The sequence below is a fragment of the Micromonospora tarapacensis genome, assembly GCF_019697375.1.
In the GTDB taxonomy this organism is placed as follows: Bacteria; Actinomycetota; Actinomycetes; order Mycobacteriales; family Micromonosporaceae; genus Micromonospora; species Micromonospora tarapacensis.
The window spans coordinates 886,868-942,093 of the sequence record NZ_JAHCDI010000004.1; the positions used below are offsets into that span (position 1 = coordinate 886,868).

59 protein-coding genes and 2 pseudogenes (1 of these 61 cut by a window edge) are annotated in these 55,226 nt (G+C 69.7%); 32 read left to right on the plus strand and 29 right to left on the minus strand.

What is annotated here, in order from left to right; genetic code table 11:
• The 7 genes from KIF24_RS10055 to KIF24_RS10085 all read left to right on the plus strand — a co-directional run.
• Positions 1-517, plus strand: the 3' portion of a protein-coding gene (locus KIF24_RS10055; RefSeq protein ID WP_269440674.1) for a TauD/TfdA family dioxygenase. Its footprint begins 365 nt before the window's first position; the window shows 517 of its 882 coding nt (coding positions 366-882); its start codon lies off the left edge, out of view; it ends in the stop codon at positions 515-517.
• Between the two features lie 76 nt (positions 518-593).
• Positions 594-1,334 carry a thioesterase II family protein gene (locus KIF24_RS10060; RefSeq protein WP_221083797.1) on the plus strand — a complete coding sequence of 247 codons (741 nt, stop codon included), beginning with the start codon at positions 594-596 and terminating at the stop codon, positions 1,332-1,334.
• A 6-nt stretch (positions 1,335-1,340) separates the two neighbouring features.
• Complete coding sequence (locus tag KIF24_RS10065) at positions 1,341-2,594, plus strand: DegT/DnrJ/EryC1/StrS family aminotransferase (protein ID WP_221083798.1); 1,254 nt, start codon at positions 1,341-1,343, stop codon at positions 2,592-2,594.
• Positions 2,591-3,652, plus strand: a complete 1,062-nt coding sequence (locus KIF24_RS10070) for a D-alanine--D-alanine ligase family protein (RefSeq protein ID WP_221083799.1) — start codon at positions 2,591-2,593, stop codon at positions 3,650-3,652. The genes KIF24_RS10065 and KIF24_RS10070 overlap by 4 nt, the downstream gene beginning before the upstream one ends.
• A complete protein-coding gene (locus tag KIF24_RS10075) occupies positions 3,649-4,959 on the plus strand; it encodes an MFS transporter (RefSeq protein WP_221083800.1) in 1,311 nt (436 codons plus the stop codon). The genes KIF24_RS10070 and KIF24_RS10075 overlap by 4 nt, the downstream gene beginning before the upstream one ends.
• Positions 4,956-5,594: a class I SAM-dependent methyltransferase gene (locus KIF24_RS10080; RefSeq protein WP_221083801.1), complete on the plus strand. Its 639-nt coding sequence runs from the start codon at positions 4,956-4,958 to the stop codon at positions 5,592-5,594. Before KIF24_RS10075 ends, KIF24_RS10080 begins: the two co-directional genes overlap by 4 nt.
• Positions 5,591-9,055: a condensation domain-containing protein gene (locus tag KIF24_RS10085; protein WP_221083802.1), complete on the plus strand. Its 3,465-nt coding sequence runs from the start codon at positions 5,591-5,593 to the stop codon at positions 9,053-9,055. The genes KIF24_RS10080 and KIF24_RS10085 overlap by 4 nt, the downstream gene beginning before the upstream one ends.
• A gap of 115 nt (positions 9,056-9,170) precedes the next feature.
• On the opposite strand, the gene pyrF is transcribed toward KIF24_RS10085, so the two are convergent.
• Genes pyrF through KIF24_RS10100 form a run of 3 tightly spaced genes read right to left on the minus strand, consistent with a single transcriptional unit; the run spans position 9,171 to position 10,959 of the window.
• Entirely contained in the window at positions 9,171-10,028 is an 858-nt protein-coding gene (gene pyrF, locus KIF24_RS10090; protein ID WP_221083803.1) for an orotidine-5'-phosphate decarboxylase, read from the minus strand.
• A complete protein-coding gene (locus KIF24_RS10095) occupies positions 10,028-10,747 on the minus strand; it encodes an HAD family hydrolase (RefSeq protein ID WP_221083804.1) in 720 nt (239 codons plus the stop codon). The genes pyrF and KIF24_RS10095 overlap by 1 nt, the downstream gene beginning before the upstream one ends.
• Complete coding sequence (locus tag KIF24_RS10100; RefSeq protein WP_407939908.1) at positions 10,744-10,959, minus strand: MbtH family protein; 216 nt, start codon at positions 10,957-10,959, stop codon at positions 10,744-10,746. Before KIF24_RS10100 ends, KIF24_RS10095 begins: the two co-directional genes overlap by 4 nt.
• 139 nt (positions 10,960-11,098) lie before the next feature.
• Between KIF24_RS10100 and KIF24_RS10105 the strand changes: the two genes are divergently transcribed.
• Positions 11,099-13,429 (plus strand): AMP-binding protein, encoded by a 2,331-nt coding sequence (locus KIF24_RS10105; protein ID WP_221083806.1) that lies wholly within the window; start codon positions 11,099-11,101, stop codon positions 13,427-13,429.
• Positions 13,430-13,432: 3 nt separating this feature from the next.
• Positions 13,433-14,452, plus strand: coding sequence for a hypothetical protein (locus KIF24_RS10110; RefSeq protein WP_221083807.1), 1,020 nt, complete (start codon positions 13,433-13,435; stop codon positions 14,450-14,452).
• A gap of 65 nt (positions 14,453-14,517) precedes the next feature.
• Here KIF24_RS10110 and KIF24_RS10115 read toward each other — a convergent pair whose 3' ends face one another.
• The 5 genes from KIF24_RS10115 to KIF24_RS32495 form a co-directional block, all read right to left on the minus strand.
• On the minus strand, positions 14,518-16,299 hold the full coding sequence (locus tag KIF24_RS10115) for a condensation domain-containing protein (RefSeq protein WP_221083808.1): 1,782 nt from the start codon (positions 16,297-16,299) through the stop codon (positions 14,518-14,520).
• A gap of 8 nt (positions 16,300-16,307) precedes the next feature.
• Positions 16,308-17,591, minus strand: coding sequence for a helix-turn-helix domain-containing protein (locus KIF24_RS10120; protein WP_221083809.1), 1,284 nt, complete (start codon positions 17,589-17,591; stop codon positions 16,308-16,310).
• Between the two features lie 272 nt (positions 17,592-17,863).
• Complete coding sequence (locus KIF24_RS10125; protein WP_331461067.1) at positions 17,864-18,904, minus strand: winged helix DNA-binding domain-containing protein; 1,041 nt, start codon at positions 18,902-18,904, stop codon at positions 17,864-17,866.
• 241 nt (positions 18,905-19,145) lie between these two features.
• The gene (locus KIF24_RS10130; protein ID WP_221083810.1) at positions 19,146-20,168 is read right to left on the minus strand and encodes a hypothetical protein; all 1,023 of its coding nucleotides are present in this window, start codon (positions 20,166-20,168) and stop codon (positions 19,146-19,148) included.
• Entirely contained in the window at positions 20,165-20,764 is a 600-nt protein-coding gene (locus KIF24_RS32495) for a TOMM precursor leader peptide-binding protein (RefSeq protein WP_221083811.1), read from the minus strand. The genes KIF24_RS10130 and KIF24_RS32495 overlap by 4 nt, the downstream gene beginning before the upstream one ends.
• 294 nt (positions 20,765-21,058) lie before the next feature.
• On the opposite strand from KIF24_RS32495, the gene KIF24_RS10140 reads away from it, so the two are divergent.
• The 3 genes from KIF24_RS10140 (at position 21,059) to KIF24_RS32505 (ending at position 22,011) form a co-directional block, all read left to right on the plus strand.
• Positions 21,059-21,286 carry an alpha/beta fold hydrolase gene (locus tag KIF24_RS10140; RefSeq protein WP_221083812.1) on the plus strand — a complete coding sequence of 76 codons (228 nt, stop codon included), beginning with the start codon at positions 21,059-21,061 and terminating at the stop codon, positions 21,284-21,286.
• Positions 21,270-21,356, plus strand: a complete 87-nt coding sequence (locus KIF24_RS34990) for a MerR family DNA-binding transcriptional regulator (protein ID WP_407939991.1) — start codon at positions 21,270-21,272, stop codon at positions 21,354-21,356. The genes KIF24_RS10140 and KIF24_RS34990 overlap by 17 nt, the downstream gene beginning before the upstream one ends.
• Positions 21,357-21,654: 298 nt before the next feature.
• Positions 21,655-22,011, plus strand: coding sequence for a hypothetical protein (locus KIF24_RS32505; protein WP_230417260.1), 357 nt, complete (start codon positions 21,655-21,657; stop codon positions 22,009-22,011).
• A 220-nt stretch (positions 22,012-22,231) separates the two neighbouring features.
• On the opposite strand, the gene KIF24_RS10150 is transcribed toward KIF24_RS32505, so the two are convergent.
• Both KIF24_RS10150 and KIF24_RS10155 read right to left on the minus strand, forming a co-directional pair.
• Entirely contained in the window at positions 22,232-22,714 is a 483-nt protein-coding gene (locus KIF24_RS10150; RefSeq protein WP_221083813.1) for a hypothetical protein, read from the minus strand.
• Positions 22,708-22,896: a hypothetical protein gene (locus tag KIF24_RS10155; protein ID WP_221083814.1), complete on the minus strand. Its 189-nt coding sequence runs from the start codon at positions 22,894-22,896 to the stop codon at positions 22,708-22,710. The genes KIF24_RS10150 and KIF24_RS10155 overlap by 7 nt, the downstream gene beginning before the upstream one ends.
• A gap of 297 nt (positions 22,897-23,193) precedes the next feature.
• On the opposite strand from KIF24_RS10155, the gene KIF24_RS10160 reads away from it, so the two are divergent.
• Both KIF24_RS10160 and KIF24_RS10165 read left to right on the plus strand, forming a co-directional pair.
• Positions 23,194-23,409: a hypothetical protein gene (locus KIF24_RS10160; RefSeq protein ID WP_221083815.1), complete on the plus strand. Its 216-nt coding sequence runs from the start codon at positions 23,194-23,196 to the stop codon at positions 23,407-23,409.
• Complete coding sequence (locus KIF24_RS10165) at positions 23,396-23,752, plus strand: hypothetical protein (protein ID WP_221083816.1); 357 nt, start codon at positions 23,396-23,398, stop codon at positions 23,750-23,752. Before KIF24_RS10160 ends, KIF24_RS10165 begins: the two co-directional genes overlap by 14 nt.
• A 72-nt stretch (positions 23,753-23,824) precedes the next feature.
• On the opposite strand, the gene KIF24_RS10170 is transcribed toward KIF24_RS10165, so the two are convergent.
• Positions 23,825-24,121: a GNAT family N-acetyltransferase gene (locus KIF24_RS10170; protein ID WP_331461068.1), complete on the minus strand. Its 297-nt coding sequence runs from the start codon at positions 24,119-24,121 to the stop codon at positions 23,825-23,827.
• A 460-nt stretch (positions 24,122-24,581) separates the two neighbouring features.
• Here KIF24_RS10170 and KIF24_RS10175 point away from each other — a divergent pair, with 460 nt between their 5' ends.
• Genes KIF24_RS10175 through KIF24_RS10185 form a run of 3 tightly spaced genes read left to right on the plus strand, consistent with a single transcriptional unit; the run spans position 24,582 to position 27,321 of the window.
• The gene (locus tag KIF24_RS10175; RefSeq protein ID WP_221083818.1) at positions 24,582-26,648 is read left to right on the plus strand and encodes an AAA family ATPase; all 2,067 of its coding nucleotides are present in this window, start codon (positions 24,582-24,584) and stop codon (positions 26,646-26,648) included.
• Complete coding sequence (locus KIF24_RS10180) at positions 26,570-27,133, plus strand: hypothetical protein (protein ID WP_221083819.1); 564 nt, start codon at positions 26,570-26,572, stop codon at positions 27,131-27,133. The genes KIF24_RS10175 and KIF24_RS10180 overlap by 79 nt, the downstream gene beginning before the upstream one ends.
• Positions 27,134-27,159: 26 nt before the next feature.
• Positions 27,160-27,321 (plus strand): helix-turn-helix domain-containing protein, encoded by a 162-nt coding sequence (locus KIF24_RS10185; RefSeq protein WP_221083820.1) that lies wholly within the window; start codon positions 27,160-27,162, stop codon positions 27,319-27,321.
• A gap of 18 nt (positions 27,322-27,339) precedes the next feature.
• Here KIF24_RS10185 and KIF24_RS10190 read toward each other — a convergent pair whose 3' ends face one another.
• The 3 genes from KIF24_RS10190 to KIF24_RS34995 form a co-directional block, all read right to left on the minus strand.
• Positions 27,340-28,269, minus strand: coding sequence for a DUF5996 family protein (locus tag KIF24_RS10190; protein ID WP_221083821.1), 930 nt, complete (start codon positions 28,267-28,269; stop codon positions 27,340-27,342).
• 416 nt (positions 28,270-28,685) lie between these two features.
• Positions 28,686-29,411 carry a flavodoxin family protein gene (locus tag KIF24_RS10195; protein ID WP_221083822.1) on the minus strand — a complete coding sequence of 242 codons (726 nt, stop codon included), beginning with the start codon at positions 29,409-29,411 and terminating at the stop codon, positions 28,686-28,688.
• Between the two features lie 94 nt (positions 29,412-29,505).
• A complete protein-coding gene (locus KIF24_RS34995) occupies positions 29,506-29,982 on the minus strand; it encodes a DUF305 domain-containing protein (protein ID WP_407939909.1) in 477 nt (158 codons plus the stop codon).
• Positions 29,983-29,994: 12 nt separating this feature from the next.
• Between KIF24_RS34995 and KIF24_RS32510 the strand changes: the two genes are divergently transcribed.
• Both KIF24_RS32510 and KIF24_RS10210 read left to right on the plus strand, forming a co-directional pair.
• Positions 29,995-30,549: a hypothetical protein gene (locus KIF24_RS32510; RefSeq protein WP_407939910.1), complete on the plus strand. Its 555-nt coding sequence runs from the start codon at positions 29,995-29,997 to the stop codon at positions 30,547-30,549.
• A 333-nt stretch (positions 30,550-30,882) separates the two neighbouring features.
• Positions 30,883-32,016: a hypothetical protein gene (locus KIF24_RS10210; protein WP_221083823.1), complete on the plus strand. Its 1,134-nt coding sequence runs from the start codon at positions 30,883-30,885 to the stop codon at positions 32,014-32,016.
• Between the two features lie 94 nt (positions 32,017-32,110).
• On the opposite strand, the gene KIF24_RS10215 is transcribed toward KIF24_RS10210, so the two are convergent.
• Positions 32,111-32,509 (minus strand): GIY-YIG nuclease family protein, encoded by a 399-nt coding sequence (locus KIF24_RS10215; protein WP_331461357.1) that lies wholly within the window; start codon positions 32,507-32,509, stop codon positions 32,111-32,113.
• Between the two features lie 453 nt (positions 32,510-32,962).
• Between KIF24_RS10215 and KIF24_RS10220 the strand changes: the two genes are divergently transcribed.
• Complete coding sequence (locus tag KIF24_RS10220; RefSeq protein WP_230415448.1) at positions 32,963-34,483, plus strand: hypothetical protein; 1,521 nt, start codon at positions 32,963-32,965, stop codon at positions 34,481-34,483.
• A gap of 353 nt (positions 34,484-34,836) precedes the next feature.
• On the plus strand, positions 34,837-35,184 hold the full coding sequence (locus KIF24_RS10225) for a hypothetical protein (RefSeq protein ID WP_230415450.1): 348 nt from the start codon (positions 34,837-34,839) through the stop codon (positions 35,182-35,184).
• 95 nt (positions 35,185-35,279) lie between these two features.
• Here the strand turns inward: KIF24_RS10225 and KIF24_RS10230 are convergent.
• Positions 35,280-35,781, minus strand: a pseudogene (locus KIF24_RS10230) (HAD domain-containing protein).
• A 173-nt stretch (positions 35,782-35,954) separates the two neighbouring features.
• Here KIF24_RS10230 and KIF24_RS10235 point away from each other — a divergent pair.
• Positions 35,955-36,143, plus strand: coding sequence for a hypothetical protein (locus tag KIF24_RS10235; protein ID WP_221083824.1), 189 nt, complete (start codon positions 35,955-35,957; stop codon positions 36,141-36,143).
• 160 nt (positions 36,144-36,303) lie between these two features.
• On the opposite strand, the pseudogene KIF24_RS10240 reads toward KIF24_RS10235, so the two are convergent.
• Positions 36,304-37,508, minus strand: a pseudogene (locus KIF24_RS10240) (IS110 family RNA-guided transposase).
• 444 nt (positions 37,509-37,952) lie between these two features.
• Between KIF24_RS10240 and KIF24_RS10245 the strand changes: the two are divergent.
• Positions 37,953-38,300, plus strand: a complete 348-nt coding sequence (locus tag KIF24_RS10245) for a hypothetical protein (protein ID WP_221083825.1) — start codon at positions 37,953-37,955, stop codon at positions 38,298-38,300.
• A 134-nt stretch (positions 38,301-38,434) separates the two neighbouring features.
• On the opposite strand, the gene KIF24_RS10250 is transcribed toward KIF24_RS10245, so the two are convergent.
• Complete coding sequence (locus tag KIF24_RS10250; protein WP_221083826.1) at positions 38,435-39,094, minus strand: GNAT family N-acetyltransferase; 660 nt, start codon at positions 39,092-39,094, stop codon at positions 38,435-38,437.
• A gap of 184 nt (positions 39,095-39,278) precedes the next feature.
• On the opposite strand from KIF24_RS10250, the gene KIF24_RS10255 reads away from it, so the two are divergent.
• The 5 genes from KIF24_RS10255 to KIF24_RS10275 are packed head-to-tail and all read left to right on the plus strand — an operon-like array spanning position 39,279 to position 42,072.
• Complete coding sequence (locus KIF24_RS10255) at positions 39,279-40,196, plus strand: ATP-binding cassette domain-containing protein (RefSeq protein ID WP_221083827.1); 918 nt, start codon at positions 39,279-39,281, stop codon at positions 40,194-40,196.
• Positions 40,193-40,936, plus strand: a complete 744-nt coding sequence (locus tag KIF24_RS10260) for a hypothetical protein (protein ID WP_221083828.1) — start codon at positions 40,193-40,195, stop codon at positions 40,934-40,936. Before KIF24_RS10255 ends, KIF24_RS10260 begins: the two co-directional genes overlap by 4 nt.
• Positions 40,923-41,543 carry a TetR/AcrR family transcriptional regulator gene (locus KIF24_RS10265; protein WP_221083829.1) on the plus strand — a complete coding sequence of 207 codons (621 nt, stop codon included), beginning with the start codon at positions 40,923-40,925 and terminating at the stop codon, positions 41,541-41,543. The genes KIF24_RS10260 and KIF24_RS10265 overlap by 14 nt, the downstream gene beginning before the upstream one ends.
• A complete protein-coding gene (locus KIF24_RS10270; protein WP_221083830.1) occupies positions 41,540-41,680 on the plus strand; it encodes a hypothetical protein in 141 nt (46 codons plus the stop codon). The genes KIF24_RS10265 and KIF24_RS10270 overlap by 4 nt, the downstream gene beginning before the upstream one ends.
• Positions 41,677-42,072, plus strand: a complete 396-nt coding sequence (locus KIF24_RS10275; protein WP_221083831.1) for a nuclear transport factor 2 family protein — start codon at positions 41,677-41,679, stop codon at positions 42,070-42,072. Before KIF24_RS10270 ends, KIF24_RS10275 begins: the two co-directional genes overlap by 4 nt.
• 112 nt (positions 42,073-42,184) lie before the next feature.
• On the opposite strand, the gene KIF24_RS10280 is transcribed toward KIF24_RS10275, so the two are convergent.
• Positions 42,185-42,529, minus strand: coding sequence for a nuclear transport factor 2 family protein (locus KIF24_RS10280; protein ID WP_230416224.1), 345 nt, complete (start codon positions 42,527-42,529; stop codon positions 42,185-42,187).
• A 47-nt stretch (positions 42,530-42,576) separates the two neighbouring features.
• Between KIF24_RS10280 and KIF24_RS10285 the strand changes: the two genes are divergently transcribed.
• Positions 42,577-43,005: a hypothetical protein gene (locus KIF24_RS10285; protein ID WP_221083833.1), complete on the plus strand. Its 429-nt coding sequence runs from the start codon at positions 42,577-42,579 to the stop codon at positions 43,003-43,005.
• A gap of 282 nt (positions 43,006-43,287) precedes the next feature.
• Positions 43,288-43,413 (plus strand): hypothetical protein, encoded by a 126-nt coding sequence (locus tag KIF24_RS33860; protein WP_269440608.1) that lies wholly within the window; start codon positions 43,288-43,290, stop codon positions 43,411-43,413.
• Positions 43,414-43,416: 3 nt separating this feature from the next.
• On the opposite strand, the gene KIF24_RS10290 is transcribed toward KIF24_RS33860, so the two are convergent.
• The 10 genes from KIF24_RS10290 to KIF24_RS10335 all read right to left on the minus strand — a co-directional run bounded on the left by KIF24_RS10290 (position 43,417) and on the right by KIF24_RS10335 (position 53,365).
• Positions 43,417-43,914, minus strand: coding sequence for a hypothetical protein (locus tag KIF24_RS10290; RefSeq protein ID WP_221083834.1), 498 nt, complete (start codon positions 43,912-43,914; stop codon positions 43,417-43,419).
• Between the two features lie 231 nt (positions 43,915-44,145).
• Positions 44,146-44,475 carry a hypothetical protein gene (locus tag KIF24_RS10295; RefSeq protein WP_221083835.1) on the minus strand — a complete coding sequence of 110 codons (330 nt, stop codon included), beginning with the start codon at positions 44,473-44,475 and terminating at the stop codon, positions 44,146-44,148.
• Positions 44,476-44,770: 295 nt separating this feature from the next.
• Positions 44,771-45,988 (minus strand): iron-containing alcohol dehydrogenase, encoded by a 1,218-nt coding sequence (locus KIF24_RS10300; RefSeq protein WP_221083836.1) that lies wholly within the window; start codon positions 45,986-45,988, stop codon positions 44,771-44,773.
• A 1-nt stretch (position 45,989) separates the two neighbouring features.
• Positions 45,990-46,157 carry a hypothetical protein gene (locus KIF24_RS10305; RefSeq protein WP_221083837.1) on the minus strand — a complete coding sequence of 56 codons (168 nt, stop codon included), beginning with the start codon at positions 46,155-46,157 and terminating at the stop codon, positions 45,990-45,992.
• A 92-nt stretch (positions 46,158-46,249) separates the two neighbouring features.
• Positions 46,250-47,710, minus strand: a complete 1,461-nt coding sequence (locus KIF24_RS10310) for an NAD-dependent succinate-semialdehyde dehydrogenase (RefSeq protein WP_221083838.1) — start codon at positions 47,708-47,710, stop codon at positions 46,250-46,252.
• Between the two features lie 268 nt (positions 47,711-47,978).
• Complete coding sequence (locus KIF24_RS10315; RefSeq protein ID WP_221083839.1) at positions 47,979-49,055, minus strand: ABC transporter ATP-binding protein; 1,077 nt, start codon at positions 49,053-49,055, stop codon at positions 47,979-47,981.
• Positions 49,055-50,122 (minus strand): ABC transporter ATP-binding protein, encoded by a 1,068-nt coding sequence (locus tag KIF24_RS10320; RefSeq protein WP_221083840.1) that lies wholly within the window; start codon positions 50,120-50,122, stop codon positions 49,055-49,057. The genes KIF24_RS10315 and KIF24_RS10320 overlap by 1 nt, the downstream gene beginning before the upstream one ends.
• Complete coding sequence (locus KIF24_RS10325; RefSeq protein WP_221083841.1) at positions 50,122-51,033, minus strand: carbohydrate ABC transporter permease; 912 nt, start codon at positions 51,031-51,033, stop codon at positions 50,122-50,124. Before KIF24_RS10325 ends, KIF24_RS10320 begins: the two co-directional genes overlap by 1 nt.
• Positions 51,033-51,941 (minus strand): carbohydrate ABC transporter permease, encoded by a 909-nt coding sequence (locus KIF24_RS10330; protein WP_331461069.1) that lies wholly within the window; start codon positions 51,939-51,941, stop codon positions 51,033-51,035. Before KIF24_RS10330 ends, KIF24_RS10325 begins: the two co-directional genes overlap by 1 nt.
• Before the next feature lie 38 nt (positions 51,942-51,979).
• The gene (locus KIF24_RS10335) at positions 51,980-53,365 is read right to left on the minus strand and encodes a sugar ABC transporter substrate-binding protein (protein WP_331461070.1); all 1,386 of its coding nucleotides are present in this window, start codon (positions 53,363-53,365) and stop codon (positions 51,980-51,982) included.
• Between the two features lie 442 nt (positions 53,366-53,807).
• Here KIF24_RS10335 and KIF24_RS10340 point away from each other — a divergent pair, with 442 nt between their 5' ends.
• Together KIF24_RS10340 and KIF24_RS10345 are read left to right on the plus strand one after the other, a co-directional pair.
• Positions 53,808-54,551: a GntR family transcriptional regulator gene (locus KIF24_RS10340; RefSeq protein WP_230415452.1), complete on the plus strand. Its 744-nt coding sequence runs from the start codon at positions 53,808-53,810 to the stop codon at positions 54,549-54,551.
• 82 nt (positions 54,552-54,633) lie between these two features.
• A complete protein-coding gene (locus KIF24_RS10345) occupies positions 54,634-55,203 on the plus strand; it encodes a DJ-1/PfpI family protein (RefSeq protein WP_221083845.1) in 570 nt (189 codons plus the stop codon).
• The last annotated feature ends 23 nt before the right edge of the window (positions 55,204-55,226 follow it).

Here is a 55,226-nt window from a genome sequence, read left to right on the forward strand (position 1 = left end):
CACGCGCGGCTGGATGCTGGTCCGCAACTTCCGACCCTACGTGGGGATGAGCTGGCAACAGGCGTTCGGGGTGGAGACAGTCGCCGAGGTCGAGGCGTACTGCGCCACGCAGGCGATCGATCACGGGTGGCTGGCCGACGGCACACTTCGTACCCGGCAGGCCCGTCCGTCGACTCTGGTGCACCCCGACACGGGTACGACAGCGTGGTTCAACCAGATCGCCTTTCTCAGCGAGTGGAGCCTGCAACCGGACGAGCGGGACGTGCTGTTGAGCGCGTACGGGCGCGACGGGCTGCCGTTCAACACCTTCTTCGGCGACGGGGAGCCGGTGCCGGCCGAGGATCTGTCCGCGGTGCAGGAGGCGATCGACGCCGCGACGATCCGGTTGCCGTGGACACCCGGCGACCTGCTCCTGGTCGACAACGTACGGATGGCGCACGGGCGCAGCGCGTACGACGGGACGTGGTCGCTGTGGGAGGCGCAGGGCGACGCCCGCCAGGCTGTCAACTTTCCATGACTCCTGTCATGACTTGCAGCGTTGACTCTGGTAAATTCCGATCGTCCGCAGCGATCAAGACGAGTCGAGGTGCTGGATGGACAAGTGGGTGAGCATCGCCACGCCGAATCCCGCCGCCCCCACGCGGCTGTTCTGCTTCCCGTACGCCGGGGGCGGCGCGTCGGCGTACCGGGAGTGGCACCACTGGTTGCCTCGCGTCGAGGTGGCCGCCGTGCAGTTGCCGGGCCGGGAGAACCGGCTCGGGGAACGTCCCATCGCCGCCATGGACGACCTGCTCGCCCTGCTGGTCGGCGCCCTCGATCCGCTGCTGCGAGAGCGCCCGTTCGCCTTCTTCGGGCACAGCATGGGGGCCCGGATCGCCTACGCGCTGACCCGGCACCTCGAGGAGCAGGGCGGCCCCCTGCCCGCCTGGCTCTTTGCCTCCGGCAGCCCCGCACCCTGGCTGCGGATCCCCGAGGTGGCCTGGGCCGAACCCGACGACCGGCTGCTGTCCTGGCTGGCCGACCTCGGGGGCACTCCACCGGAGGTACTCGGCAACCCCGACCTCATGCGGCTGGCGCTGCCGGTCATCCGCGCAGACCTGACCATCGGTGCCACCTGGGGATACCCGTACACCACCCCGTCGTCGGTGCCGGTGCACGCCTTCGCCGCCACCGACGACGACTACGCCACCCCGGAGCGGGCCCGGGCCTGGGAACGCGAGACCGCCGGCCCCTGCCGCGTGAGCATCTTCCCCGGCGGGCACTTCTTCCTACACGAGCATGCCGGCCAGATACTGCGGCTGATCGACGACGACCTACTCAGCGTGGCGCGGTAGGCGGCCATGACCTCTACCGGAATCGCCGCTGCACGGGCCATCGACCACCCGCAGGAATGGCCGGTCTACGACGACCCGGCCGTGGCCCGAGCCAGCGCACTGATCCGTGCCGGTCGCACCTTCGACTACCGGCACGGCCCGGAAATCGCCGAGATCGAACAGCTCTTCTCCGGCACCCTGGACGGCCGAAACGTCCTCGCGGTCAACTCCGGCACCAGCGCACTGCTCGCCGCGTACTACGTCCTCGGGCTCGGCCCCGGCGACGAGGTGCTGGTCCCCTCCCTGACCTTCCTCGCCACCGCCTCGCCGCTGTTCGTGCTCGGCGCCACACCGGTGCTCTGCGACAGCGGATCGGCCACCGGCAACGTCACCGCCACCGCCCTCGCCGACCGGATCACCAGCCGGACCCGGGCCATCGCGGTCACCCACCTGTTCGGCCACCCCGCCCCGATGGCGGAGATCACGAAGCTGGCCCGCGAACGGTCACTGGCGCTGATCGAGGACTGTTCCCACGCCCACGGATCCACAATCAACGGCGTGCCGGTCGGCACCTTCGGCGACCTCGCCGTCTTCAGCATCGGCGGACTCAAACTGGTCAGCGGCGGCATGGGCGGCGTCCTCGCCTGTCGCGACAGCCAGCACTACGACCTGGCCTGTCTGCTGAGCAGCTTCCGCCAACGCAGCAGACTCACCGTCCGCGATCCGGCGCTGCGCCGCCTCGCCGACGTCGGGCTGGGCGGCAACCTACGGATCAGCCCCGTCGCGGCGGTCCTGGCCAGCAGCCACCTGCGCCGCCTCGACGAGTTGGTGGCCGCCAAGGCGCGCAACGCCAGCGCGCTCGTCGCCGCGCTGCGCACCCACCCGGGCATCGACGGCCCGGGCATCGCGCCCGGGCACACCATGGGCGGCTGGTACGACATCGTGCTGCGCGTCGACCCGCAGCGCGCGGGCTTCGACCGCGACGAGCTCGTCGCCGCCCTCAAACGCCACGGCGTACGAGCCGGCGTACCGCAGACCGCCCCGCTGCACCGCACGTCGGTCTTCACCGGATGCCGGCCGCCCACCTGGCACGCGTACTCCCCGGCAACGCTGCGTCAACACTTCGCATACGCCCCGGAGGACCTTCCGGTCAGCGGCCGTCTGCACGACGAGTGGATCAGCCTGCCGGGCACCTTCTTCAACCAGCCGCAGGAGGAGCTGCTCGGCGCGTACCTGCGCGCCGCCGAGCGGGCGCTCGCCGACCTGGCGGTGCCCCGATGAGCCCGGTCTCGGTCTACCTCGTCGGCGTGGAGAGCCTGGCCAGCTGGTTCACCCACTTCGTCCGGTGGCGCCCCGGCGACCGCCGGCTGCACCTGGGGGAGGGACCACGGGTCGACACCGAGATGCTCCGGCGCGGCTTCGACGGCCTCAGCGCCGCGACCGCCGTCTTCCTGACCAGCCACGACACGCTGCTGCGTGACCGGGAACTCGCCGCCGGGCTACGCACCGCCGGCCATCGGGCCATCGTCCAGTCGGGCGGCGCGGCGACCCTCGGCATCGACAAGGTGGCGATGAAGCGGTTCTTCGACCGGCACGGCATCCCCACGTCGCCATGGCGGTACCAGGACGAGGGCACGCTCGAAGACGTCGACGGCGACCCGCTGGTGGTCAAGGGGCGCAACAGCACCCAGAGCATCGGCATCCGGATGGCCACCGAGGCGTCGTCGTCCCCGCACTACTTCACCGAGCGGTACGCCGACGGCGTGGAGTACTCCGTCGTCGCCCACCGCACCGCCGGGCGCACCGTTACTCTGCCCCCGGTCTGGAAGGGACCGACGTCGCCGATGCTGGTTCCACCATGGCGCCGGTTGCGGCTCTGTCCCGCTCCGGGCATGACCCCCGCTCTCGACGCCTGGTTGCGTGACGTCACCGAGACGATCGCGCGGAGCGCAGATGTCGACGGTTTCCTGGAGGTGGAGTTCCTGGTCCAGGCCGAGGGCGCCGGCCTTGTCCTGGAGATCAACCCACGGATCTGCGGCACCCTGCGGATCGCCGCGCTGGCCGCCGACGTTCCCGTCTTCTCGCTGCATCACCTGCCGTCGTCGGCGGCGCTGCCGGCCCATCGGTACGCCGCCGAGGTGCCGTACACCGGTGCGTCCTTCAACGACCCGGCGCAACAGGTGTACGCCACCTCGCGGCTCACCGTCGCCGGGAAGGACCCGGCGGACGCCGTGACCGCGCTGCGTCGGCACGCCGGCGACTCCGTAATGCTCTGCGATCCCTGGAACACCGGCAACGCGCCGGCCGTACTCGGAGCCCGAGAGGAAACCCCGTTATGAGCACCGAAACCCTTCGCGACGAGACACCGTCGGACGACGGCACTCCATCGTCCTCGCTGAACCGTCACCGCGACTTCAACAAGCTCTGGCTCGGCCAGGGGATCTCCGCCTTCGGCACCGAGATCACCACCCTGGCGTTGCCGCTGACCGCGATCCTCATTCTCGACGCGAGCGCCACTCAGATCGGCATCATGTCGGCGCTGCGCGAGCTGGCCTTCCTCGGCCCGCTCCTGCTCTTCGGCGTCCTGGTCGACCGGATGCGCCGACGACCGCTGATGATCGGTACAGACCTGGCGCGGGCCTTCGTGATCGGTCTCGTCCCGGTCCTGGCGTTCCTCGACTCGCTGACCATGACGGTGATGTACCTCGTCGCCTTCGCCATCGGTTGCCTCTCGGTCGTCTTCGACCTGGCCTACCGGTCCTACCTGCCAAGCATCGTCTCCCGCGCGCAGTTGATGGCCGGCAACAGTCGGCTCCAGGCGACGGACTCGCTGTCCCAGATCGCCGGGCCCGGGCTGGCCGGTCTGCTCGTGCAGGCGCTGCGCGCCCCGTTCGCGCTGGTCGTCGATGCGATCTCGTTCGTGGCCTCGGCGATCGCCCTCATGCTGGTGAAGACGCCGGAGCCGCCCGTCAAGCAACCCACCGAGGACATCGGCCGCGGCTGGCGCGGAGTCTTCAGCGACATCGGTCACGGCCTGCGGACCACGGTCAGGCACCCGGTGGTACGGGCACTTGCGGGCAACAGCGCCACCTTCAACTTCTTCTCCGTCCTGATGCTCACCCTTTTCGTGCTCTACGCCACGCGCGAGTTCAACATCAGCCCCGCGGTACTCGGCCTCATCTTCGCCGCCTTCGGAGTCGGCGGGCTGCTCGGCGCGATCACCATGGGCCGGCTGCTCAAGGTGCTGGGCTACGGCTGGCTGCTGATCGTCGCCTACCTGCTGGCCGTCGTGCCGATCATGGCCATCCCACTGGTGAACGGAACGACGACCACGGCCGCGATTCTCTTCGGCGTCATCCACTTCGTGGTCGGCTACGGCATCGTCTCTTCCAACATCGCCGAGATGACCATGCGCCAGATGGTGATCCCGCAGCACATCCTGGGACGGGTCAACGCCAGCTTCCGGTTCCTCATCGGTGGCCTGGTGCCGATCTCCGCGCTGGTGGCGGGCCTGCTCGGCGACGCCATCGGGCTGCGGCCGACGCTGTTCATCACCGCGGTGGGCATCCCGCTGTCGCTGCTCTGGCTGATCTTCTCGCCGATTCCGAAGCTACGCACCGTTGAGGACGTGGAGGCGACGGCATGAGCGGACCGACGTTGGACGGCGGCTGCGACCGCGGCTACGAGATGAGCCCCTGCCTCTGGGGACGTGATCCGGAACCGGTCCTCGAGAGTCTGACTCGGCGTACCTCGCTGGAGGGCCTCCGGGTGCTGGACGCGGGCTGCGGTGAAGGGCGCAACGCCGCCTACCTGGCCCGGCACGGGGCCCTCGTCGACGCGACGGACGTCTCCGAACTGGCGCTGCGCAACGCCCGTGCGGCCTGGCCGGACGAGCCGGGAATCACCTGGTCCGTGCAGGACGTCCTCACCCAACCCCTGCCACCCGCCAGCTACGACGTCGTGGTCTTCGACAGTGTGGCCCACTGGCTGACCGACGCCACGGCAGTCGCCGCCGCGGTGACCGCCCTGCAGCGGGCGACCCGGGTCGGCGGCTGGCACGTCATGTGCTCCTTCAACGACCGCAAACAGGAGCTGGACAACCACGCCAACCCACCGCGCTGCATCCTGCCGCACAACATCCTCGTCGGCCACTACCTCAACTCCGACTGGGAGGTGGCCGAGGTACACGACGACGACGTCATCTCCTCCCACGCCGACCAGCCCATCCCGCACCGGCACTCGGTCACCCGGCTCCTGGCCCGGCGGTGGGGGACGGGGTGACCAGCATCGAGACCGCCGCCGGCCGGCTCAGCCCGCTGTCGTTCCCGCAGGAACAACTCTGGCTCATGGAGAGCCTCGCGCCCGGCACCTACAACGAGGTCTGGGTGCTGCGCATCGAGGGCGAGCTGCGGGTGCCGCTGCTGCAGCGCAGCCTCGACGTGGTCCTGAGTCGGCACGAGGTGCTGCGCTCCACCTTCCACACCGTCGACGGCGCACCGGTCTGCCGCATCCTGCCCGAACTCGCCATCGACCTGGGTCAACCGACCGACCTGTCGTACGTGCCGGTGGCCCTGCGCGACCGGATGGTCGCCGATCTCGCCGCGCTGGTCGCGGATCCCCCGTACGACCTGAGCAGTGGTCCGCTGATCCGCGCGTCACTGCTGCGCCTGGCGGACACCGAGCACGTGCTCGTGCTCGCCACCCACCACATCGTGGCCGACGGGTGGTCGCTGCGGGTGGTGCTGCACGAGATGCTGGCCGCCTACGAGGCGCACGCCGCCGGGCGGGTGCCCGACCTGCCGGAGCTGCCTCGCCAGTACCGGCACTTCGCCGAGGAACAACGTCGGCTGCTCGGGGACCGGGAACTCGCCGACGAGCAGCGGTACTGGCGCGGGCAGCTCGACGGTGCCGTCCCGGTCCTCCAACTGCGCCCAGGCGCTCTCCGTCCGCCGGTCAAGTCCTCGCACGGGCGGCGGATCCAGGTGAGCTTCCCGGCGAGCCTGGCCCGGTCGCTGTACCGGTGCGCCGCCAGCGTCCGCAGCACCCCTGCGGCGGTGCTGCTCGCCGCTTTCACCGCGGTCGTGCACCGCTACACCGGTCGTCGGGACCTGCTCATCGGCACGGCCAGCGCGGCCCGCCCGGAGGAGCAGTGGGAGCCGCTGGTCGGCTTCTTCGCCGCGACGGTGCCGCTGCGCCTGAGACCCGGCCCCGACCAGTCCTTCCACGAACTGGTCCGGCACGTGATGGAGGTCAGCCTCGACGCGCTCGACCACGACCGGCTTCCCTTCTCCCACCTGGTCGACCTGATCCGGCCAGACCGGGACCCGAGCTATCACCCGTTGGTGCAGGTGGTCTTCTCGCACGCCGACGTCCGCGACGCCGAACTGCGTGGCGAGGCCCTGCGCATCCGGTACGAACACGTCCCTCGCACCCGCTCCCGATTCGATCTCATCGTGGAAGCCCAGACCGGTCCGGACACCCTCGGTTTCTGGCTGGAGTTCGACGAGGGCCTGCTCCCCGAGCCGTTCGTTCGGGCTCTCTTCGCCCACCTGCGGACCCTGCTGGCCGCGGCGATCGAGGCGCCCCGGACGGCCGTCGCCGACCTGCCGATGCTCTCCGCGCCGGAACGGGCCGTGGCCATCTCCGAGGTCCCACCGGTCGGTGCCCCTTTTCCCGCCTCGGAGCAGGTGGTGCAGGGCGTCGACACCCTCGCGCCGCGCGGTGTGGTGGGCCGGGTCGTCGCGATCGACCCGCAGCACGTCCGGGTGGTCGGGGACCGGCTCCTGCCGGTACACGGTCAGAGCCTGGCCGATACCGGCGAACTCGGTTACGTGGACGGGCGCGGCGACCTTGTGCGGCTGGGGCGGCACGACCGCCACCCGGTGGTGAACGGACTCGGCGTGCCGCTGGACGAGGTGGCCGCCGCACTCTCGGTGCATCCCGGCGTCCGCGCTGCCGAGGTCACGTGCGGCGGCACGCCACCGGTACTGCGCGCCCGGGTGACGCGCGCCGTTGACCCGGCGCCGACATCCCAGCAGCTGGCAGAGTTCCTCGCCGCCCGGCTGCCTCGCTACGCGATTCCCACCGTGATCGACGTGGACCATCCCGCCGGCGTGAGCACCGACGACGCGGTGCTCATGAGCCGGGTGCGCGAGATCTGGCAGCAGGTGATGGATCAGGACGAGATTGGTGACGACGACGACTTCTTCGCTCTCGGCGGCCACTCCATCATGGCGGCGGAACTGGCGTCGCGGCTGCGCACCGAGATCGGCACACCGGTGCCGATCCGGTGGATCTTCGAGGCTCCGACGCTGCGTTCCCTGGTCCGTCGGGTCGAGCGGGGGGCGTCCCCCGGACCCCGAGGGGCGAGCGAGGCCGCGCCGGCCGGTGTCGGCGTTGCCGGACCGGTGGTCACTCCCGACCGCGCCGCCGCCGTTCCACTGACGGCGGCGCAGACCCAGATCTGGGTCCTCGACCGGCTCGCTCCCGGCCGGGCGACCTATCACAGCCCGCTGCGTGTCGACATCACCGGCCCGCTCGACCCGACCGCGCTGCGGCAGGCGTTCACGCAGGTCGTCGAGCGGCACGAGATGTTGCGCAGCGTGATCCGCTTCGTCGTGGACCGGCCGGTGCAGGTGCCGCAGCCGCACGGCCCGCGACTGGCAGTCGTCGACCTGAGCGCGCTACCGCCGCAGACCCGGGCGGCCGAGATCGACCGGCTCGCCGTGGAACAGGCGCTGCGACCGTTCGACCTCTCCCGGGAACCCGGTATCCGGGCGACCCTGGTGGTGGCGCCAGACGGGCGACACGTGCTGCTGCTGACGGTGCACCACATCGGCATGGACGGGGTGGGGTACGGGGTCTTCTGTCGCGACATCAGCGCCTGCTACAACGCGATCGTGGCTGGAGGCGCTGTGCCGGCCACGTCGGCCGGACTGACCTGGCAGCAGTACGCCCGTTGGGAGGACGAGTGGCTCTCCGGCCCCGAGCCGACCGCGCTGTGGGCGTACTGGGAGCGGGCCCTGGCCGATCTGCCGGTGCTGTCGTTGCCGACTCCGCTGCCGCGCCCGTCGCTGCCCACCTTCGACGGTGACCAGATCTCGATCCTGCTCGACCCGGAGCAGACCGGCAGTCTCCTGCGGCTGGCCGCCGCCCATCGGGTCAGCCCGTTCATCCTGGTCACCGCCGCCCAGGCAACGCTGTTGCACCGCCTCACCGGCGCCGCCGAAATTCCTATCGGTGCGGTGGGGGAGAACCGCCGGCTGCCCGGGGCAGAGCGGCTGGTCGGGTGCACGATCGCGACGCTGGTGCTGCGGGTGGACTGCGCGGGCGACCCGTCCTTCGCGGAGCTGCTGACCCGGGTACGGGACACCGTGCTGGGCGCGTACGACCACCAGGGTCTGCCTTTCCCACAGCTGGTACGGGCAGCCGCGATACCGCGGCAGGTCGACCGGCTGCCCCTGTTTCAGGTGGCGATGGAGTGGCAGGAGCCCGACCGCAGCGGCTGGAACCTGACCGGCTGCACAGTCGACTGGGAGTTCACCCGGCTGGACACGGCCCGCAACGACCTGTACTTCACCGCCGCGATCCGGTCCGGCCGCCTGGAACTGAGCGTCGAGTTCAACACCAACCTCTGGGACGGGCCGGGGGCGTGCGGGCTGCTTGCCCGGTGGCGCGACCTGCTGCTGGCGGCGACGCGACGGCCCGGCCAGCGACTGTCCGAGCTGACCGGGCCGGACTGAGCGCGACGAGCCGGGTGTCGAGGTCCTCGGACCGAGCGAGGACCTCGACACCCGGCACAAGGCGGGTCGACGTCACTTGCCCGGCGCGGGCCGACCGCAGACTTCGACACCAGCGCTAGCGGTGCCGCGCGATCTCCTCGTGCCACCACTGGATTCCGGTACGCAGCGCTGCCGGAGCGGGTCCGTGCCGCAGCACCCCGGTCGTCACCGTCAGCATCGCCCGGTCGGCCGCGTCCCGGACCGGGGCGAGGACCTCCTCGGTGCGGCGGTCGGCCCGGCCCAGCCCGGGAATCTCCAGGACGCTGTGCGGCAGGCGGCGAACCAGTTGCGCCGACTCGGGCAACCGGGCACCCACCACCGCTGCGGCTGGTCCGGGCTCCGGCGTACCGCAATGGGCGGTGTGCCATCCGGTCAGCGCGTCCGCGATCGCCTGGGCCGTGCTGTGGCCCTCGGGGGTGCGGCTGCCCTGGACCTCTCCCGCGCCGTGGTTCGAGGTGCGGACCAGTGTGAAGACCGCTGCGTCACGGTCCTGTGCGATCCGCAGCAACGGATGCAATGTCGCCGCGCCCATGAACGCGCATGCGGTGACCGCGTCCCCACCGAGCTGGCTCTGCGGCCCGAGGTAGAGGTCCGCGTAGGCGGCCATTGTGTCCTCCGCGTCGCCGATCTTGGCGTCGAGCAGCACCAGCGCGCCCCGTTCGTGCACGCCGTCGCGGAAGCGGCGCAGCGCCGCCATTCCGGCGGCGCCGTGGCGCAGGTAGAACGGCACTTGGACCTTGTAGGCGGAGACGCTGTCACCGGCCGCGTCCAGCAGCACGTCGCCGTAGCGACGCACCGACTCGGCGGTGTCCGCCAGCCCCCACCGGTCCAGCCAGACCGGTGACGGAGCGACCCCGAGGCAGAGGCCGCCCCGCTGGGCGCTGAGCGCGGCCCACCTCCTGGCAAAGCTGGTCGCTGGTCGGGTCGGCGTCATCAGGGTCCTTTCCGCACCGCCCGGGCGCGCAGCACCCGGTGGAGCTCGTCGAGCGTGGTGATGATGGGTACGTCGGCCTGTCCGCCTCCGGCGCGGTCGAGCCACACCCCGGTCAGCCCCGCCGCGGTGGCGGCACGGGCGTCGGAGTCGAGCCGGTCCCCGACGTAGACCGCTTCGGCGGGCGCGATGCCGAGACGGTCGCAGACCGCGTGAAAGATCCGGGGATCGGGCTTCGCCGCGCCGTCGACGTCATCGCAGCAGACCAGGGTCTCGAGTCGGTCCCGGATGCCGAGCGCGGTCAGCTTGCGGTTCTGGTACGCCCGGTCGCTGTTGCTCATCGCCGCGAGCCGGAGCCCGGCGCGGCTCAGGCCGTCGAGAGCGGGCAGCACATCGGGAAAGAGGGCGAATGCATGATCGCAGTGCTCCAGGTATCGCGTCACCCAGGCGTCCACCTCGGCCTCCTCGGGGCCCAGCGGAAACCCGGCCGATGCGCAGAACTCCCGTGCCCGACGCCGGCGTTGATCGGTGAAGGTGCATTCGCCACGTAGATAGGCGTTGAAGTGGATGTGCTCCAGTTGCCGCCAGAGTGCGAGGTAGTGGTCGGCGTCGGCGGCGCTGACCGCGGCCGTCGTGGCCAGATGGGCCAGCAGGCCCCGGCCGGTCGCCCCGGAGAAATCGACGAGGGTGTCGTCGACGTCGAAGACGACGGCGTGGATCACTGCGCCGACGGACGCGCCGCGAACTGGCGGAGACTGCGCGGCCGCATATCGGTCCAGACCTGCTCGATGTAGGCGAGGCACTCCGCACGGCTGCCGCGCTTCCCCGCCTCGCGCCAGCCGTTGGGCAGGCTGCGCTCGGTCAACCAGAGAGAGAACTGCTCCTCGTCGTTGGAGACCACCACATACTCGGCGTCGTCGTCTGCCACGCTCACAAGCCCTCCTCGGTCGTGCCCCTGCCGGACGCATAACTGGCGACAACTATAGTCTCAAATCTTTCGACAAGTCGATGACTAAAGTTATGCTCGGTGTCCGAGGGGTCGATCGAGGCCCGCGGCTCTCGAGGAGGCAGCTGTGACCGCATCGGCGCCGCATCCCGGATCGACGATATCGGCGACCACGTCGACCGCGGCAGGGGGCAATGAGCCGGCAACGCAGTCGCGTGTCGCACCGCACTGGTCGTCCTACGCCGCCGCCCTGCTCGTGCTGCTGCGCCACTGTGGCCCGCACGCGCCCGGCCGGGTCGCCCTGCGCATCGACGGCGCCTCGGCGACGATTTCCGTGCCGTCCGGCAGGATGACCGCGGCGCAGCTCGTGGACGCCATCGCCGGCACCCCGCTGCACACCGACGAGGTGTCGGCGCCGGCGGCGTTCCACTGGCGTCATCCGCACCCCGCCCCCGACGCCCACCTCGTGCTCGCCGCAGACGAGACCGGAATGTCCTGGCAGATCACACCGGGCTGGTCCGCGCCGATGCTCGCAAGCGAACTGGATCGCAACCTCGCACCCCTGCTGGCGCAGCTGGCCGACAACCCGCACCGGCCGATCGGGACACTGACCGTTCCGGATCGAAGCGCGCGGGAATGGTTGGCGCGGCACGGACGGCCAGCCGACACCGTACGGATTGACGGGCTCGTGCCGGAGCTGGTCTCGCGCCAGGCACGCGAGCATCCGGGCCGGCCCGCCTTTGGATCCGGACCCGGCAGGCTGACCTACGGCGAACTCAACGCGCGGGCCAACCAGTTGGCGCGGGTACTGCGGGAACTCGGCGCCCAGCGCGACCGGTCCGTGGCCCTGATGATGGACCGCGGCAGCGAGATGCTCGTCTCCTTCCTCGCCATCCTCAAGAGTGGCGCGGCGGCGATCCTGCTCGACCCGGCCCATCCGACACAGCGGATCGCCGAGGTGCTCGACGTCGCCCGCCCTCGGGCCGTACTCACCCTGGCCCGGCTGGGCGCCATCCTGCCGGCCGAGGCCGCGACCGTGGTGGCGGTCGACACCGAGTGGCCGCGCATCCACCGGCTCTCCTCCGACGATCTGGACGTCGCCGTGCATCCCGAGGACGTCGCCTACGTGGTGCACACCTCCGGCTCGACCGGCACCCCCAAACGCGTCGCGGTCCTGCACCGGTCGGTCGCCCACTCCATCGCCACCCATCAGGAGGGACACCGCATCACCGCGACGGACCGCGCCGCCTGGCTGGCCCCACCCGGCTCGTCCGTGTCGGTCGGGGAACTCTGGCCGTACCTGTGCGCCGGTGGCAGTGTGCACACCGCGCCGCCGGAGGTCGTCGGCGCGGCTCCCCTGCTGCGCGACTGGCTGGTGCGGGAGGAAATCACCAAGACGTACGTCAGCATGCCCCTCGCCGAGCAGCTCTACCAACTGCCCTGGCCCGCCGAGACGAGCCTGCGACTGCTGACGGTCGGCAGCGACAAGGTACGGCGGTGGGCTTCGCCGCAGCTGCCGTTCGAGGTCGCTGTCGCGTGCGGCTCGTCGGAGGCCAACGGCATCAGCAGCTGCCTGGTGCCGTGGGAGGACCGTCTCACCAGCGCCACCGCCACCGCCGGCGACCGGGACGTCCCGCCGCCGATCGGTCGGCCGTGGCCGGGCGTACGCGTCGAACTGCTCGACACCGCGATGGGCCGGCTGCTTCCCGGCGCGGTCGGGGAGATGTACCTCGGTGGACCCGAGCTCGCCCGGGGATACCTCGGCGACCCGGGCCAGACCGCCGACCGGTTCCGGCCCGACCCGTACGGGCCGCCCGGTGCCCGGCTCTACCGCACCGGAGACCTCGCGTACTTCGACGAAGACGGGCGGTTGCACCACCGAGGTCGGGTCGACCGCGAAGTCAAGATCCGCGGATTCCGGGTCGACCCCGCGGAGGTGGAGCGGGCATTGCTGGCTCAGCCCGGTGTGGACGACGCGGTGGTGGTGGCGCTGGCCGACGAGGCCGGCGAGAGCCAGCTCTGCGCCTACCTGGTCGCCGACACCGCCGACCCGCACCTGGTCCGCGCCGCGCTCGTCGACCTGCTGCCGGGGCATGCCGTGCCCGCCTCGTTCACCCTGGTGGACCGGCTGCCGGTGACCGCCAACGGCAAGGTGGACCGCGACGCGCTGCCCGCCCCCGACTGGAGCACACTGCGCAAGCCCTACCGGCCGCCCCGCGACGAACTGGAACGTCAACTCGCCCAGCTCTGGGCGGATCTGCTCCCCGTGGCGCAGATCGGTCTGGACGATCACTTCTTCCATCTGGGTGGTGACTCGATGTCCGCCAACCGACTCGCCGTACGCGTGAACAGCCGGCTGCGGGTGCGGGTCACCGTACGCGCGGTGCTGGAACACCCCACCCTAGCCGAGCTGGCGGAGTTCATCCGCACCCGGCTGCGTATGTCCACGCGGAGTTGACCCGTGCTCGTCGAGGTGGCCCCGCACAGCACCGATGCCGAGCTGGCCTCGCTGGCCGCCCGGATCGCCGGGCACGAGGACGTCACCGCCTGGCCGGTCCGCCTGGCCGACCGGTGCTTTCTCGCCGTCGCCGGGGACGAACGGTTGGTGACCCGGGTGCGCTGCCCGGCGATCCGCGCCTGGCACAGTACCGCCGAGCGTGGCTTCTGGCTGGTGGACCGGGCCAACGCGCTGCTCCCGGAGCGGGTGCCGCTCGGCACCGGACACGTCGGTGGCGGCGGCCTGTGGTTCGGGTCCGGCCCCTGTGCCCTCGAGTCGGTGCCGGACACGGTGCGGACCGCCGCGCTGGTGCGGAGCGCCGGCGCCGATGCGCTGCGGGCGAGCCTTTTCAAGGTTCGCAGCGGGCCCTACCACTTCCCGGGGAAGGGACGCGCCGGCCTGTCGGCGCTGGCCGAGGTACGTGCTGCGGGCGGCCTGCCGGTCATCACCGAGGTGGTCGACCCGCGTGACGTCGGGCCGGTCGCGCAGGTTGCCGACTGCCTACAGGTCGATCCGCGCAACATGACCAACCGGGCGCTGCTGGCCGAGCTCGGCGGCTGCGGTCGGCCGGTGCTGTTGATGCGCGGCGTCCGCGCCACCGTCGTGGAATGGCTCAAGGCTACGGAGTACGTCGTCAGCCACGGCAATCCGCACGTGATCATGTGCGCGCGGGGCGTCGTGTCGTTCGATCGGTCACTGGCGTACCAACTCGACTACGGCGCGGTCGCGGAGGTGCGTCGTCACACCGACCTGCCCGTGATCTTCGACCCGAGCCACAGCACCGGCAGCGCCGCCGCGGTCGCCCCAGCTGCGCTGGCGGCCGTCATGTTCGGGGTGGACGGACTGCTCGTCGAGACGCATCCCGCGCCGGAGCGGATGTACCGGCCCGGCGACGCCGCGCAGATGTACCCGGTCGACCGGATCGGCGCTCTCCTGGCCGCCTGCCGCCGGGTCCGGGAACTCGCCGCAGGCCTCACCGCCTGATCGCCGCGGGCCTCACCAGCTGAACGTGAGGCCCGCGGTCGATGGCCTTTCCGTGACGTGGCCGGTCAGGGCCCTTCGTCGAGCAGGTGCTCCAATTCCTCCGACGACAGCTGCGCCGCACGGTCCAGTAGCAGGCCCTCGACGTGTCTGGCCTGGCTGGCGACGGTCTGATGCTCGAACAGTTCGGCCACCCCGACGTGCGTACGGAACGTCTCGCTCAGACGGAATGAGAGCTGCGCGACGGTGAGCGAGTGCCCGCCCAGGTCGAAGAGAACGTCGTGGGCACCGGGGGCGACGCCGAGCAACTCCTGCCAGGCCGCGGCGATGGTCTCCTGGAGGTAGCCCTGCGGCTCGACACGTTCCGCAGTTCCGGCCCACGCCAGCACCTCGGGCTCGACCTGGACCGGGGACGGCGGCGGTACGTCACCTAACCCCGGGATGTCACGCACCCGGCGGTCGGGATCGTCCGCCACGGCGTCGATCAGGGACCAGAACTCCTTCGCCCACTGCTCGATCCGGGCCACGTCGATGATTGCGTCGTCGAAGTCCCACCGGGCGGTCAGCTCCGCGTCGCGGACTACCTTCACCATCAGGTCGTACTGCGCCCAGCCGCCGGTCAGCACGATCTCCTCGCAGGTCACCCCGAGATAGTTGCCGCTCATGCCGGGCTGGCCCTCGACCGAGAAGACGGTCTGCACCAGGGGCGTGGAGCCGATCTCCCGCGGCGGGCGGAGCTGGGCCACCAACTGCTCGAACGGCAGATCCTGATGCGCGTACGCGGACATCGCCGAGGCGTGCTCGGCGGCGACGAGATCGCGCACCGACGCGTCGGGTTCGGCCGCACCACGCAGCACCACCATGTTCAGGAAGTAGCCGACCATGTTCTCGGTCTCCGCCAGCGGTCTTGCGCTGATCGGCGTACCGACGAGGGTGTCGCGTACCCCGGTGAGGCGCCACAGCAGGAGCCGGTACGCAGCCAGCAGTACGACGAACGGCGTCGTCGCGTGCTGGCGGGCTGCGGCGCCCACCCGATCGGCCAGCCCGGCGGGAGCGGCCACGTCCAGGTAGGCTCCGCCACGTCGACCCGAGCGCGGCTGGTTCGACGGCAGGACGAGTCGTACGGACGCGCCCGCGATCCGGTCCGTCCAGTACCGCGTCAGCGCAGCCAGCCGGTCACCGGCGATATGGGCGCGTTGCCACTCGGCGAAGTCACCGTAGTCGACCGTCAGCGGTGCGAGCGTGGCGGCCCGATTGTCGCGCCGGGCCTGGTACAGCGCCTCGAGGTCGACCAGGAGCACACCCTGTGAGACGCCGTCGGTCACCATGTGGTGCGAGGCGAGCACCAGTATGTGGTCGTCGGGGGCGAGTCGATACAGTCTCAGCCGCGCCAGCGGACCCTTGTCCAGATCGAAGGGCATCGCGAGGTCGGTCGTGGCGGCAGCGGTCGCCGCGGCGATTTCCTGACCGTCCAGCTCCGTCACGCGGAAGTCCACCGGTGCGGCCCCGGCTACGAGCATCGGCACCTCGCCCTGCCGGATCAACCGGCTGCGCAACGGCTCGTGTCGCACGACGAGATCGTCGAACGCTGCCCGGAGCGCGGCGATGTCGAGGGTGCCGCTGAGCCGGAACGCGACGTGGTCGACGAGACTTCCGGGCTCTCCGGTCATCAGGTCGGTCAGCCAGACCTGCTCCTGCCCACTGGAGAGCCGTACCGGCGCTGCCGGGTCGGAACGCCTCCCCAGCGGGCCGGCGCCGGCGTCGTGCCCCAGCAGCCGCAGCGCCGCCGCGCGTCGCTGGGCCGGCAGGGTTGCCAGCCGTCGCAGGAGTTCCGTCGTCTCGTCGGCCATCGCGCCTCCTATGGTTGGTCGTCCGCGGCCCGCACGGTGTCGCGCTCTCGGGCCAACTCGTCGATCTGTCGCCACACCTGGGCGGCGAGCTGGTAGGAGCCGCCCCTCTCGCAGAGGTCGACGGCGGAACGCAGCATGGCTATCGCCCTGTCGATCTCGTGGGTCTGGTGCAGCGCACTGGCGTGGCCCAGATAGCTGTAGATCAGGTCGAGTCCGCCCAGCGGCGTGTCCGGGCCGGTCAGCGGCGCGTACAACCGCAGTGCTTCGCGGGGATTGCCGACCTTCAGCTCGTACCGGGCGCGCAGCGCGGAGACGATTGCCTGCTCGTGCGAAAGTGCGAGCATCCGCGACGTGGTCTCCGCATCATTGATCCACTGCCGCGCGCCGTCGAGGTCGTCGCCGATGTCCAGCAGCACCGACGCCGCCGAGCGGCAGAACCGCAGCCAGTCGATCAGCGACATGCTGGGGAAGGCCAGCGCGTCCCGGGCCAGCCCGAAATGCTGGCGTGCCTCCTCCGGGCGGCCCAGCTGCGCGTACGCCATGCTCGCCACCCAGTGCGCCCGTCCGACGAAGCCCGGCCAGTCCAGCTTGGCCGCCACGTCCAACATCTCGGTGATCAGCGGTTCGACCTGGTCCAGCTCGCCGGCCTCGCAGAGCACCGAGATCAGCACGCCGAACAGCCGTACGTGCACGCTCGTGCCGCCGATTCCGGGCTGGCGCAGGTGGGTCAGTGCCCCGTACGCCGTGCGCCGGGCCTCGCGTAGCTGTCCGAGGTCGCGCAGGACCGACGCGAGATGGGTCTTGACGACCAGCAGCAGTTCCGGCGCGGACTGCACGAGCGGGATCTCGGCCAGTTCCTCCAACAGCCGCAGGCGGGCCTGGTGTTCGCCGAGCATCCGCAGCGTGTCCTGCAACTCCAGGCCGACATCGACCGCGCGCTCGGGTAGGCCGGCGGACTTCGCGCTGGTCAGGGCGTTCTCCAGGAACCGCCGAGCCTGCGCGTGGTCGCCGACCTCGCTCGCACTGCGGGCCAGGACCTGCTCGAAGAGCATGGGGCGCCGGCTGGCCTCGGTCGGAAGCTGTGGCACCGCGTCCACGCCGAGCAACTCCTCCAGGCTGCAGTCCAGCATCCGGCCCAGGTAGACCACCACATCCAGGGTCGGCACCCGGCTGCCCGCTTCCAGCAGCGAGATGTAGCTGGGAGTCACGGAATCACCGGCGAGTTCGCGCTGCGACATCCGCAGCGCCGAGCGCCGGGTCTTCAGTCGCTGACCGAACTCCGGTTGGGTCACGGCGATCTCGCCATGCGGGAGCCAACCTTTTTGCCCTTTGGTCATCTGTCCACGACTCCTGTTACTGCCTCTGTTATGACTCTAGTTGAAATGCGCCGCAGATCCTACCCCATCGGCGCGCCCTTGTTTGCCCGCTACGCCACGAAAGGCGCGTGTCTGTCTCGGACGGGGCGGGGAGGCGAGCAGAGCCGGAGTTGCTTTCACCAGCCTCTTGCCTGCTAGGCGCGGTGTAGATGGACCGCTGACTCAAGTTACGCCGCCCGCTTTCGGGGCTACGCGTGACCGCCGACCGTGATCGGCCCGACCCGAACCGTCGCGCGCGCCCCGAAGAACGTGGCCAGCCGGCCCGCCTCCTCGTCGAGTGCCCGCCGCCGCGCGACGGACAACTCGTCCAGCGGCTCCACGGTCACGTCGATCCGCCGTCCGGATTTGCGCTGGTGCCACACGCCGGCCACCTGTCCGTCGACGAGGAGCACCGGAAAGGTGCCCGCTTGGCCGTTCGCGAGGGCCCGCCGGGCTGCCCGGCCGGCGAAGAGCCGGTCACGCGGATGGGAGCCGATGACGAACGCATCGAAGTAGGGCAGCAGTCGAAGCCCGGTCGGCCGCTCCTGGCTGAACTCGCGGTCGCCCGCCACCACCCAGGCTTTCTCGCCTTCCAGATCGACGGGCTCCAATCTGTCCGTGGCTCGCTCGAACATTCGCGCGGCGAATGCGCGCGGAATCGACAGCCACTGCGCCACATGCGCGGGCGTCGCCGGCCCGTATGCCCAGAGATAGCGCAGCAGCAGATCGGTGAGCGCGACCTCGCTCTCGGCTGGGGTGAAGCCCGGCAGCCACCGGGCCGGGCTCGTGTAGGTCACCTTGCGACCCCGCAACGGACCGAAGCACATGACGCCCCGATTGGTCACCTCGTGCTCGATCTGCCTCCACCGTGGCCACCGGTCGCCGAACGCCTCCATCACGCGATCCGCCGCCCAGTCGCCGACGCGCTCGGCGATCGCCGCGGTGAGTTCGTCGACGGCAAGGTCGGCCGTTCGTAGCGCGTCGCCGATCGCTTCGATGACCGCGTCGACCTGCGGCCTCGTCATCCGCACCGCAGCGGGCTGGCCGTCCTGCCCGACCGGCAGCGCCGAGAGCGCACCCGCCCACATAGGCAGCTCGGAAACCGCGAGCAGATGCACCGTGCCGCGCGGCCCCCGCGTCTTCACCAGGTGCCGATCGCGCCAGAGCGCATCCTGAACCGTCTGCCGGGACACGCCATCGAGTCGCAGTCCGAGCGACCACTCTGCCGCCGACATCACCTGCGCGTGCACGCCGCACAACGCCGTCGCGGCCGGTCCGATCGCCGCCGCGCCGTCACCGGGAGCCCTGGTCAGCCTCGCCCGCTCCATCCGCCGTGCGTGGACCTGATCCCAGGTGTACCGAGCCGCCATGGTGGAGAGTCTGCCGCAGGCCGTGACCGATGTGCAGGCATGCCCGGCTTCCTGGGCCGGACCGTCGGCCGTCCCGACGCCGACGGTGCGGGGCAGGACGCCGGCCACGGCGTACGGATGCTCACCCGCTGGAAGCGGGTCGTACGGGGGCGACCGGCTGTTGGGCAGGTCGCTGCGGCACCGCGTCAGGCTCGGGCGGAACGTGCCGCGGACCATCGGACCTAGGAGGTGTGGTGGTCCGCCCAGCCTCGTGTTCCCCACCGTGCCCGCCGCCGCAGTCGGGGCAGTCGAGACGGCGCAGCAGACGCCGGCTGGTGCTCACCGGCGCCCCGTCGGCGCAGCAGATCTCCACACAGGCGGCCAGCGTGGAGATCGGCGCGCCCCGGCTGAAAGCGTGGACGACCTCGCCGGCCGTCAGCGCTGCGATCAGGTCGACCGTCGTCGCTGCCGGGCCTGCTCCGTCTGGCCGCGTCAAAGCCGGCAGTGGGCAGGCGCAGGACAGGCCCGGACGCAGCAGCGGCCCCACGGAACCACCGCGGGCGTCCACTCGGGCGCCGAGCCACCACTGCCCGGCCCGCAAGGTCGCCGCCAGGGCGGAGGGCGGATCGCCGCCGAGCACCTCCACCACGATCACCGAGGGCCAGCCGCCGGCCGAAACCGACGGCATCCCGGCCAGCACGTCGCAATCGTACGGCCCCACAGTGATCCCGCTGCGGTCCAGTTCGGCGATGATCGTGGCGGCCAACCAGCCGCGTCCCGCCACGAGCGCGTGACCCGGACGCCGCTCGACCAGCAGGTGCCCCGGGCCGGCCGGGTAGCCGGCGGCGCGGGACAGGAAGTCGGTTGCCGGCGTCGGCAATTCACTTCTCGCCGGACCACTCGCCTCCACAGTGACGGGGCGCACCAGCCCGTGCCGGGCGAGCAGCGCGATCTTGTCGGTGACCTCCGCCACCGGAACGCGCAGCAGGTGCGCGATCTGCGGCACGTAGTGCCTGCCGTCGAGCAACTCGCACAGCCGCGGCATGACCTCACTCGCTCCGGGATCAGCGAAGACCACCCGTGTCGGGCCACCCTCCAGGATGTAGGCGCCACCGGCGACGAAGCGGACCAGCCCGTCGCTGAGGCGGTACGGCAGCGCGGTCACCAGCCAGCTCCGGCACTGTCGGACCGGGCCACCTGGTCGCGCTGCGCCTCGGCGCGCCGCCAACGCGGACAGTCGTCGGACGGCACGAACGCCTCCGCCCTCAGGGTGCCGTCGAGCACGTCGTAATACAGGATCTGGCGGCGTGCGGCATCATCGCGACCGATGAGCATCGTGGCGAGAGCAGCCGCGACGCCGGCGTGATGCTCCAGGTAGCCGAGCGGCCCGGCCGTGGGGTCCCGGTCGTACAGGTCCCACAGCGCCCTGGTGAGGTGGGCCTGCTCATCGGCGGCGAGCACCCGATCCAACAGGCAGTCGTAGCAGCCGGGGAGATTCGGGCCGAAGACCGGCCCGACCCGGATCCGTGGGTGTGCCATGATCACCGGTAGCCACCACGGTACCGCCTCGTCCGCGTCGATGGTCCGGGCCTCGGCGCGGGTCTCCCGCCAGGCGGCGAGGATGATCGGTAGCATCGGGACGGTGACCGACTCGGGGCCACCGTCGGTCACGCGAGTTCCGGCGATCCGGGACACCAGGCGGCCGGCCACCGCGCGACCGAGGTCACCAACAGCGACGACGGTGATGGGGGACTGCTGCACGGCGGGCCTCCACGATTGGCGCAGCTGGAGAACGTTTTTTCACCACGTCGCGAGGGTACGGTGATGGGCGTACCAGTCGCGCACAATCGGCGTACAACTGGGTTGGCCGTCGGCCGGGGTGAGCGATGCTTTTCCACTCGACCGCTGTCGGTGCCCGGGGACGGCAGACCTTGTCGATCTCGGCCCGGTGAAACGACGGCTGCTGCTCGTCCGCCTGTTGCTGCGGCCCAGCGTGGCGGTCTCCACCGAGGAGGTGGTGGCCGCGCTCTGGGGACCAGCCTCCAGCGGGAGGGCGTGCCGAGAGGCGACCGGGCGGTGCGGCATTTCCACCACGACGGCGTCACGATCTCGGTGTCTCGCGGCGGCCAGGGACTGCTGGTCCTGTGTCCCGGGTTGAACTCGACACAGGCAGACCTGCGCGAGCTGACCGGGTCGCTGCGGCACAACCACGATGTGGTGACCTTCGACCTGCACGGCCATGGCCGTGCCTCCGCCGCCGACCGCGATGCCGACCATCGGTGAGTTGGCGTCATATGCCGGAGTGACGGTGCGTGCGGTGAGGCTTTACCACGCCAAGGGCCTGCTGCGGTAGCCGGAGCGGGACCACTCCGGCTACCGCAGGTACGACGCCACCGCCATGGTCGAGCTCATCAAGATCCGGACTCTCGCCGAGGCCGGGGTCCTGCTCGCTCGGGTACGGGAGCTGCTGCAGGCCGACGGGGAGGAGTTCGCCGCGGCGGTCGCAGACATCGAAAGGCGGCTACGGGCGGAGAGCTGGCAGCGGCAGCGGCATCGGGAGCGGCTCGCCCGCCTGGCCTCCGGGGACGACGGCTGGATCCCGCTGGCCGCGCGCTCACCCGAGCGAGTCCCGGAGTGGATGGCACACAAGCGTGAGCAGCTCGTCGACTTCTATCTCACCCTCGGCTTCTATCTCACCCTCGGCCAGGCACTCGACCGCGCCGACGACCCGCGGCTGCGAGCTGGCCGACAAACTGGCCGCCGACATCATACGGATGGCCGACGAACGGGGCGAGAACTACGTCGACGACACAGACATCGAACCACCGCTGGTCAAGCTGATGGACACCCTGGCGTTCGACACCGTGCCGCCGGCCCGTCGGCTGATCGAGTTGCTCAAGAAGCGAGGCTGGACCGGCTGGACCGAACTCAAACGAGTGGACCCCGCACCAGCTGCGCCCGAACATTGCAGGAAGGCACCGCAGCGCGGCGTTCCGCGCGATCGGTGACGGCGGGCAAGGTCCTGCCGTGCGAGGCCGCCAGCAACGGCTTCGGCACTGATGTTGACCCAGACGGCCCAGGACTCCGAAAACGACGGCAGGCCGCAAGGGCAGAGGTCCTGACGGGATGCACTACCCGAGGCTAATCACTGTGTGAACGTGCGGAATTCGGCAGCTCCGGATCGGTCCCGGTCCGAGTCGAGGCCCGGGAGCGACGGGGAGGGGAGGATCAGTTCTGTCGCCAGACCCGGAACGTCTGTTGCAGCCGCCACGTGCCGTCGGGCTGCTGCGCCTGGTTACTCCAGCGAAATGCATCGATCTCGATGTCGGAGAAAGTCCAGCGTAGATCGCCTCCGTCGAGCACGATCTCCCCTTCGACGGGAGAGGCCAGGAACGTGTGCGTGCGACGCCGGCCCGGTCCCACCCACGTCGAGCGCCATACGCCCGCACCGGCCACGGGGTCGGGAAACCGCAGGCTGACGCCGTGTTCGACCCCGGGCAGGATCCAGACATCGGTGGTAGCCCGCCCGCCCAACGCGTACCCGAAGTGCCACTCGCCTGGGCGAACAGTCGAGGACCCGTCGAGGCCGTACTCCGTACAGTCCAGCAACCAGGATCCGGCGAACTGTCCGAACAGGCTGAGGTCGACGCCATCGGCAGGCCCGTCTGCGAGGAAGGCGGCAGCGACGGCAACGGACGGTTGGATCACCATGCGAAAACCATATCCTGGCTGTCCTTGCCGACCGTGATGCCTGTCCAGCGTCGCAACGAGCGGACTTGACATGGCAGTCGTGGGGTGAGTTCGTTGATCAACTGCAATGCCGGGTCGTTGCGTTCATCGAAGCTCAGACACATGCTGAGGTGACCGATACCCACGTCCAAGGGCATCGTCATTCACGAAGAGTCGTGATCGCAGTGCGGGGAGTCCGGTTACTGGGCGCGGAGGGTCTCGGAGAACCCGACGATGCGATCGTCCAACTCGACCTCCGGGGTGATGCAGGTTTCCACAACGTCCCGTCATGGTGCGCTCCCGGCGCCGACATGTCGAGCAACCGCTCGCCCGGGCCGTACTGTCCGTGGCTCCGGGCACCCGGTCGTGAAACCGAGGAGGCGACCCGCGAAAGCAAGCTCAGTATTGCCGGATAGGTCGCGGGGTTTCGCCGGCTGTCGCTTCCGGGTAGCGGACGGCGCATGAACCGCAATCTCGTGAAGGCTCTGCAGGTTGCGTGGGGGCTGCCGGAGTTTCGCAGCGGGGTGCGACACCTCATCGATCTCGACGAGGTCTCGGTGGTGCTTGCCACGCTGTCCGCTGTGGATGACGACCGCGAGGCGAAGCGCAGCCTGTTGAACCTGCTGCGGTCCGGGCTGGATGCGAAAGATTCGGGAAGCTGCGTTGCTGCTGCTTGAGCACGACAAGGTGCGCCAGCCACTCGTTGCGGCGGTGACCCTGCATCCGGATACCCGGCCATGTCCGACGTGTGAACAAGTCACCCAGCTCGTCTTCCCACGACTCAACGAGCGCTACGCCAACCACAATCGACTAACGACCCAGAATCACCCAAAGTTGCTATCCGCCGTTGCAGTATTAGGACGGCTGGGCGCCGTTATGGGTCACCGAGATAGCGGCGACCCCGATGGCGTAGCGGACGGCGGTCATGTCGTCGTGGCGATCCAGGGCGACCGCCTGGGCACCGGCGAAGGCGTACACACCGGGTTCCTCGCCGCGCTCGGCCGGCCAAGGCCACGATGATCGACTGGCCCTCGTACGCCTTTCGCGGTTCCGCTGCTCATAGCGACCTCCATCGCTGCAGTGCCCTGCCGTTCAGTCGCTGACTCTGCTGCGGGACTGGTACACCAGGTCCTGGTACTCAGGGTGCCGGGCGATCCACCCCGCGAAGAATGGGCAGGTGGGCAGGACCAGCAGGCGCGCGGCGCGGGCCTCGTCGAGGCCGGCGCGGGCCAGGGCCGCCCCAACTCCCCTGCCCTCGTACTCCGGCGAGACCTCGGTGTGTACGAACGCGATGAGTTCCGTGGTGCGGATGTACTGCGCGACACCCGCAACCTTGGACTCTCCCTCGACCCGCGCCTCGTACTGTCTGGCTTCGGGAACGTCTTTCACATTTACTACCATGTGTTCTCCATCAGAACTCGTCTCCGATACGGGCGTGACGCGGCGATCGTGCGGTCGCCACCCCAGTATCCGGCGCTCGCCGGCCACGGACAGTGACACCACGTCACCAGTGATCGTGACACCGCGTCACTGACGCCTCGGGCGCGTCCGCGCTGTCATGGGAGACGCGCTCGTCGTGGTCCAACAGGCCACCTGCGTGCACCACCGCAAGCGGCACGGCTGTCATGTCGAACGGCCAGACCGATCTCTCCGCTGGCCGCGACGCGGCCGTGCTCGGACGAACCGACATGCCGGGCGCTTCGGCGGTACGGCCTGGTGCGGGGTCACAGGATCGAGTGTGCGGCAACATGGCCGAAGCGGATCGGCCGGCTGATCGGTCGTCTCACGAAGGGGCAGACCGGGCGTTAACGTTGAAACGGCTGTGCCATCGCGGCCAGGCGGGGGGAACATGGAACTGTTCGGACGGCGCCCCGAGACCGCCGCGCTGGACCGGCTGCTGGATCGGGCTGCGGATCGCGCGGGTTCCGGGCTCGTGCTGTGGGGTGAGCCGGGCATCGGCAAGACCGCTCTGCTTGAGTACGCCGTCGGGGCGGCGTCCGAGGCGGCGGTGTTGCGGTGTCGGGGCACCCGGATGGAGGCAGGGCTGGCGTTCGCGGCGCTGCACGAGCTGCTGTGGCCGGTGTTGGATCGGCTGGAGACGCTCGCCGCCCCGCAGGCTGCGGCGTTGCGGGGTGCGTTGGGCATGAGTCGGGACCCAGCCAACCGCTTCCTCATCGGCGCAGCCGTGCTGTCGCTGCTCTCCGGTCTTGCGCGGGAGCGACCGGTGCTGGTCGTGGTGGACGACGCTCAGTGGGTCGATGAGGCGAGCGCGCATTGCCTGGGGTTCGTCGCCCGTCGAGTGGCGACGGAGCCGGTCGCGGTGCTGCTGACCGGACACGAGCATCCTGCCTCGGGGCCGTGGGAGGGGTTGCCGACGTTGGAGGTCGGAGGTCTGGCCGACGAGGACGCGCGCCAGCTCGTGACCGCCATCGTGCCGGGGGTCGACGCGGCGCTGGTCGATCGGACGGTGCGGGCGGCGGGGGGCAACCCGTTGGCGCTGCACGAGTTGCCCGCCCTCGATCCCCAGACCGACGGCGAGGCGACGGTCCCGCCGTCCGGGAACCGGGTGGGGCCACGGTTGCGGCGGGCATTCTGCGCACGGGTCGAGGCCCTGAAACCGTCGACCCGGGCGTTACTGCTGCTGGCCGCCGCCGAGGGCCGGGGCGACCGGCACGTCGTGCACCGTGCGGGGGCCGGCTGGGGCGTCGACACGTCCACCTGGGACGAGGCACTGCGCTCGGGTCTGCTTCGTGCCTCGGGTGCCCGCCTGGAGTTCCGGCACCCACTGATCCCGGCAGCCGTCTACGACGGTTCCCCCTTCGCGGAACGGCAAGCCGTGCATCGGGCGCTGGCTACGGCCCTGCCGCGGGACGCCACCACGGAGCGGGCTTGGCACCTGGCGGCCGCCGCCGACGGGCCGGACGAGGACGTCGCCACACTGCTGCAACACGCCGCCGAGGAGTGTCTGCGACGCAGTGCGGGTTCGATGGCGGCTCGCACGCTGTGTCGGGCCGCCGAGCTGTCGCCGAAGCCGGCGGACGCCGCACGCCGGCTGGCCGCGGCCGCCCGCGCTGCATGGCACGCCGGCCAGGCCAACACGGCGCGGCAGGTGCTCGAAGACGCTGAACGCCTGGGCGGTGTGCATCCCATCGTCCGGCTGAGCGGCGGGCTGCGCGGGATCCTCGAGTTCGCGTACGGCATGCCCGAGCGTGCCCACCATTACCTGGCATGCGACATGGCCGTGGTTCCCGAGACCCGACGCGCGGTGGAGCTGGGCACGGTCGCGGTCCGCGCCGCCTGGTCGGCTGGTCGCGCCGACCTCCAACAGGATGCGCTACAACGGCTGCGTGCCGTGGACACCGCCGGTGACTCCGCGGTATCGGGGCTGATGCCCGTGCTGCGAAACTGGTGGTCCTGCTACGACCTGACCGGCGAGTTCCCCCCGCCGACCCCGGACCTGACCAGCGACGCCGTCGGTCGGCTCGGTACGGTCGCGTGGGAGTTACTCCCGCCCGTACCGTTGGCTCAGGCCTGGGGCGTTGACGCTCGACTGCTCGACGTGCTGCGCGTGCAGGCCGCACAGCTGCGGCGTCGACACGAGCTCAGCGCGTTGGCCCTGGTGCTGGCCCAGATCGCGATCCTCGACACCGCTGCGGGCCGGTGGGGCGCCGCCGAGGTGGCGGCGGCCGAGGCCTGCGGCTGGCCGAGGAGGTCGGGGCGGATCACCTCGCCACGCAGAGCCGCAGCTGCCTCGGCACACTGGCTGCCGCCCGCGGCGAGTACCGCGCCGTCGACGAGCACACCAGCCGGACCCTGCGGGTCTCGGTTCCGCGTGGGGTGCGAGCGCTCAGCGCATCGGCGTACTGGATTCGTGGACGTGCGGCACTCTTCGACGGTCGTCCTCAGGAGGCGCTGAGCGACCTGCTGTGCCTCGTCGAGCCCGGCCACGAGGCATCCCACGCCACCTTCGCGCTGCTTGCCGCCGTCGACACCGTCGAAGCGGCGGTGCAGGTCGGCAGCAGCGACGTCGCCGAGGTTCAGGTCGCCATGGTGCAGGAGTGGGCGCAGCGTACGGGTGCGACCTGGGCCCGCACGGCCGGCCACCGTCTCCGGGCCCTCGTCGAGGGTGGATCGACGGCCGAGGCCTCGTTCCGAGCCGCCCTGGACGTCGCGGGGGCGGGGTCGCATCCGTTCGAGTACGCCCGCACCCGGCTGCTGTACGGGGAGTGGCTGCGGCGGGCACGCCGCCGGGCCGACGCCGGTACACAGCTCGCCGCAGCCGCCGAGACCTTCGAACGGCTGGGCGCGGACCCACTGCGGATGCGGGCGCTGCGCGAGCATGCTCTGGCCGGCCGGCGGGCCGCCCCCGCCTGGCCGATCCTCCGACCGCAGCCGGGCTGACCGCCCAGGAGCTCCGGGTCGCGCAGTTGGCCGCGGACCGGTTGACCAACCGGGAGATCGCGGCGCAGCTGTTGATCAGCCCACGCACGGTCGGACACCACCTGGCCAGCGTCTACCCCAAGCTGGGCATCACCTCCCGTACCGAGCTGGCCAGGATCGACTTCGATGGAGACCTGCGGCTCAGCTAGTGCGGTGGCCAGAAACGTTTACCGGGCCCAGCGAAACGGGTTGTCCTCCAGCGCGGAGCGGTCCCAGTTCCCCCGGTCCGCGGCGGCCTCGTAGGTGGTGCGGAGGAACTCGGCGACCGCGCGGTCCGGGTCCGGTGCGGCGCGGGCGGCCTCGTACGGCAGCAGGAACTGCTGGAACTCGGTACTGAAATACGCGCCTTCGGGGCTGACCTGCTGCTCGGCGAACCCGTCGGGTTCGGGATAGGCGTACGAGTAGAAGGCACCTTCCTCGCCGCCGCCAGGCCAGAACCCGCAGCTGGAAAGTTCCCGGGAGTAGCCCTCGACCATGACCCAGTCCCCGCAGTTGGGCACACCCCCGGGGTGCGGTGGGGCCGACCGGCCGGAGAAGCGGGTGCAGGCGAGGTCCATCCCGCCCCAGAAGAAGTGCACCGGGCTGACCTTGCCCACAAAGTGCGACCGGAACTCGCCGATCACCCGGTTCGCCTGCAACAGCTGTCGCCAGAACAGTGCGGCCGCCTCACCCTCGTACGAGGCGTGGTGGTGGTCCTCGGCGAACGGGATCGCCGGGTCGACCTCGTTGGGCCGCGGCCGGATCGGTGCCTCGATCCCAAGCTCGTCGAGCATGGCCATCACCCGCGAGTAGAACTCGGCGACCGGCATCGGCCGGAGCGGGAGGCTCCGCACGCCGCCGCTGCTGCTGCGAACGTCGAGCCGATGGCCGATGAAGTCGAACTCGATCTCGAAGGCTCCCGTGCCGTACGGGATGGCGGACGTGGTCAACCCGCGCGGGCTCACGTACAGGGTCACCTGCCACCAGTGGTTGAGCAGCGGAGCGTGCGCCATCCGGATCTTGCCCACGATCTGGGTCCACATGTGCAGGGTGTCGCGGGTCGCGGTCCAGTCCGAGACCCGCAGGCTCGGCCAGCTCATCGTTGCCGGACTTGTCATCGCTACTCACATCCTTGGCGCTGTCACGAGAGGGTGACGGTCGTCGTGGCCGGGTCCTCGGTGTGGCCGGCCGCGCCCGTCGAGCACACCCCGAGCGCCGGCGTGCCCGGTGGGTTCCACCTAACGAGTGTCGGACGCTGCGGCCTGCGCCGGATCGGCCGGTCAATCGGTCGGGTTCCGGCGATGCTACGTGGCCGGGAATCCCTTCAGGGTGGCGTTGACCTCATCCGCGTGGGTCCAGAGCAGGCCGTGGGGCGCGCCGTCGATCTCGACCCGGACCCCGACTCGTCGTCCGCAGTGATGGTCGCGTCCTGTCGTTGATCCGGCCACGCTCAACCAGGGTCGATACAGGCGGTGCAGGTTGACGATCAAGCTAGCGCGGCAGGTCGAGCAGAACGACCGCGCCGGCCGTCGCGTCAGCGGTACTCGGGGTTGGCGGCGTCCGGATGAACTCCTGCGTCCCAGGCAGTGCGCTGGTTGCCGTAGGCCGGAAACCCGCCGGCACGACGGATCATCGACGCGAGGTGGAGCAGGTTGTAGGTCATGAACGCGGTATTGCGGTTGGTGAAGTCGTTCTCCGGCCCGCCGGAACCCTCATCGAGGTAGGACGGGCCGGGGCCGACCTCACCGAGCCAACCCGCATCGGCCTGCGGCGGGACAGTAAAGCCGATGTGCTGCAAGCTGTACAGGATGCTCATCGCACAGTGCTTCAGGCCGTCCTCGTTGCCGGTGAGCAGGCAGCCACCGACCCGCCCATAGTAGGCGTACTGGCCCTGCTCGTTGAGTACACCGGAGTAGCCGTAGAGCCGCTCGATCACCCGACGGGTCACCGAACTGTTGTCGCCGAGCCAGATCGGTCCGGCGATGACCAGGATGTCGGCTGCCAGCACCCGGGGCAGCAGCGCGGGCCATTCGTCGGTGTCCCACCCGTACTCGGTCATATCGGGTCGGACGCCGGTGGCGATATCGTGGTCGACGGCGCGAATCTGGTCCACGCTGACCCCGTTCGCCTCCATGATCGCCACACTGCGGTCGATCACCCCCTGGGTGTGGCTACGGCCGGGGGAACGGTTGAGGGTGCAGTTGATGTACATCGCGCGCAGCCCGGTGAAGTCGGGCTTCTCGATCACCGTCGCGGTCATGGGGTCCTTCCTGCCATCGGTCGTGCCGTCGGCCCGTCGGGCGGCTCAAAGGTCCTCACATCTCGACGTCAATCGGTCCAGACGAAGGATCCGGCTACCTCCCGAGCGCAGCGGCGCATCCGGTGGGTCCGTGTAGCGAGTGTCGGACGCAGCGGCCTGCGCCGGATCGGCCGGTCAATCGGTCGGTCGTGCTCGGGGTAGCGCGACCGATGCCCGCCGGCACTCGCGCCGCCGGCGATCGCACCGAATCACAGGCCGGCTGCCGGACAGTGCCGAGACGGTCCAGGGAGACTTCGAACATCCCGACACCTGGCCTGCGTCGCTGGACGGCGCGCAGCCGGTGTACCTGTTCGAGTCGGTCAAGCCACGCGAGTTCGGTGGTGCCGCCCCGCACCACGGCCGCGGCCAGCGTGGTGGTCGCCGGGTGGATCCCGGACCGGCTCGCCGCGGCGGCGACCCGGACCGACTGGGACAGGTGCGCACGCAGGTGCTTGGCGAACAGCCGGTGGAAGGTTTCCCCGGTGGCCGACCGCAGCGTGGCCGGCTCGCCTTCGGTGACCATTCCCGGCATGTCGTGGCCTTCGTGGGGTTGGTTGCCGGCGCGCCGGCAACGGCCAGCAGCCGGCGGGACCGGGCCAGGTCGGCGCGGTGGGTGGCCTCGACCCGGGCGGCCAGTCGCCGCCAGGCCGGGTCGGTGGTCCGGGTCGGCACCAGGTCGAGTACCGGCGGCAGCCGTTGCGCCATCGCCACCGTCAACTGGAGCCAGGCGATGTCGGTGGCACTGAACGGTCCGGAGGAACCCTGGGGCGGTACCGCCTCGCTCGTCGGCGCGACCGGCGACGGTGCGGATGCCGGCGACGGGCCGGCGACCTGCGGTGACCCAGCGGAGCAGCCGGCGGCGAGCAACACCGCGATGAGCAGAGTGGACGGTGCGGCGACGGATGCCCGCATCTGGCCTCCTGCCCGTCCACCGACGGCGGGCCCGCGTGATCGGGCCCGCCGTCGGATGCGGACGTGTCCGGCTCAGATCGGCCGTCCGTCGTGCCCGCACTTGATGACCGGGCGGATGCAGTCGCGGATCCGCCGCGACAGCTCCTCGACCGGCCAGGCGTTGAAGAAGTCGCCGTGCATCGTGTAGCCCGCGACGGGTCACCGTTGACCGGGTACCGCAGCACCTGTCGCAGCTTCGGCACGTGGACCGGGTGGGTGGCCGGGTAGGCCTGGTTCATCGGGTAGGCCAGGAGCGACGCGACCTTCACGGTGGCTCCCCGGCTGTCAGGCGGCGCCGGCAACCAGCCCGCGTACCCGAGCTTCTACCTTGGCTCGGCCATCAACTGGTCGCAGGTGCCGTTGCCCAGGACGTTGGGCGTCGGGCAGCGTCGCCACGCCCGGCGACCAGCTCGACAGGCGGATCCGTGCGGATGAGGTGTGCGGCGTCGTCCGGTGGCGGATCGGCTGCGACAATTCGGGGATGGGTGACAGCGGTCAGGGCGTCGATCGTGCCGTTGCCGGCGCGGATTTCGTGGAGTGGAACTTCTCGATCATGGCTGGTGGTTCGCCGTGGCGCATCGAGCAGGGGATGACGCAGTTGCTCGCCCATCAGGGCGCGGAGGGCTTCGGGCCGTCGCTGGCCGTCGCGGCGCGGGAGGATGCCCTGGTCATCCACGAGTTGGGTCGGCGGGAGACGCCGACGGCGGTGGCGGCGCTGCGGGCGTTCCAGGCGATGAGCCCGGTCGACACGCAGCGTGAGCTGGCCCGGTTGCACGCTGAGCGGCTCGTCCGGCAGGGAGTTCCGGATCCGTCCTGGGCGTCGAGGATCGGCCGGGTACGGATGGAGGGCTGCTGGTGGGCGCACGACCTGTTCGACGAGACCGCGTTCGTGTTGTGTGCGTTCTCCTACGGCGGGGCGGATGAACACGGCATCCTGGCGTTGATCGACCTGGCGATCGGCGGTGGGCTGTTTCGGGAGCTGACGCTCGGCACGGATGTGGAGGTGTTGCGGGACGTCCTGCGCCGCGCGGACGGGCTTGATGGTCTGGTCACCGAGCCGCTCGACCCGGCGTACGCCCGGCGGCTGTTCGTGGACGCGGTCGCCACCTCGGACGAGGTGCTCGAGGATCGGGAGTACCAGCCGAAGCCGGTGCCAGTGGCGTACCGGAAAATGCGGGCGCTGACCCTGGCGCGCGCCCGGGCATTGAGCGCCGTCGCCGCGCCGCCTGAGCCGCTGCCCGACAGCGTGGAGGTCGAGCTCATGAAGCGGGCGTTCCTCGCGTCCGCCGCCGCCTCCAAGCTGCCCGCTGGCGATATGACGAGCCGGGCTGTCGATCTGCTCGTCGCGCAGTTCACCGACCGGGCCGCCTGTCATCCACTGCGTCTCGGCCCGCGTCAGGTCGCGGCTGCCGTGGGCCTGCCGGACCTGGCCCCGGACGCCGTCGACGATGCGGACGTGAGCAGGATCCTGCCGGATGTCGCCCGCGCGTGGGTCTGCTGGACCGCGGCCGAGCGCTCGCTGTCCCGCGACGCCACCGAACGCCTCGAACAAGCCGCGGAGCAAGCGTGTGCACGACTGCGTCCCGCCGGCACGGACGGCCATCAGACCACCTGACGGGTTCCGGCCGACCCTGGTCACCGACACACGGCGCAACGCGCGGTCGGCGGCATGAAGCGAAACCGCACCCGTCCGCAGGTCGGGTGACCAGTTACGGTATTCGGGGAGGTTCGGCCGGGCGGCTGCTGGCGTTGTACGAGTTCTTGGCGCCGACAACGGCCGCCTGGATGTGCTCGGGGTCGACGCCGTCTACGTTGAGCGGCGGGTGCACACGCCGGATGAGTTCGGCCTCGATGGTCGCCGGTTCCGGGTCCTCCGCCCAGGTCACGCGCAGGTGCGTGTGCATCCATGTGGTGAGCCGCGCCTCGTCCTCGGGGACCAGGACGACACGGTCGGTCCAGGTCGTCCGGTATCCCTCGGCCACAGCAAGCCCGGCCAGGGTACGGCGCAGAGTCGAGCTGCCCGAACGCCTCAGATGGTTGCGCAGGATCCGTCCCCGTAGGCTGGTCGACCTCCAACAGGTGCGCCAGGTCGTTACCGAGCACGCCAGAGGAACTGCCCATGAACATCAGGGCGTTCGTCATCCGATCGACCGCCCTGCGCAACACCGGCACCGCGACCGCCGCCTCACCCACGTCGAGGCCCCCGGTAGGGCGCGCGCGAAGTTGTTGTCCACGAGTTCCGGCCTGGTAGTCGGGCAGGCTTGCGAGACCGGCGTGGACTCGTCTGAACGGTTGGCGAGGGTGCAGCATCCGCTAAGCGGGGAAGTCGAGTGCCGGTGTCACATCGGCCGTCCTCGGTTTCTCAAAGTGACGCGTCGAGCTGGCCGATGTGGTAGCCGGGCGCTGCGGGTGGAGGAGCGAAGCCGTCTGCGGGGTCGACGACTGGGCCGAATCGAGGTCGATCGGGTGTGTTGGCTCGGGCAGGATGACGGGGTGATCTGGGGGAGACGGGGCAGCGGGGTTCAGCCGTCGGCGGTGGGGAGGGCGGTGCGCTCGCGGCGGTGCGGGTCGCGGTCGACGACGTTGCCGGCGCGGGCAGGTGGGAGGCGTTGGACCATCTGGTCGAGGTGTTGCTCGAGGTCGATGCTGCCAGCGACGAGGTGGTGGCGCGGTCGGCGTTGACGCTGGTGGCCGGCGTTGCGGGGTTGGTGGCCTGGCTGGACGGGCACGCGCGGCAGGCACCCTGGTACGGCCCGGACCGGGAGCCCGCATCGCGGCGGGTGGGGGCGCGTTTCTCGGTCGCGACGTCGGGGCCTGTCGCGGTGGCGCTGGCGAGCATGCATCGTGACGGGCGGATCCGGGAACGCGCGGTCGCGGCGATGGTCGCTCGGCCGTGCCCGGAGGTGATGCCGTTCCTGGTGCTGCGTGCCGGTGATTGGGTCAGGCCGGTACGGGATCGGGCGCGGGCCGGGCTGGCGTTGTTGCTCGCCGACGATCCGGGTCGCTACCTGCCGGCGGTGCTGCCGATGGCGTTGCGCCTCGACGCGCGGCGGCGAGGTGGCTTCGCCGTCACCCAGATACGGGCGGCGTTGATGTCGGCGCCAGCACAGGTGTGGTGCGGGCTGCTGGGATCAGGTGGCCACAGGCAGCGGCGGTTCGTGTTCGACACTGTCGTGGCTCAGGGCTGGCTGCGTTTGGCCGACTACGTGACCTGCGCCGAGACTGACTTGGATGTGGGGATTCGGGTCCGGGCGGCCGAAGCGGCCTGCCGTGAGGCGGTCTGGACCCGCCGGCCCGGTGTTCTGCGTCGCCTGGCCCGGTCGGTTCGTGCTGAGGTGCGGGTGGTGGCGTTGACCGGGCTGGTCCGGGTCGGTCAGGACGGTGACGTTGCCGCGTACCTGGATGATGACGCGCCGCTGGTCCGGGCGGTGGCGCGGGACGCGGCCCGCCGGGTCGGCATCGACGCCCGGGAGCACTACCGGACTACGGTCTGCGTCGGAGAGCCGGCGCTGGGTGCGATCGTTGGGCTTGCCGAGACCGGCTCGGCAGCGGATACCCCGCTGCTGCGGCCGCTGCTGAGCCACCCCCAGGCCAAGGTCCGTGCCCAGGCGGTACGGGGCCTGCGCCTGCTCGATGCAGTTGTCGCGCAGGAGGTGCTTCCGCTGCTGCGGGATCCGTCGCCGGCGGTGGTCCGGGAGGTGACCACCGCGCTGCGGCCCTTGACCGGTGCCCTGCCTCCGGGCTTGCCGTGGGAGTTGCTGGCGGATGGCCGGGTGGAGTTGCGTCGGGCCGGCTATCGCCTCCTGCGTGGCCGCGGCGTCGACGTCGAGTTGCGTGCTGCCCTGATGCTCACCCTCGACCCGAACCCACGCCTGGCCGAACGTGGCAAGGCCGACGTGTCCCGCCTCGCCCGCGACGGCGCACGAACCACCTGGCGCCGCACTCCACCACCCGAGCTGTCGGTCACCGCCGCGCAGCACGCCGAGCTCGCCGCGTTGGCGGCACGAGCGGCGGCGGCACTCGGCGAGGACACCAGCCGGATGCTCACCACCTGGCTGGCACACAGCCGCCCCGATGCATGAGTGCGCTCCCCGCCTCACAATGGTCAGTGACCGACCCCGGTATCCGATCGCGGCAGCGTGACGCCAGGACGTGCGGGTCCGAGCCGGTGGTCCAGCCGAACGCGTACGAGGCAGCTCACCACCCGGTCCCACGAACCCGCCGAACGTTGAACCACGATGGACTTTGCCGGCTGTTCGCCTACCAGGTGCCGTGCCGTGCCGGATCGGATATCGCTCCACGCGCGGCAGGCCGCCGGCTGCGCCGGAAACCCAGGGAAGTAGTCACACGGCGTAGACCGCACTTGACTCGCGGCAAATCCGGTCGCCTCCGAGCGGCTGCTTTGACAGTCTTCGCCCAGGCTTACGCTGTCTATGTGACGGACGTGATCGTGCGCGCGACCGCTCTTGACTGGGCCAGCGATGAATTCCCCGGTTGGCTTGAGGTAGACGTCGTGGATGCCAACGGGCAGGCGCATCGGATCGTCGAAAAAGTGCCCGTGCTTACGACTGACGAGCTCACCATCGCTACACCACTGCCGATCGAGATCTGGATCGTCGCGGATGTGCAACATGTCGACTGTGGGCAGGTCGGCATCACCTTGAGGTACGGCACCGAGACACGCGGTGGCCTGAGGAGTTTGACTCTTATTATAAGGCTGACGACGTGCGGTGGTTATGAGTGGCCGAGCCGTAGAGGCAGTGGCACCCCGGTGGGGCGTTGAGCGCCGATCACCGACGCTCAGAAGCGACGACCAGCCAACGCGCACGAACGGCGGCATAGCGGACGAGCCGGTCCCGCGGTGGACCGTGCAGCGGATCACGCTGCCGTTTCTCGGTGGTCGAGCCACTGCCGCGCTGCCGTGAGGTCGATGTCGGCCAGTCCCAGATGCGGATCGACGCGGTGCAGCAGCGCCGGGTGTGGATAGTGTGCGGCGACCCATCGCCGGTCGGTGTCGCTGATCTCGTCGTCGAGCCAGACAAACGGGCGCCCTGCCGCCCACCTCACCAACGAGGTGGTCTTCCAGTGCACGCCGTACGGTGGGTCCTCGTCACCGTCGATCCAGTCGGACCACAGGCAGAGCGGGTAGGCCGAGCCAAGGTGCCACTACCTCGTTCGCCTCGGCCATCCACGTACTCGCCCAGACCAGTTCACCCGGCAGGGCGAGCAGCCGGCGACCGTCGTCGGGTTCGAGACGATCCAGCAGAGGATTGCCGTAACAGTCGAGACCGTCTCCCACGCTGCCGCTGCGCTGACGGCCGGCACGGGCTGGCCGGGCCCGGAACGGGATGAGCACGCCGTCGATGTCGATAAAGACCAACGGTCGTCTGTCGCTGGCAGACACCGCCGAACCGTACCGCTCAACGGCGGTCAGCGACTGTTTCCGTCAGCGACCCGTACCGAACCTAACGCCGGACGCGAGAGATGAGCGTGCCGAACTGGACAGCCGCAAACCGCATGCAGTCGGCTGACGACGTTGCTACTTTGCCGCCGATGGCGAGGCGACGGTATGTGGCGAGGGGCGTTGACGGCGGCTACCGGATCTGGGACAACCGGGTCTGCCGGTGGTGGGGCGACCTTTATGAGCTCTGCCCAGAGGAGTTGTTCAACGAGCTGAACGGCGCCCGTGACTGCGCCAAGATCACGGCGCTGCTCCGGAAGTACCGAGCGCAGAAGCGGTAACGGCCGTACATCAGGCCGCCGCGCTCGTTGCGGCCATGGGCGTGTGCGGTCAATCGCCGCTTAGAGCTGCCGGCAACGCGGACAACGTTCGCGGGTCGGGCGGCTGGGCGACTCGGTGCCGCGCCGGCCGGCGACCCGGGGGGTGTCCCTATGGTCTTTGTCAAGCGATGAGGGCGAGTTTTTCTGCCGGTTTGTGTTGATAGGGGGTGCGGGTGCGGAGCATGGCGTGTAGGACGTCGACGCGGCGGCGGGCGAGGCAGATGAGCGCGGCGTTGTGTCTCTTGCCCTCGGCGCGCTTCCGGTCGTAGTAGGCCCGGCTCAGCGGGTCGGAAAGCGCGGCGAACGCGGACAGGAAGAACGCGCGTTTCAGGTGCTTGTTGCCGCCCTTGGGTGGGTGCTCGCCGCGGATGCTGGTGCCGGAGCGGCGGGTGACCGGCGCGAGTCCGGCGTAGGCGGCCAGGTGACCGGAGGTGGGGAACGAGGTGACGTCGCCGACTTCGAGCAGGATCCGGGCTGCGGTCCTGATCCCGACGCCGGGCATCGAGATCAGGACCTCGGCAAGAGGGTGTGCATCGAGCATCTCCTCGACCTGGACGGCGATCTGGTCACGCTGTTTCATCAGGTCACGGAGGCTGTCGGCGAGTCTGGGCAGGATCGTTTCGGCGGCGGTGGTGCCCGGGACGACGACGGTTTGGGCGTCCAGGGCGGTGAAGATCTGCTCGACGAGGCGGGTGCCCATCCGTGGCGCACGCGGCGTGACGATCTCGGCGAGTTTCGACCGGCCGGCCTTGCGTAGCCCGGTCGGGCCGCCGCACCGCGACAGCAGCTCCAGGACGGCTTGGTGCTGGACTTTGGGCCCAGCACGCGTTCGAGAGGCGGGTGGATCTGGGTGAGCAGGCCGTGGATGCGGTTGGCGACGCGGGTGACCTCACCGGCGAGGTCGTCGTCGTAGCCGACCAGCATCTCCAGCTCGGCGAGGGTGTCGTCGCCGGCGTCGACGCGACGCAGTGTGTGCGGCAGCGTCCGGGCGGCGTCGGCGATCACGTAGGCGTCGCGCGCGTCGGTCTTCGCGGTGCCGGGGTGCAGGTCGGCGAGCCGGCGCATGACCAGGCCGGGCAGGTAGGCGATCTGGTGTCCGCAGGCCCGGGCGACCGCGACGGGCAGGGCCCCGATCGAGGCGGGCTGGTCCACCACCGCCAGAATCCGGCCGTGCCTGCCGAGTTTGTCGAACAGTTTCCGCAGTCCGGCCTCGGTGTTCGGCAACGCGGCGTCGTGCAGCCGCTTACCCGCCGAATTCAACGCGACCGCGTGATGGTCGCTCTTGCCGACGTCCAGGCCGAGGAACACGCCGTACTCGTTGGTCACGTCTCGTCTCCCACGATGTCCAACATGGGCTCGGCCGCTGGTCAGAGCGTCGGACTGCCGGCAGCCACGTTACGGAGAGACCTACCCACGAAGGGTGGTCGGGTCCCTATCAGCGGTCCGCCGACGCCACCCGGCCCGGCGACAACACCCCCCGGATCATGCATGCGACAGGGGCAGTAAGTCATACCGGACCGAGCGACCGAGCAGTCCCCGGCTGGGGACGATCAAAAAGGTAACGGGCGGCCCGACCGGTCCTCACGGTCGGCCGCGCCCTATCGCGGGCCGCACGTCACCGCATGCAGGGCCTCGATCAAGCAAGCGGTTCGCCGTACGCCGCACAGGCGCGGTCATCGCGCCGAGGCGTCGGCTGGGTTGAAGATCATCCAGTCCAGGTGCGAGAGGCCGTAGGTAAGACCGATCGCCCTGTGCGGCAGAGGATTCGGCGTGGCGCGCTCGCTCTACGATGCCTGGATGCTGCCGATCGAGGATGGGGCGCTGCGAGGCATCCGGCAGAGCGCGACATACCGAAACGCCGTCTGGTTAACCCGCGTGGCCAACCTTGTAGGGCTTCCGGTGGTTGTCTGGGGCATCGTCTCCATACTGCAGATTGGGCCCACGCTGCCGCAACCGGTCTTCATCGGGGCCTGGGCGGTCGGCTGCGTGACACTCGTTCCCGCCGTGGTGTTGTTCTACCGATCCGGCACCCCCTTCGGATGCAAGGGCTTTACCTGGCTCACCGACAAGCGCGTTGGAAACGCGATCCTTGGGGATGTCTTCTGGCTCCGCCCCTGACGAGCACTGGGTCCTCACCAAAGCCGGACCCGCGACGGAAACGGCGCAACCGCTCGTCGGCATCTCTGAGTGGCCAGCGACACTCATGATCGCCACGGAAAGTGACGAACGGTCAGCGGCAAATGAGCGCCACGCTACGGTTCTTTTCCGCCGTGCAGAACCGCTTCTGTCGCCGATCGACTATGCGCCCCAGCGGGCTCTGGAGGGGGGCCGGCGTCAGTTCGCAGCCGCGCGTGTATGTGGACGTCGTGCCACCCGTCGGCGTGTCGCAGGTAACCGCGTAGGGTGCCCTCGATGTCGAACGCGGCCTTGCGCGCGACCCGGCATGACGTCGAGTTGGCGATCGAGTGGACCAGGAAGAGCCGGTTCATCCGCAGCGTGCCAAACGCCCACGATGTCAGCGTGTGGACCGCGCGCACGGCAAGACCTCTCCCGCGAGCAGCGGGCAGGACCCAGTACGAAAGTTGCGCTGACGCTTCCGACAACATGATCGTCCGAAGACCAACCTGACCGACGACTTGATCATCCGTGCTACGGACGATGGCCCAACTGGCGTCTGATTCGTTCGCCCACCGCCCGGCCCAGTGCGCGATCCAGCCGTGCGCTTCGTCGTCGCTGTCCATTCGGCGCACATGCCACCGTTGTATATCGGGACAGGCGAACGCGGCCCGCACAGTCGCGGCGTCGGCGGTGCACCACGGCCGTAGGACCATGTGCTCATCGATGCCAAGACGGGGCTGTCCGGTGGTCCGGAGGGAACCAGCGGGCAAGGCAGGGTCGACGAGGAGTGGCATAGCTCCATCATCGCCAATCAGCGATCGCCGCGCGCCGGCTACGGCCGGGCACGCACGGTCGGCGGCGGATCCGGATGTTCCCTCTGTGAAAGTCACGGACGTGGCGAAGGGCGAGGTCAGCAACGCCTGTCCGTGCAAAGGAAGGGGATTGTTGTGAACGCATGTTCACGGTAGGGTCGTGAACATGCGTTCACAACGAGAGGCGATCGTTTGCCGGTCGCTGACGAAGAGGTACAACGGACGGACGGTCGTGGACGACGTCTCGTTCGAGGTGACGGCCGGTACGATCGCCGGATTCGTCGGGGCCAACGGCGCGGGCAAGACGACGACGATGCGGATGCTGCTCGGCCTGGTCGGGCCGACGAGTGGGATGGCGCTCATCGACGGCCGGCCCTACCGGGAGCTGGCGAACCCGCGGCGGCAGGTGGGCGCGGTGGTCGACGGCCCGGGCGCTCACCCCGGCCACTCGGCGAAGCTGCACCTGAGCGTGCTGGCCACGTCGTCCGGCCTGGCTCAACGGCGGGTAGACGAGGTCCTCGATCTGGTCGAGCTGACGGAGCACGCCGGGCGACGTGTCGGCGGTTTCTCGATGGGCATGCTGCAGCGGCTGGCGATCGCCGGGGCGCTGCTTGGCGACCCGGGTGTCCTCGTCCTTGACGAACCGGCTAACGGGCTCGATCCGCCGGGAATCCTGTGGATGCGGGACCTACTGCGCCGGCTCGCCGCCGACGGGCGAGCGCTGCTGATCTCCAGCCACCTGCTGGCGGAGCTCGCCGAGGTCGTCAACCGGGTCGTGATCATCGACCGGGGACGGCTGGTCGCGGACAAGCAGCTCGATCAGCTCCTCGACGGTACCCGGGTGGTGGAGATGCGTTGCGCGGATGTGGCGGCGATGCTGCGGGCGGTGACCGCCCGGGACCTGCGGGCCGACCTCGACAGCGACCTCTTGGTGATCCACGGCATGTCGGCCCGCGAGGCCGGCGAGTTGGCGGCGGCGGCGGGCGCCGGCCCGGTGCACTGGCTGACTGAGCGAACCAGCAGCTTCGAAGATGTCTACTTCCGGCTGGCCGGCTCACTCGCGGACACGCAGGTGCCGGCATGAGCCGACTGCTCCGCGCGGAACTGCGCAAGGTGACGGCCACCCCCGTGACGTGGTGGCTGCTGTTGGCCACGGTCGCCGTCGGGATCCTCGGCACGCTCGCACCGCTGATCGCCGTCGACGGCAAGCCGGTCGACCTACTCGCGGACGAGCAGGTGCGCGGCGCGTTGCACGGCGCTGCGGGCGGTTCGATCCTGGTCATCGTCGCCGGCATCATCGGCATGGCCGGCGAGTGGCGTTTCGGGCAGGCGAGCCAGGCGTTCCTCACCACCCCGCGCCGGTGGCGGGTGGTCGGCGTCAAAACCGTCGTCTACATGGCTGTCGGCGCGGTCTACGGCCTGGCTGCCGCGGCCGCCGCCACCGCGACGGCCGCCGCCTGGTACGACTCAAAAGGGATCGGGCTGCCCTTCGGACGCTCCTCGGTCTGGCTCACCCTCGCCGGCTGCGTGGTCGTGGCCATCCTTTTCGGCATCCTCGGCGTTGCCGTCGGCGCAATCGCCCGCCGGCAGGTTCCGGCCATCGTGGTGACCCTCGCCTGGACCGTCCTGGTCGAGCCGGCGCTCTTCGCGGCCGCCCCGCGCATCTTTCGGTGGCTACCCGGCCTGGCGGCACTCAGCCTGCGCCGCCAACCCTCCGACGACCTCCTGTCGTGGGGGCCGGCCGCCGCGGTGCTCGTCGGCGTCATCGCCGTCGCCCTGGCACTGGGGGTACGGCAGGTGGAGCGCCACGATGTCGCCGGTTAGGCGCAGCGCCGAGATCACCGAACAGCTGCGCGCCTCCCTTGTCGACCACGCGCGCACGCTGATCGCCCGGGAGGGGGCCGACGCCCTGACGATGCGCCGGCTCGCCACCGAGGCCGGCTGCGCGGTCGGCCTCACCTACAAGCTCTTCGCCGACCGCCGTGAACTGGTGGGCGAGATCGTCCGTGCCGAGCTCGGCCGACTGCGTGAGGCATCCGACGAGCTGCTCACCCGCTCCGGCACGGCGACCGTCGGCGCGAACCTCACGTGGTACTCAGAGACCGTTCTCGACTCGCCTGCGGTCGCACTGGCCCGGGAACTGCTCAACGACGAGGCGCTCATGCAGTCGGTCGCCGCGAGCGCCGACCACGCCGGGTTCGGGCCAGCGGCGTTCCCGAGGGTCCTCACCCGGTATCTCACCGCCGAGCAAGAGGCCGGCCGCGTGGCCGGACACGTCGATGCCGACGCTTTCGGCTTCCTCATCGCCAGCACGGTGCACAACCTGCTGGTGGCCGGCGACGCATGGCCCAAGCCCAGCCGACCCGACTTCCAACACATGCTCGACGCCGTCGCCGCAGCCATCGCGGCCCGACCCCCGGAGGAATCATGACCCCCGACGACCGCACGCCCTACCGGCCCCACGGCCGGACGACCCGCCTGCGTACCACGCTCATCGTGGTCGCGGTGATCGTCCTCGTTGCCGTAGGCCTGACCCTGCACGTCGCCGGCGTGCTTCCGCCGAAATGACCTCGACCGAACCGCGCGACGTAACGAGGCGGCTCTACACCGCGTTGGCCGACGGCGACGCGGCGACCGTCGCCAAGCTGGTCCATCCCGCAGCGACCATGTCCGTGCCCGGCACGAACCCGGTCGCTGGCCGGTACGAGGGCGCGGCCGGGCTCGCCCGGTTCGTCGCCGCCAGCGCCGCGATCGTGCCGGGCGGCGTGCGGACCCAGATCATCGAGGTCATGGGCGGTGACCGGCACGCCGCCGTCTACGGCATCTCCCGCGCTGCCCGGCCCGGCCGGCCACCACTTGAGAACCACACCGTTCACCTCGTCACCGTTGACGAAGGGCTGATCACCTCCATCGCGATTTACAACCAGGACCAGCCAACCGTGGACGCGTTCTGGGCCTGAGACGGACGGCCTCAAGGCCGAGGTGCCGAATTGCAGACGGGCGCCGCTCCTGAGGTCGGCGCCCGGTTCACGATGCGGCTTCCGGTCGTGGCCGGCGGTGGGGCGGGCGGGCTCAGCCCTGTGCGTCCGGAACCGGACGGGTCAGTTGGTCAAGGCGTTGCAGCCGTCCATCTCCGGCGAGCTGGCCGAACATGTAGATCTCGGTGGCGATGACATTGCCCTTGATCGTGACCGCGGTCAGGGTGTAGCGGGCGGCCACGCGGTCACCGGATACCAAGGTCTCATGAACCTCGGTATGCACTCTGGCGGCCCTTTGGCGGGCAGGCCGCACATGCGCAAGGAGCTTCTCGCGGTCGAGTGGTATCCCGTCGTTGTAGAGAACGAAGTCGGGCGTGTGGTAGCGGTCGAAGACCGCGGCAGGGCGTCGCCCGACAGACCGTCTACGCCCACTTCGCATCACGCGAGGCGTTGCTCAGGGCCATCGTCGATCGGATCACCGTCGAGGTGACGGCCGCCATCGACGCGGTGGAACTGGACAGCGGTCCCGCTGCAGACGCGCTGTGCCGGTGGGTGGATGTCAGCTGGACACTTCTCTACCGGTACCCGATCCTGCTCACCTCGGCCATGTCCGCCGCGACTCCACGGAAAGAGCACGAACGGCATCTGCCGATCACCGAGCGACTCGACTCGCTCATCCGGCGGGGGCAACGAACAGGCGAGTTCGACCGCGATACGACGGCGGCCTGGCTGGTGGCGGCCATCATCAGCCTCGGTCACACCGCCGGGCAGCAGGTACAGGCCGGCCGGATGAACATCCGCGATGCCGGCACGGCCTTCCGTGAGAGCGTGCGGCGTACCTGCGTCCGAGACATCGGGAGTCCTTCGGGACCTGCAGACATCGGCAAGGCCGATGGAAATGGACCTGACAGCTGACGCCGCAGCAAAGGTCGGACGCGCAACAGCAGCCCGGAGGCCGCAGATCGAGCGCCGCCCGTGGCTTCCGTCCTCGCCTCTACCCAACGCCCGCTCATCGGCATGAGCGTGTGCGGGGTCGGCTCGATGGGGCGCGTGTGGCCGAGGCCGCCCTCGTGCCTTGATGGGTTCCGGGCGGAGGCTCGGGACCGATCAAGGTAGGGTAATTTCAGGCGAGCGGGATAGCGCCGACAAGGCGCAATCCGCGTTGGGTATTGGTGTGTGTCGACCACGACACACCAAATGACAACACGCCAGGTCAACCTCGATTTCGAGGTGTTGACCTTCGAGGCAACTCGAACCCGCGCCGAGCGCGGGCAGGTGCAGCCCGCCCAGGTGCGCGGCTCCGAGGGGGCGCTGCCTGGGTAGCGATTACTCGGCATGCCGGACGTCCACCGCGAGGACGTTGTCGTCAAACCGCTCGTAACGGACGACGACAGTCCGTTCTCCGCCGTCGCCGTCATCGGTGCCGTCGCCGTCGTCCGGTGGGGGTGCGGTGAAGGCGAGGCTGGCGATGATCTGGTCGAGCAGCTTGGAGTTGCGCGAGAAGTCGCGCTCAGGCGTGTCGTGGGTAGTGGCGATGAAACTGCCGCCCGCGATGTTGACGACCCAGGTATAGGTGAGCGTGCCCTCGTCGAGCAACCCCTCTCCCGTGGCTCCGTCGACGACGGCTACGGCCTCGCGCCCGTCGACCACGCCCGAGTCGCGGGAGCGGACCTCGCCGAACACATCACGCGACGGCGCGGTCTGGTAGCTGGTATCGGCTTCCCATAGGACGATCGCCATGTCCGGCTCGGTGCCTTCGGTGACTGATATGGGGTCGGGGTCGAAGTAGCTGCATGTCGCCGCCACGTCGCCGGGGTACTGCACGGCATAGCCGACCTGGTCGTTGGCGCACCCTGGTCATCGCTGACCAGAACTGCGCCGCCCGATCCTTGTCGACCTCGGCGGCTGTGCCGTTGATGGCGGGAAGTTCGCGGGTCGGGGTCGCGCCGGCACCGTTGAGCGCCGCGCCAGCGGCTGTCGGTGTGTCCGGTCACTGCGGTGCGGAGGTGGTGAGTGGCACGGTGTCGCTGCTGGCGTCGTCGTAGCCGGACTCGATCAGCAGGCGGATGTCGAACAGCCTCCCGTCCAGCACCTGGTGGCCAGCCGCGGCGTCGCGTCGGAGGGGACGACGTCGAGGCGATCTTCCGTCGATGAGAAGTCGAAGGAGATGTCGTCGCGGCCCTCGGCCGGTTCCACCCGGGCCTGATCGAGGTCGCCACCAGGGATGACGACCCGATCGCCGGTCACGAGGGTGACCATGACGTCGTTCGCTGTCCCGGCGGTGCGTTGTCCATTGGTGGAGTGGGCGGTCCGCCGAGCTGAGCCGGCTCCGGTGCTGGCGGCGGCCCGGACGACGAGCACGAGCGTGCCAGCGAGTCGTTTCATGATCGAGCTTCTCGTCGTCGGGGGAGGGACGATCTCGCATCAGGCGCCTACCCGCGGCCCGTCCGGTCTACACCTCCGGAGCCGGTCTGTGCCGCGGTGGCCCCAGCCCGAGTACGAGATCACGCCCGTTGAAGACTGATCGGACGGTGAGGGTGTGCTTGCCACCCGTCGGTGCCGGCGGCGGGCGGGGATTTCTTGCAGTCGTGGCGAGGAAGCTCACCGGTGAGTGAGCGGGTAGGTGTCGCGGTCTCGGCTTCGATGGTCCAGGCGCGGTGGTCACCATCTCTGCGCGGAGTCAGGACGTGTGGGTCCGATCCCCGGTCCAGGCCGCTTCGAGGATCGCGGTCAGGCTGGCGGTGTCGTTCGGGCCTGGATGGTTCTGGATCAAGCGGGTGACGCCACTGGCCATCTCCGCGAAGCGGGGGAGGTCGGCGCGGGCCACGCCGATGTCCGCCAAGGTGGGCGGGATGCCGATGTCGGCAAGGAGCCCGTCGAGCCAGCTGAGGAACGTGTCTGCGGCCTCGGCATCCGAGGCATCGGTCACGTCGAGCCCGCACACCCCGGCGAGGATGGCCAACCGGTCGCCGATGGCATCCCTGGCCGCGTCCAGCGCGTAGGGCAGTAGCAGCCCGACGCCCAGTCCGTGCGGCGTGTGCGTGGCTGCGCCGATGGGGTACTGGAGAGCGTGCGGGGCCGCGGTGCCCGCGTGGGAGAAGGCGAGTCCGGCGAGCACGGACCCATAGGACATGTCCGCGCGCGCGTCCGTGTCGCCTCCGTCCCTGACAGCACGACGCAAGCTACGGGCGATCCGCTCCGCGGCCAGGAGCGCGTAGTGGTCGGTGATCGGGTTGCGGCCGAGGAACACCTGCTCCACCGGGTCGCGCGGTCCGTGGGCCCGGGGTCGCGCGGTGTAGCTCTCCACCGCGTGACAGAACGCGTCGATGCCGGAGTGGGCGGTGACGGTCGCAGGGCAGGTGTACGTGAGTTCGGGGTCGACGATGGCGAAGTCGGGCACGATGTGGACGCTCGACACCCCCACCTTCAGCTCGCGGTCCGGGTCGGTCAGCACCGAGACGGGTGTGAGTTCGGAGCCGGTGCCTGACGTCGTCGGGACCGCGACGAGAGGAATCGTCGGCCCCGGCACCTTCGACTCGCCGTAGAAGTCGCGCGGCGTCCCACCGTGGCGCCGGATGACGCCGACGATCTTGGCGAGGTCGATCACCGTGCCACCCCCGATGGCGAGGATCACGTCGGCGTCCACCTCGGCGGCGACCGAGACGGCCAGGGCGACATCGGCGAGTGGCACGTCCGGAGTCGCGTCGGAGAACACCTGGACGACCTCGACCTTCTCCCGCACGGCGGCCACGATCTCGGCCACGCCCGGCTGCCTCAGAAGAACCTGGTCGGTCAAGATGAGGACTCGCGAGCCACTCTCGGCCACCACTCGTGGGATGTTCTGTGCGACCCCTTCGCCCACTATCAGCTGGCGTGGTCCGCGGACGGTCTCAAGCATGTCAGTGCCTCTCCGGAACGTCGGCGGCGGTTTGCTGGGCGGACGTCCAGGTCACCTGCGAGACCGGGATAGCGTCGGCGAGGTTGGCCGCCCGGGTGGCGCAGGCGCCCGCGCCGGGCGGTGGTGCGCCCGCCGGCGTCCCGGCTGCCAGTGGGTTCGTGCCGGCCATGGCTCGGGTCCCGTCCGCCGGGTGGAGACCGCTCAGGTCGTGTGTGCACAGGGCGCGGTGACTCTCGACGGGCGCCCGGAGCAGCAGGCCGGTCACGGTAGGTCGATCGCCGCGTAGGTGAGGTCGAGGTACTCGAGGATGCCCTCGTGCGACCCCTCCTTGCCGACGCCGGACTGCTTGACGCCGCCGAACGGAGCTGCCGGGTCCGATATCAGACCACGGTTGATGCCGATCATTCCCGTATCCAGCCCCTCGGTGAACCGGAGTGCCCGCTGGAGGTCTCGGGTGAAGATGTATCCGACCAGGCCGTGCTCGGTGTCGTTAGCCTTCGCCATCACCTCGTCGTCGGACGTGAACGAGACGATCGGCGCGACCGGGCCGAAGATCTCCGCCCTGAGCATCCGCGCGTCGTCGGGCACGTCGACGAGGACCGTAGGCGGGTAGAAGTGGCCCGGCCCATCCGGACGCTCGCCGCCCACCAGGACCCGGGCGCCGCGATCGACCGCGTCGGCGACGAGTTCGTCGATCTTGGTGACCGAGGTTTCGTCGATCAACGCCCCGACGTCCACGCCGTCGTCGAGACCATGGCCCACCGAGAGCGCGCCCATCCGCTCGGCGAAGCGTGCCGTGAACTCCTCGCGTACCGGCTCCTCGACGTAGATCCGGTTGGCCGCGATGCAGGACTCCCCGATGTTGCGCATCTTGGCCACCATGGCACCGTCGAGCGCGACGTCCAGGTCCGCGTCGGCACACACGATCAAGGCCGCGTTGCCGCCCAGTTCCATGGAGGTGCGCAGCACGTTGTCCGCAGCCTGTCGGAGCAGCACGCGCCCGACCTCGGTCGACCCGGTGAACGACAGCTTGCGGGTCCGACTGTCGGCGAGCAGTGCGGAGACCACCTTGCCGGCACGCTTGGTGGTCACCACGTTGACGACGCCCGGGGGAACGCCGACCTCCTCCATGATGCGGGCCAGGAACAGCATGGTGAGTGGCGTCTGGGCTGCCGGCTTGGTGATCGTCGTGCAGCCCGCGGCCAGCGCAGGAGCGATCTTGCGGGCACCCATGGCCAACGGGAAGTTCCAGGGCGTCACGAAGACGCATGGTCCGACCGGCTTCGGCACGGTGAGGATGCGATATCCACCTGCGGGAGCGGTGCTGTAGCGCCCCTCGACGCGCACCGCCTCCTCGGCGAACCAGCGGAAGAACTCGGCGCCGTAGGCCACCTCTGCCCGAGCCTCGGCGAGCGGCTTGCCCATCTCGAGCGTTATCAGCCGGGCGATCTCCTCGGATCGCTCGGTCAGTGCCCGGTACGTCGCGGTCAACAGCTCTGACCGTTTCCGCGGCGGGGTCGCCGCCCACTGCGCCATTGCCTTGCTCGCCACGTCCAGAGCGGCGAGCCCGTCGACGACGTCGGCGTCCGCCACCTCGGCGATGGTCTTGCCGGTGGCCGGGTCCTCGACGGCGAAGGTGGCTCCGCTTGCGGCGTCGCGCCAGGCGTCGCCGATCCGGAGCCGTCGGTGCTCGGGGGCCAGGACGTTCATCGGGTCACTCATTGCGTCGCCTCCCGTGGTCTTCTTGGTGTTGTCTGGCATGCCTCAGCGATCGGGCAGGGCGTGTGGACGGACGGGTCATCCGCCCTCGTCGGGGGCGAGGTTGCCGAGCGGGTCGAAGGTGGCAGTGGCCCGGTCTGCCGGACGACGCCCCGGGCCACCGATCGCCTTCTCGGGCCACGGCCGTCTCCACGTCGTCGGGCCGCTCCCGGTGGTGAGGGTCCGCGACGGTTCGATTGCCGCGTGCGGGTGCCGTCGTCGCCCGGCGCGGTTACCGCCCAGCCTCGGACAGCGACAGCCCGGTGCCCGCATCGAACAGGTGCGCGCGGTCCAGGTCGACCGTGACAAGCAGCCGCTCGCCCGGCGTTCCGGTGACGGTGGGTCGTGCCTTGACCTTGAGGATCTCCGTCCCCACTCGGACGTCGACCACCGTTCGGTCGCCGAGCGGCTCAAGCCCGTAGAGTTCCCCCGACAGCGACGCGTTCCCACGCTGCTCGACGGACAGGTCCTCCGCGCGCAGACCCAGCAGCAGCGCACGACCGTCCTCAGCCGTGGTCCAGCGGGGCCGCGGCAGCGTCCAGCCTTGCGCACCGACCAGACGATCTCCCTCGGCGTGGCAGGCGAGCAGGCTGATCGGCGGGCTCCCGACGAATCCTGCGACCCACTGGTTGGCTGGACGCTCGTACACCTCGGTCGGCGTTCCGACCTGTTGCACCTTCCCCTCCTTGAGGACCGCGACCTGGTCGGCCATGGACAGGGCCTCGACCTGGTCGTTTGTCACGTAGACGAAGGTCGCGCCGAGGCCGCGGTGGATGCGGGTGAGTTCGGTGCGCATCTCGACGCGGAGCTTGAGGTCGAGGTTTGTCAGCGGCTCGTCCATGAGAAACGCGCGCGGCCGACGGATCAGCGCCCGGGCCAGCGCGACACGCTGCATCTCACCGCCCGACAACTGCGCGGGACGACGCTGCAGCAGACGTTCGATGTGCAACAGGCGCGACATCCGCTCGACGGCAGCGGCGATCTCGGTCGACGAACAGCGGCGTGCCCGCAGCGGCGAAGCGATGTTCTCGTACGCCGTGTGTCGCGGGTAGAGGGCGTAGCTCTGGAAGACCATGGCCAGGTCGCGCGCGGCCGGGGCGTCACCGGTCGCGTCCCTCCCGTCCAGATGCACCGACCCGCCGTCAAGCTTCTCAAGTCCGGCGATCGCTCGTAGGGTCGTCGTCTTGCCTGCCCCGGAGGGCCCGAGCACGACGAAGAACGAGCCGTCCGGCACGTCCAGCGTCACCCCGTCCAGGGCCTGGACCTTGCCGAAGGACTTGCACAGCCCGTGCACTGCCACGGTTCCCATCAGGCCACCAGTTCTTCCGTGCTCACGTCGTAGACCGCCGGGGTCCCGCCGGCGTGCCGTAGCCCGACCGGTGCGTCAGCGGCGAACCGGACAGTCGGTGGCATCCGGACCCGTACGTCGCGCTGGTCGCCGTGGTCAACCACGTAGATGATTTCGTCGCCCAGCCACTCCACCGAGACCACGCGGGCCGGGACCGAACGGTCTGCCTCCGGTTCGGTGACTTCCAGCGCCTCCGGCCGGACGCCTGCGACCAGGCGACGGTCGCGCGGCAGGCCTGGCGGTGGCGTGAGGGCCAGTCCGCCCTGACCGCGCAGCTTCCCGTCGGTCACCTCCACCTCGATCAGGTTCATCGGCGGGGAGCCGATGAATGCGGCGCAGAAGAGGCTCGCCGGACGGTCGTAGACCTCCAGCGGCGTGCCGATCTGCTCGACGCGGCCCTTGTTGAGGATGGCGATTCGGTGACCGAGCGACATCGCCTCGACCTGGTCGTGGGTGACGTAGACCATCGTCGTGCCCAGTTCCCCCTGCAGGTGCTTGATTTCCGTGCGCATGTCGGCCCTCAGCTCTGCGTCCAGATTGGTGAGAGGTTCGTCCATGAGGAATGCGCGCGGTCGTCGCACCAGGGCGCGAGCAAGCGCGACACGTTGCTGCTCCCCGCCGGACAGCTGGCGCGGTCGCCGGTCCAGCAGCGGTCCAAGCCGCATCAGCCGGGCGGCCTCGTCGACCCGCTCGCGCACCTCCGGCTTGGGCAGGCCCTCGGCCCGCAGTGGGAACGCCAGGTTGTCGCGGGTCCTCAGATGCGGGTAGAGAGCGTAGAACTGGAACACCATGGCGATGTCGCGTTCGGCGGGCGGCAGGTCGTTGACCAGCGTGTCGCCGATGCGGATGTCGCCAGTCGTCTGCCGCTCCAGGCCGGCTATGGCCCGCAGCGTGGTCGTCTTGCCGCAACCCGAAGGGCCGAGCATCACGAACAGCTCGCCGTCGCCGATGGACAGGTCCACGTGGTCAACTGCGACCGTCCCGTCCGGGTAGCGCTTGTGCAGGGCGGTCACCTCGATGCCTGCCATCAGCGTCGCACCGCCCCGAGCGTCACACCGGCGACGAGGTGCTTGCGCACCAGGTAGGCGAAGATGAGCACCGGTAGGGCGAACACCACGGAGGCGGCGGCCACGAGACCCCAGTCCGTGGTGGTGCCACCGATGAGGCCGGCGATGGCGGGTGGGGCGGTCCGCACGCTGTCGCTGGAGGTGAGGAAGATTGCGAACACGAACTCGTTCCACGAGAAGATGAGAGCGAAGACCGCCGTCGCGGCGATGCCGGGCACGAGCAGGGGAAGGGTGAATCGCCGGAACGCCTGCAACCGGGTGTAGCCGTCGAGCATGGCGGCGTCCTCGTACTCCGCGGGCACCTCGTCGACGAACCCCTTCATCATCCAGATCGTGAACGGGACGTTGAACGCGGTGTAGATGAGGATCAGGCCGAGCTTGCTGTCGATGAGTCCGACCTGGCGGTACATGAGGAAGATCGGGATCACGACCACCACGGGCGGCATGAAGCGGGTGGACAGGATGAAGAACAGTTGGTCCTTCTTGGCCTTCACCGCGAAGCGTGAGTAGGCCCAGGCCGCCGGGACTCCCAGCACGGTGGCCAGCAGCGTAGAGGCCCCGGCGACCACGGCGGAGTTGAGGAACGCGACGGACAGGTCCGAGCGACCGCCGCCGGGGGCGACGAACACGTCCTTGAAGTGGTCCATGGTGACCGTGAAGCCGAAGAACTCGGCCGGGATGGCGTAGACGTCGCGGTTCTCCTTGATGGACGTCTCGATCATCCACAGCACCGGGAAGAGCATCACGACGGCCAGCACGGTCAGCAGCGCGACCTCCAGCACGGAGCGGCCCCGGCCGCCGAGGCGGCGCGCGGGGGGTGTGCGATGCCGGGCAGGACCTGTGGACACGGCCTCGTCGACAGAGACGGCCATCAGCCCTCCTTGAGCTTGTTCAGATAGCGCAGGTAGAGCTGCGTGAGGACGATGACGACGAGGACCATGAGGATCCCGTACGCCGAGGCGGTTCCGGTGTTGAAGCCCAGGAACGCGACCTTGTAGACGTGGAACGACAACGTCTCGGTGGAGACACCCGGGCCTCCGTTGGTGAGGATGTAGACGAGGTCGAACAGCCGGAAGGCCTCGATGGCCCTGAACAGCACGGCAATGAGGAGCAGCGGCCACACCAGCGGAAGAGTGATGGTGCGGAACCGGAACCACTCGGACGCCCGGTCGATCGAGGCGGCCTCGTACAGGTACTTGGGAACCGCGGTGAGGCCGGCAAGTGCGATGAGCATGATGAACGGCGTCCACTGCCAGGTGTCGACCACGATCAGGGAAATCAATGCCGTTCGCTGCCGGGTGAGCCACTCCACCGGCCCCAGGCCGAGCGAGCCGAGTATGCTGTTGATCACGCCGAACTGCGCGTCGAGCATGAATCGCCAGAACAGCCCGACCACGACCGGCGACAGCATCATCGGAACCAGGAACAGAGTGGTCAGCAGTCCTCGCCCGTGCGTGCGCCGTGAGATCAGGTAGGCGATGGCGAAACCGAGCACGGTCTGCAGGGTGACCGCGCCGACCACGTAGATCAACGTCGTCAGGGCCCTCTGGTGGACCTGCGCCGAGGTCAGGATGGCGGTGTAGTTCCCGAACCCGACGAATCGGGCGGGCCCTCCGCGGGTGGCCGAGTAGTCGGTGAAGGACAGGTACAACGCCCACAGCAACGGGAACACCGACATGGCGAGCAACAGCAGCAGCGCGGGGGAGACGAAGGCCACGGCGAGCCCGCGGTCGCTCAGCCGGCGGGACCGACCCGGTGCAGGTGGCGTCGCAGACGCCACCTGCCCGGGGTGGTCGGTCGTCAGAGGTACGGGGTCACTCACAGTCCGTCGCCGCCCCTGCGGCTGCTGGAGTCGAGCACGTCCTGCTGCTCCTTGGCGATGTCGTCGAGCGCATCCTTCGGGTTCTTCGCGCCGTTGAGAGCCGCGTTCACGTTGGTGTTCTCGATGTCGACGAGGCGGGCGTACTCGGGCACGTTCCACATGTCCCGCATCCGCGGAACCGAGTCGGTGTACACCTGGTTGAACGGCCCGGCATTGAGGAACTCGGGCGATTCCAGGGCGTCCGTACGCGATGGCACGCCACCAGCCGCGGCCCACTTCTTCTGGATGTCAGCCCGCTGGAACCACTTCATGAAGTTCAGGGCCTCAACCTGGTTCGCCTCGGGGGAGTAGGCCGACACGTGCATCCCCATGCCGCCGAGCGGGACCAGGTTGGTCTTCTGGCTCGGAAGGGTGGCAAAGCCCAGCTTGTCGAGAATCTGCTCCCGCGTGGAGCCGAGCGTCGACTGCTCCGGATCGAGCAGGCCGCCGCTGGCGGCGATCCAGTTGAACGCGATGCATGCCTTGCCCTGGGCGACCGCCGCGTTCACCTCGTCGATGAACCAGTTGCCGGAGCCCTTGGCGGTCAGCGGCTTCATCTTGTTGACCAGGACGTCCATCGCCTCCTGGCCGGCGGCGTCGTTGAGGACGCCCTCGATCTTGCGCGCCTTGGAGTCCCAGAGGTTGCCGCCGTAGACGCCGTTGACCGTGTTGTAGGTTACGGCCGCGGCGTCGGAGCCGTTGGCCTGGTGGAAAGCCAGCCCGCTGACGCCGGGGTGCTCCGTCTGGCACCTCTCGGCGACTGAGATCATCTCATCCCAGGTCTGCGGTGGCTTGTCGCCGATCAGGTCCTTGCGGTAGATCATCGTCCAGGTGTCGCCGAGCAGCGGCAGTCCGTACAGGCTGGCGTTTTCGTCGCGCTTGCCGGTCTCCGCCTGGGGGAACTGGCCGTAGGCCGCCAGGAGGTACGGGTCGTAGGCCTCGACGTCGATGTTGTTCTTGACGAAGTCGGTGATGTCGAGGATGTTGCCGTTCGTCACGGCCTCACCGATGTGTTGCGAGTCCAGGATCGCGATGTCGAAGTCGGTCTTGCGCGCGGCGAACTGGGTGAACATCGCGTCGTGCCAGTTCGCGTTCGGCACGGTGTTCACCTTGATCGTCGCGTTCGGCCGCTCCTTCTTGTACTCCGCGTTCGCGAATGCCTCCAGTGCCTGGGCGGGGGGCCAGTCGAACCAGATGAAGCTGAGGGTCAGCGGGTCCTTGGTGAGCTCCGGGATGGTCGCCGGCGCCTTGGGTGCGCTCGCCTCCGCGCCGTCGTCCTGGCCATCGCCGCAAGCCGTCACGGTCGTGGCCACCAGCAGCATGGCCGCCGTCGCCAGCTGCACCTTTCGACTGGGAACGGACATTCGTCCTGTTCGCTGTTGATGCCGCATCTTCTTTGCCTGCTTTCTGGGTGGTGGCTTCTAGAACCTCGCCATGTGCTTCGCCGAGCAGTTGCTGGGTTGTTCAGGCGTGCTGCCGGGCTGTCGCGGGGGCCGACCCGCGGGCCGGCGACACGAGTACGCCGCGAGGTACTGGATCTTCATGTCGTCGAGAAAGTCCTTCGGTCCGTCTGGGGCCCGGTGACGAACCGAGCAGGACGTCGAGCACGCTCATGGGAACTCCAGGTGATCGAAGGTAGAGCGATCGCGGGTGGCTCCGCGACGGTGCAGGATGGCGGTCGTACGCCACTTTTCCTATACGATCTGGCTGGGGCGTCAGCATGTCGCAGAGTTGTGACTGATGTCAACAGGTTCCGGAAGACGCAAAGAAGGGCCTCACGTCACGATGGACGACGAAGGAATGATCGCGCGGGGCCGTCGGGCCGTGACGGGCGGAACGTCGCCGGGAAGATCTGGCGGTCGGCTCGCCGACGAGGTGTACGACACGCTGCTCGGACAGTTGATGTCGCTCCGGATCGAGCCTGGCTCCCGCGTCACGATCGACGTCCTGGCGCGAGAGCTGGGGGTCTCGCAGACGCCGATCCGAGACGCCCTGAACCGCATGGAGGCGGAGGGCCTGGTCGTCCGGGTGCCCCATGCTGGCTACCGCATTCCACCCCAGATCACCCGTCGCCGATTCGAGGACATGCTCGAGATCCGCCTGCTCCTCGAGCCGGCGGCGGCGCGCAGATCTGCCGAACGTGCATCCCTGGAGCAGGTGGCCGGTCTGCGAGCAATGCTGGAGGAGATGGCGGAGTTGGAGGGGGGCAACGGGCCTACGGCCTATGGCGCCTTCGGTCTACGCGACGCCGCTTTTCACGACCTCGTCGCCCTGAGCGCGGAGAACCAGGTCATCCGTGAGGCGCTCGCTCGCCTGCACAGCCACGTGCACCTCTTCCGTCTGCACCACGACACCCAGGTCACTCACCTGGCCATGGCCGAGCACGAGGAGATTGTGGCCGCGATCGCCGCGCGTGACCCCGACGCCGCCGCCTATGCGATGCGTCGGCACATCTTGCGGTCCGGCGAGCGTTTCCGACGATTGTTCGACGAGGTCAAGGACGCGGACGCAGTGGCGGTGGAGGCTTGACGGGCGGGCTGGGCCGGGGAATGCTAACTCAATCGGATCGGATTGGATCTACCCCACCACCCCCAGATGCGAGGAGAAGCAGGTGCCCAGAGCGCTGCTCCTGACCGGCGACGCCGCCGAGGAACTCGACACCATGTATCCCTACTATCGCGTGCAGGAGGGCGGCTGGGACGTCGACGTCTCGTCACGGACGAGGCGTGACGTGCAACTGGTCATCCACGAGTTCGACCCCAACTCCGACGCCTACGTGGAGAAGAACGGCCGGAAGCTGCCGGTCGACGTGCCCTGGGCCGAGGTCGACGTCGAGCGCTACGACGCCCTCATCATCCCCGGGGGACGTGCCCCCGAGTGGATCCGGGTCGACGCCGACGTCCGGCGCATCACCGAGCACTTCTTCGCGCGTAACCTTCCCATCGCCCTGGTGTGCCACGGCGCGCAGGTACCAGCGGTGTACGGGCTACTGAAGGGTCGAAAGACGGCGTGTTTCCCACCCATCACCGGTGACATGGAGAACGCCGGCGCGACGGTCATCGACGCTCCCGACGTCGTGGACGGCAACCTCGTCTCCTGCCGGGGGTGGCCCGACATGCCGCAATTCGGCAGGGCGATGATGGAGCTCTTCTCGAAGTCCGTCAGCCCCGCATCGGCATGAGCGCACCTGGCCGGCTCCGGTGA

What these genes read in the sequence shown, in the direction of transcription:
- KIF24_RS10060 (WP_221083797.1), top strand. Translation starts at nt 594, where the DNA reads ATGGACAAGTGGGTGAGCATCGCCACGCCGAATCCCGCCGCCCCCACG.
- KIF24_RS10065 (WP_221083798.1), top strand. Translation starts at nt 1,341, where the DNA reads ATGACCTCTACCGGAATCGCCGCTGCACGGGCCATCGACCACCCGCAG.
- KIF24_RS10070 (WP_221083799.1), top strand. Translation starts at nt 2,591, where the DNA reads ATGAGCCCGGTCTCGGTCTACCTCGTCGGCGTGGAGAGCCTGGCCAGC.
- KIF24_RS10075 (WP_221083800.1), top strand. Translation starts at nt 3,649, where the DNA reads ATGAGCACCGAAACCCTTCGCGACGAGACACCGTCGGACGACGGCACT.
- KIF24_RS10080 (WP_221083801.1), top strand. Translation starts at nt 4,956, where the DNA reads ATGAGCGGACCGACGTTGGACGGCGGCTGCGACCGCGGCTACGAGATG.
- pyrF (WP_221083803.1), bottom strand. Translation starts at nt 10,028, where the DNA reads ATGACGCCGACCCGACCAGCGACCAGCTTTGCCAGGAGGTGGGCCGCG.
- KIF24_RS10115 (WP_221083808.1), bottom strand. Translation starts at nt 16,299, where the DNA reads ATGGCCGACGAGACGACGGAACTCCTGCGACGGCTGGCAACCCTGCCG.
- KIF24_RS34990 (WP_407939991.1), top strand. Translation starts at nt 21,270, where the DNA reads ATGCCGACCATCGGTGAGTTGGCGTCATATGCCGGAGTGACGGTGCGT.
- KIF24_RS10150 (WP_221083813.1), bottom strand. Translation starts at nt 22,714, where the DNA reads ATGGTGATCCAACCGTCCGTTGCCGTCGCTGCCGCCTTCCTCGCAGAC.
- KIF24_RS10155 (WP_221083814.1), bottom strand. Translation starts at nt 22,896, where the DNA reads ATGACGATGCCCTTGGACGTGGGTATCGGTCACCTCAGCATGTGTCTG.
- KIF24_RS10160 (WP_221083815.1), top strand. Translation starts at nt 23,194, where the DNA reads ATGAACCGCAATCTCGTGAAGGCTCTGCAGGTTGCGTGGGGGCTGCCG.
- KIF24_RS10175 (WP_221083818.1), top strand. Translation starts at nt 24,582, where the DNA reads ATGGAACTGTTCGGACGGCGCCCCGAGACCGCCGCGCTGGACCGGCTG.
- KIF24_RS10190 (WP_221083821.1), bottom strand. Translation starts at nt 28,269, where the DNA reads ATGACAAGTCCGGCAACGATGAGCTGGCCGAGCCTGCGGGTCTCGGAC.
- KIF24_RS10195 (WP_221083822.1), bottom strand. Translation starts at nt 29,411, where the DNA reads ATGACCGCGACGGTGATCGAGAAGCCCGACTTCACCGGGCTGCGCGCG.
- KIF24_RS34995 (WP_407939909.1), bottom strand. Translation starts at nt 29,982, where the DNA reads ATGCCGGGAATGGTCACCGAAGGCGAGCCGGCCACGCTGCGGTCGGCC.
- KIF24_RS10210 (WP_221083823.1), top strand. Translation starts at nt 30,883, where the DNA reads ATGGGTGACAGCGGTCAGGGCGTCGATCGTGCCGTTGCCGGCGCGGAT.
- KIF24_RS10235 (WP_221083824.1), top strand. Translation starts at nt 35,955, where the DNA reads ATGGCGAGGCGACGGTATGTGGCGAGGGGCGTTGACGGCGGCTACCGG.
- KIF24_RS10250 (WP_221083826.1), bottom strand. Translation starts at nt 39,094, where the DNA reads ATGCCACTCCTCGTCGACCCTGCCTTGCCCGCTGGTTCCCTCCGGACC.
- KIF24_RS10255 (WP_221083827.1), top strand. Translation starts at nt 39,279, where the DNA reads ATGCGTTCACAACGAGAGGCGATCGTTTGCCGGTCGCTGACGAAGAGG.
- KIF24_RS10260 (WP_221083828.1), top strand. Translation starts at nt 40,193, where the DNA reads ATGAGCCGACTGCTCCGCGCGGAACTGCGCAAGGTGACGGCCACCCCC.
- KIF24_RS10265 (WP_221083829.1), top strand. Translation starts at nt 40,923, where the DNA reads ATGTCGCCGGTTAGGCGCAGCGCCGAGATCACCGAACAGCTGCGCGCC.
- KIF24_RS10270 (WP_221083830.1), top strand. Translation starts at nt 41,540, where the DNA reads ATGACCCCCGACGACCGCACGCCCTACCGGCCCCACGGCCGGACGACC.
- KIF24_RS10275 (WP_221083831.1), top strand. Translation starts at nt 41,677, where the DNA reads ATGACCTCGACCGAACCGCGCGACGTAACGAGGCGGCTCTACACCGCG.
- KIF24_RS10280 (WP_230416224.1), bottom strand. Translation starts at nt 42,529, where the DNA reads ATGCGAAGTGGGCGTAGACGGTCTGTCGGGCGACGCCCTGCCGCGGTC.
- KIF24_RS33860 (WP_269440608.1), top strand. Translation starts at nt 43,288, where the DNA reads ATGACAACACGCCAGGTCAACCTCGATTTCGAGGTGTTGACCTTCGAG.
- KIF24_RS10295 (WP_221083835.1), bottom strand. Translation starts at nt 44,475, where the DNA reads ATGAAACGACTCGCTGGCACGCTCGTGCTCGTCGTCCGGGCCGCCGCC.
- KIF24_RS10300 (WP_221083836.1), bottom strand. Translation starts at nt 45,988, where the DNA reads ATGCTTGAGACCGTCCGCGGACCACGCCAGCTGATAGTGGGCGAAGGG.
- KIF24_RS10305 (WP_221083837.1), bottom strand. Translation starts at nt 46,157, where the DNA reads ATGGCCGGCACGAACCCACTGGCAGCCGGGACGCCGGCGGGCGCACCA.
- KIF24_RS10310 (WP_221083838.1), bottom strand. Translation starts at nt 47,710, where the DNA reads ATGAGTGACCCGATGAACGTCCTGGCCCCCGAGCACCGACGGCTCCGG.
- KIF24_RS10315 (WP_221083839.1), bottom strand. Translation starts at nt 49,055, where the DNA reads ATGGGAACCGTGGCAGTGCACGGGCTGTGCAAGTCCTTCGGCAAGGTC.
- KIF24_RS10320 (WP_221083840.1), bottom strand. Translation starts at nt 50,122, where the DNA reads ATGGCAGGCATCGAGGTGACCGCCCTGCACAAGCGCTACCCGGACGGG.
- KIF24_RS10325 (WP_221083841.1), bottom strand. Translation starts at nt 51,033, where the DNA reads ATGGCCGTCTCTGTCGACGAGGCCGTGTCCACAGGTCCTGCCCGGCAT.
- KIF24_RS10340 (WP_230415452.1), top strand. Translation starts at nt 53,808, where the DNA reads ATGGACGACGAAGGAATGATCGCGCGGGGCCGTCGGGCCGTGACGGGC.